52 protein-coding genes and 1 pseudogene (1 of these 53 running past the window's edge) are annotated in these 57,671 nt (G+C 55.9%); 33 read left to right on the forward strand and 20 right to left on the reverse strand.

Annotated features, from left to right (window positions below):
- Window positions 1-45: 45 nt before the first annotated feature.
- Together ACKWMY_RS15270 and fabR are read right to left on the reverse strand one after the other, a co-directional pair.
- On the reverse strand, window positions 46-408 hold the full coding sequence (locus tag ACKWMY_RS15270; protein ID WP_024527924.1) for a YijD family membrane protein: 363 nt from the start codon (window positions 406-408) through the stop codon (window positions 46-48).
- A gap of 13 nt (window positions 409-421) precedes the next feature.
- Window positions 422-1,054 (reverse strand): HTH-type transcriptional repressor FabR, encoded by a 633-nt coding sequence (fabR, locus tag ACKWMY_RS15275; RefSeq protein ID WP_024482854.1) that lies wholly within the window; start codon window positions 1,052-1,054, stop codon window positions 422-424.
- Window positions 1,055-1,268: 214 nt separating this feature from the next.
- Between fabR and sthA the strand changes: the two genes are divergently transcribed.
- Window positions 1,269-2,666: a Si-specific NAD(P)(+) transhydrogenase gene (gene sthA, locus ACKWMY_RS15280; RefSeq protein WP_021807209.1), complete on the forward strand. Its 1,398-nt coding sequence runs from the start codon at window positions 1,269-1,271 to the stop codon at window positions 2,664-2,666.
- Here sthA and oxyR read toward each other — a convergent pair.
- Entirely contained in the window at window positions 2,649-3,566 is a 918-nt protein-coding gene (oxyR, locus tag ACKWMY_RS15285; RefSeq protein ID WP_024527923.1) for a DNA-binding transcriptional regulator OxyR, read from the reverse strand. The genes sthA and oxyR overlap by 18 nt on opposite strands.
- Before the next feature lie 153 nt (window positions 3,567-3,719).
- On the opposite strand from oxyR, the gene ACKWMY_RS15290 reads away from it, so the two are divergent.
- The 4 genes from ACKWMY_RS15290 to ACKWMY_RS15305 all read left to right on the forward strand — a co-directional run bounded on the left by ACKWMY_RS15290 (window position 3,720) and on the right by ACKWMY_RS15305 (window position 6,775).
- Entirely contained in the window at window positions 3,720-4,451 is a 732-nt protein-coding gene (locus ACKWMY_RS15290; protein ID WP_024482856.1) for a glutathione peroxidase, read from the forward strand.
- Window positions 4,452-4,584: 133 nt separating this feature from the next.
- On the forward strand, window positions 4,585-6,033 hold the full coding sequence (locus ACKWMY_RS15295; protein WP_409486565.1) for a dihydrolipoyl dehydrogenase: 1,449 nt from the start codon (window positions 4,585-4,587) through the stop codon (window positions 6,031-6,033).
- Window positions 6,034-6,201: 168 nt separating this feature from the next.
- Window positions 6,202-6,462 carry a toxin HicA gene (locus tag ACKWMY_RS15300; RefSeq protein WP_074029955.1) on the forward strand — a complete coding sequence of 87 codons (261 nt, stop codon included), beginning with the start codon at window positions 6,202-6,204 and terminating at the stop codon, window positions 6,460-6,462.
- Window positions 6,449-6,775 carry a type II toxin-antitoxin system HicB family antitoxin gene (locus ACKWMY_RS15305; RefSeq protein ID WP_074029954.1) on the forward strand — a complete coding sequence of 109 codons (327 nt, stop codon included), beginning with the start codon at window positions 6,449-6,451 and terminating at the stop codon, window positions 6,773-6,775. Before ACKWMY_RS15300 ends, ACKWMY_RS15305 begins: the two co-directional genes overlap by 14 nt.
- A gap of 30 nt (window positions 6,776-6,805) precedes the next feature.
- Here ACKWMY_RS15305 and argH read toward each other — a convergent pair whose 3' ends face one another.
- From argH to argC, 4 genes are all read right to left on the reverse strand, one after another.
- Window positions 6,806-8,179: an argininosuccinate lyase gene (gene argH, locus ACKWMY_RS15310; RefSeq protein WP_074029953.1), complete on the reverse strand. Its 1,374-nt coding sequence runs from the start codon at window positions 8,177-8,179 to the stop codon at window positions 6,806-6,808.
- A 74-nt stretch (window positions 8,180-8,253) separates the two neighbouring features.
- Entirely contained in the window at window positions 8,254-9,471 is a 1,218-nt protein-coding gene (locus ACKWMY_RS15315; RefSeq protein WP_409486566.1) for an argininosuccinate synthase, read from the reverse strand.
- A 26-nt stretch (window positions 9,472-9,497) separates the two neighbouring features.
- A complete protein-coding gene (gene argB, locus ACKWMY_RS15320; protein WP_021181908.1) occupies window positions 9,498-10,271 on the reverse strand; it encodes an acetylglutamate kinase in 774 nt (257 codons plus the stop codon).
- A 20-nt stretch (window positions 10,272-10,291) separates the two neighbouring features.
- A complete protein-coding gene (argC, locus tag ACKWMY_RS15325) occupies window positions 10,292-11,296 on the reverse strand; it encodes an N-acetyl-gamma-glutamyl-phosphate reductase (protein ID WP_024482861.1) in 1,005 nt (334 codons plus the stop codon).
- 218 nt (window positions 11,297-11,514) lie between these two features.
- Here argC and argE point away from each other — a divergent pair, with 218 nt between their 5' ends.
- From argE to rihC, 4 genes are all read left to right on the forward strand, one after another.
- Window positions 11,515-12,660, forward strand: coding sequence for an acetylornithine deacetylase (gene argE / locus ACKWMY_RS15330; RefSeq protein WP_074029946.1), 1,146 nt, complete (start codon window positions 11,515-11,517; stop codon window positions 12,658-12,660).
- 315 nt (window positions 12,661-12,975) lie between these two features.
- Window positions 12,976-15,612: a phosphoenolpyruvate carboxylase gene (gene ppc / locus ACKWMY_RS15335; protein ID WP_409486567.1), complete on the forward strand. Its 2,637-nt coding sequence runs from the start codon at window positions 12,976-12,978 to the stop codon at window positions 15,610-15,612.
- A 301-nt stretch (window positions 15,613-15,913) separates the two neighbouring features.
- A complete protein-coding gene (dcuC, locus tag ACKWMY_RS15340) occupies window positions 15,914-17,284 on the forward strand; it encodes a C4-dicarboxylate transporter DcuC (RefSeq protein ID WP_024527915.1) in 1,371 nt (456 codons plus the stop codon).
- 78 nt (window positions 17,285-17,362) lie between these two features.
- Window positions 17,363-18,298, forward strand: coding sequence for a ribonucleoside hydrolase RihC (rihC, locus tag ACKWMY_RS15345; RefSeq protein WP_199062172.1), 936 nt, complete (start codon window positions 17,363-17,365; stop codon window positions 18,296-18,298).
- A 36-nt stretch (window positions 18,299-18,334) separates the two neighbouring features.
- Here the strand turns inward: rihC and metF are convergent, their stop codons facing one another.
- The 3 genes from metF to metB form a co-directional block, all read right to left on the reverse strand.
- A complete protein-coding gene (gene metF / locus ACKWMY_RS15350) occupies window positions 18,335-19,234 on the reverse strand; it encodes a methylenetetrahydrofolate reductase (protein ID WP_024527913.1) in 900 nt (299 codons plus the stop codon).
- A gap of 214 nt (window positions 19,235-19,448) precedes the next feature.
- On the reverse strand, window positions 19,449-21,884 hold the full coding sequence (locus tag ACKWMY_RS15355; protein ID WP_409486568.1) for a bifunctional aspartate kinase/homoserine dehydrogenase II: 2,436 nt from the start codon (window positions 21,882-21,884) through the stop codon (window positions 19,449-19,451).
- Window positions 21,885-21,887: 3 nt separating this feature from the next.
- On the reverse strand, window positions 21,888-23,048 hold the full coding sequence (gene metB / locus ACKWMY_RS15360) for a cystathionine gamma-synthase (protein WP_021181896.1): 1,161 nt from the start codon (window positions 23,046-23,048) through the stop codon (window positions 21,888-21,890).
- A gap of 317 nt (window positions 23,049-23,365) precedes the next feature.
- Here metB and metJ point away from each other — a divergent pair, with 317 nt between their 5' ends.
- Window positions 23,366-23,683: a met regulon transcriptional regulator MetJ gene (metJ, locus tag ACKWMY_RS15365; RefSeq protein ID WP_006317756.1), complete on the forward strand. Its 318-nt coding sequence runs from the start codon at window positions 23,366-23,368 to the stop codon at window positions 23,681-23,683.
- Between the two features lie 72 nt (window positions 23,684-23,755).
- Here metJ and rpmE read toward each other — a convergent pair whose 3' ends face one another.
- Window positions 23,756-23,971, reverse strand: coding sequence for a 50S ribosomal protein L31 (gene rpmE / locus ACKWMY_RS15370; protein ID WP_021181895.1), 216 nt, complete (start codon window positions 23,969-23,971; stop codon window positions 23,756-23,758).
- Between the two features lie 199 nt (window positions 23,972-24,170).
- On the opposite strand from rpmE, the gene priA reads away from it, so the two are divergent.
- The 7 genes from priA to rraA all read left to right on the forward strand — a co-directional run bounded on the left by priA (window position 24,171) and on the right by rraA (window position 32,403).
- Complete coding sequence (gene priA / locus ACKWMY_RS15375; protein WP_024527910.1) at window positions 24,171-26,366, forward strand: primosomal protein N'; 2,196 nt, start codon at window positions 24,171-24,173, stop codon at window positions 26,364-26,366.
- Window positions 26,367-26,646: 280 nt separating this feature from the next.
- Window positions 26,647-27,675, forward strand: coding sequence for a DNA-binding transcriptional regulator CytR (gene cytR, locus ACKWMY_RS15380; RefSeq protein WP_024482873.1), 1,029 nt, complete (start codon window positions 26,647-26,649; stop codon window positions 27,673-27,675).
- 195 nt (window positions 27,676-27,870) lie between these two features.
- Window positions 27,871-28,818 carry a cell division protein FtsN gene (gene ftsN, locus ACKWMY_RS15385; protein ID WP_024527909.1) on the forward strand — a complete coding sequence of 316 codons (948 nt, stop codon included), beginning with the start codon at window positions 27,871-27,873 and terminating at the stop codon, window positions 28,816-28,818.
- Window positions 28,819-28,920: 102 nt separating this feature from the next.
- Window positions 28,921-29,451 carry an ATP-dependent protease subunit HslV gene (gene hslV, locus ACKWMY_RS15390; RefSeq protein WP_024527908.1) on the forward strand — a complete coding sequence of 177 codons (531 nt, stop codon included), beginning with the start codon at window positions 28,921-28,923 and terminating at the stop codon, window positions 29,449-29,451.
- Window positions 29,452-29,463: 12 nt separating this feature from the next.
- Window positions 29,464-30,798 carry an HslU--HslV peptidase ATPase subunit gene (gene hslU, locus ACKWMY_RS15395; protein WP_409486569.1) on the forward strand — a complete coding sequence of 445 codons (1,335 nt, stop codon included), beginning with the start codon at window positions 29,464-29,466 and terminating at the stop codon, window positions 30,796-30,798.
- A gap of 97 nt (window positions 30,799-30,895) precedes the next feature.
- Window positions 30,896-31,813 (forward strand): 1,4-dihydroxy-2-naphthoate polyprenyltransferase, encoded by a 918-nt coding sequence (locus tag ACKWMY_RS15400; protein ID WP_024527907.1) that lies wholly within the window; start codon window positions 30,896-30,898, stop codon window positions 31,811-31,813.
- 104 nt (window positions 31,814-31,917) lie between these two features.
- Window positions 31,918-32,403 (forward strand): ribonuclease E activity regulator RraA, encoded by a 486-nt coding sequence (gene rraA, locus ACKWMY_RS15405; protein ID WP_021181888.1) that lies wholly within the window; start codon window positions 31,918-31,920, stop codon window positions 32,401-32,403.
- Window positions 32,404-32,457: 54 nt separating this feature from the next.
- Here the strand turns inward: rraA and zapB are convergent, their stop codons facing one another.
- Window positions 32,458-32,697, reverse strand: coding sequence for a septal ring assembly protein ZapB (zapB, locus tag ACKWMY_RS15410; RefSeq protein WP_021181887.1), 240 nt, complete (start codon window positions 32,695-32,697; stop codon window positions 32,458-32,460).
- A 521-nt stretch (window positions 32,698-33,218) separates the two neighbouring features.
- Between zapB and ACKWMY_RS15415 the strand changes: the two genes are divergently transcribed.
- The 3 genes from ACKWMY_RS15415 (at window position 33,219) to glpX (ending at window position 36,748) form a co-directional block, all read left to right on the forward strand.
- Window positions 33,219-34,064, forward strand: a complete 846-nt coding sequence (locus ACKWMY_RS15415; RefSeq protein ID WP_024527906.1) for an MIP/aquaporin family protein — start codon at window positions 33,219-33,221, stop codon at window positions 34,062-34,064.
- A 43-nt stretch (window positions 34,065-34,107) separates the two neighbouring features.
- Entirely contained in the window at window positions 34,108-35,616 is a 1,509-nt protein-coding gene (glpK, locus tag ACKWMY_RS15420) for a glycerol kinase GlpK (RefSeq protein WP_074029938.1), read from the forward strand.
- A gap of 121 nt (window positions 35,617-35,737) precedes the next feature.
- Window positions 35,738-36,748 carry a class II fructose-bisphosphatase gene (glpX, locus tag ACKWMY_RS15425; RefSeq protein ID WP_409486570.1) on the forward strand — a complete coding sequence of 337 codons (1,011 nt, stop codon included), beginning with the start codon at window positions 35,738-35,740 and terminating at the stop codon, window positions 36,746-36,748.
- A 32-nt stretch (window positions 36,749-36,780) separates the two neighbouring features.
- Here the strand turns inward: glpX and emrD are convergent, their stop codons facing one another.
- Window positions 36,781-37,965, reverse strand: a complete 1,185-nt coding sequence (gene emrD / locus ACKWMY_RS15430; protein ID WP_024527903.1) for a multidrug efflux MFS transporter EmrD — start codon at window positions 37,963-37,965, stop codon at window positions 36,781-36,783.
- Between the two features lie 308 nt (window positions 37,966-38,273).
- On the opposite strand from emrD, the gene ACKWMY_RS15435 reads away from it, so the two are divergent.
- Window positions 38,274-38,897, forward strand: coding sequence for a helix-turn-helix transcriptional regulator (locus ACKWMY_RS15435; RefSeq protein ID WP_021807227.1), 624 nt, complete (start codon window positions 38,274-38,276; stop codon window positions 38,895-38,897).
- 4 nt (window positions 38,898-38,901) lie between these two features.
- Window positions 38,902-39,648: a ferredoxin--NADP(+) reductase gene (fpr, locus tag ACKWMY_RS15440; protein WP_021181881.1), complete on the forward strand. Its 747-nt coding sequence runs from the start codon at window positions 38,902-38,904 to the stop codon at window positions 39,646-39,648.
- Between the two features lies 1 nt (window position 39,649).
- On the opposite strand, the gene ACKWMY_RS15445 is transcribed toward fpr, so the two are convergent.
- Window positions 39,650-40,069: a DUF805 domain-containing protein gene (locus tag ACKWMY_RS15445; RefSeq protein WP_021181880.1), complete on the reverse strand. Its 420-nt coding sequence runs from the start codon at window positions 40,067-40,069 to the stop codon at window positions 39,650-39,652.
- 195 nt (window positions 40,070-40,264) lie between these two features.
- On the opposite strand from ACKWMY_RS15445, the gene ACKWMY_RS15450 reads away from it, so the two are divergent.
- Both ACKWMY_RS15450 and tpiA read left to right on the forward strand, forming a co-directional pair.
- Window positions 40,265-40,852, forward strand: coding sequence for a DUF1454 family protein (locus ACKWMY_RS15450; RefSeq protein ID WP_409486609.1), 588 nt, complete (start codon window positions 40,265-40,267; stop codon window positions 40,850-40,852).
- A gap of 127 nt (window positions 40,853-40,979) precedes the next feature.
- Window positions 40,980-41,747, forward strand: coding sequence for a triose-phosphate isomerase (tpiA, locus tag ACKWMY_RS15455; RefSeq protein ID WP_024482884.1), 768 nt, complete (start codon window positions 40,980-40,982; stop codon window positions 41,745-41,747).
- A gap of 65 nt (window positions 41,748-41,812) precedes the next feature.
- On the opposite strand, the gene ACKWMY_RS15460 is transcribed toward tpiA, so the two are convergent.
- The 4 genes from ACKWMY_RS15460 to cpxP all read right to left on the reverse strand — a co-directional run bounded on the left by ACKWMY_RS15460 (window position 41,813) and on the right by cpxP (window position 45,981).
- Entirely contained in the window at window positions 41,813-42,802 is a 990-nt protein-coding gene (locus tag ACKWMY_RS15460; RefSeq protein WP_409486571.1) for a sulfate ABC transporter substrate-binding protein, read from the reverse strand.
- Between the two features lie 262 nt (window positions 42,803-43,064).
- Entirely contained in the window at window positions 43,065-44,027 is a 963-nt protein-coding gene (pfkA, locus tag ACKWMY_RS15465; protein ID WP_024527901.1) for a 6-phosphofructokinase, read from the reverse strand.
- Window positions 44,028-44,260: 233 nt separating this feature from the next.
- Window positions 44,261-45,163 (reverse strand): CDF family cation-efflux transporter FieF, encoded by a 903-nt coding sequence (gene fieF, locus ACKWMY_RS15470; protein ID WP_071683735.1) that lies wholly within the window; start codon window positions 45,161-45,163, stop codon window positions 44,261-44,263.
- A gap of 323 nt (window positions 45,164-45,486) precedes the next feature.
- Complete coding sequence (gene cpxP, locus ACKWMY_RS15475; protein WP_024527899.1) at window positions 45,487-45,981, reverse strand: cell-envelope stress modulator CpxP; 495 nt, start codon at window positions 45,979-45,981, stop codon at window positions 45,487-45,489.
- Between the two features lie 149 nt (window positions 45,982-46,130).
- Here cpxP and cpxR point away from each other — a divergent pair, with 149 nt between their 5' ends.
- From cpxR to ACKWMY_RS15500, 5 genes are all read left to right on the forward strand, one after another.
- Entirely contained in the window at window positions 46,131-46,829 is a 699-nt protein-coding gene (gene cpxR, locus ACKWMY_RS15480; protein WP_021181873.1) for an envelope stress response regulator transcription factor CpxR, read from the forward strand.
- Window positions 46,826-48,196, forward strand: a complete 1,371-nt coding sequence (gene cpxA / locus ACKWMY_RS15485) for an envelope stress sensor histidine kinase CpxA (RefSeq protein WP_024527898.1) — start codon at window positions 46,826-46,828, stop codon at window positions 48,194-48,196. Before cpxR ends, cpxA begins: the two co-directional genes overlap by 4 nt.
- 57 nt (window positions 48,197-48,253) lie before the next feature.
- The gene (trmL, locus tag ACKWMY_RS15490; RefSeq protein ID WP_021807233.1) at window positions 48,254-48,727 is read left to right on the forward strand and encodes a tRNA (uridine(34)/cytosine(34)/5-carboxymethylaminomethyluridine(34)-2'-O)-methyltransferase TrmL; all 474 of its coding nucleotides are present in this window, start codon (window positions 48,254-48,256) and stop codon (window positions 48,725-48,727) included.
- Between the two features lie 215 nt (window positions 48,728-48,942).
- Window positions 48,943-49,977, forward strand: coding sequence for an L-rhamnose/proton symporter RhaT (rhaT, locus tag ACKWMY_RS15495; protein ID WP_024527897.1), 1,035 nt, complete (start codon window positions 48,943-48,945; stop codon window positions 49,975-49,977).
- A 10-nt stretch (window positions 49,978-49,987) separates the two neighbouring features.
- On the forward strand, window positions 49,988-51,412 hold the full coding sequence (locus ACKWMY_RS15500) for an L-fucose/L-arabinose isomerase family protein (RefSeq protein ID WP_024527896.1): 1,425 nt from the start codon (window positions 49,988-49,990) through the stop codon (window positions 51,410-51,412).
- 3 nt (window positions 51,413-51,415) lie between these two features.
- On the opposite strand, the gene rhaR is transcribed toward ACKWMY_RS15500, so the two are convergent.
- Entirely contained in the window at window positions 51,416-52,255 is an 840-nt protein-coding gene (rhaR, locus tag ACKWMY_RS15505; protein ID WP_409486572.1) for an HTH-type transcriptional activator RhaR, read from the reverse strand.
- Between the two features lie 85 nt (window positions 52,256-52,340).
- Window positions 52,341-53,162 (reverse strand): annotated as a pseudogene (gene rhaS / locus ACKWMY_RS15510) (HTH-type transcriptional activator RhaS).
- 376 nt (window positions 53,163-53,538) lie between these two features.
- On the opposite strand from rhaS, the gene rhaB reads away from it, so the two are divergent.
- The 4 genes from rhaB to fucO form a co-directional block, all read left to right on the forward strand.
- Window positions 53,539-54,954 carry a rhamnulokinase gene (rhaB, locus tag ACKWMY_RS15515; protein WP_024527894.1) on the forward strand — a complete coding sequence of 472 codons (1,416 nt, stop codon included), beginning with the start codon at window positions 53,539-53,541 and terminating at the stop codon, window positions 54,952-54,954.
- A complete protein-coding gene (locus ACKWMY_RS15520) occupies window positions 54,951-56,207 on the forward strand; it encodes an L-rhamnose isomerase (protein ID WP_024527893.1) in 1,257 nt (418 codons plus the stop codon). Before rhaB ends, ACKWMY_RS15520 begins: the two co-directional genes overlap by 4 nt.
- Before the next feature lie 10 nt (window positions 56,208-56,217).
- Window positions 56,218-57,042: a rhamnulose-1-phosphate aldolase gene (gene rhaD / locus ACKWMY_RS15525; protein ID WP_065683752.1), complete on the forward strand. Its 825-nt coding sequence runs from the start codon at window positions 56,218-56,220 to the stop codon at window positions 57,040-57,042.
- 67 nt (window positions 57,043-57,109) lie between these two features.
- Window positions 57,110-57,671, forward strand: partial view of a lactaldehyde reductase gene (fucO, locus tag ACKWMY_RS15530; protein WP_409486573.1) — the beginning only. It continues 587 nt past the right edge of the window; only the first 562 of its 1,149 coding nucleotides appear in the window; its start codon is at window positions 57,110-57,112; the stop codon falls past the right edge of the window.

The raw sequence follows: 57,671 nt of genomic DNA on the forward strand, positions 1-57,671 counted from the left end.
CAAAAAAGGCACTCCACGGAGTGCCTTTCCTCGATGAAACCATTTTTAATGCTGAACAGTGGCGGTATTGCGTTTCCTCAATTGGAAACCAATCCAGAACACCAGCACCACGCAGACAATCGAGGGCAGGAAGTTCGAGCCGATCTGCGGATATTCCGCACGCACGATCGCACTATATCCCAGGATGCCCAACAGGAAACAGCCGGCCGCCAATTTTGGCATGCCATCCGGCATTGGCTGGTTCAGGTAACGCTGATGCAGGCAATATACCGCCAACACCAAAGCAATCAACGGGAAGGCTGAAAACGACACCACCGAGCTGAACAGCGCGGCAAAGGAACCGTTTACGGACAGGCCGGCAATCAACGCCAGCAGTAAAGTACCATTCTCACGGCTTAGTTTTTCCATGACTTTCACCTTGTTATACGTGGGATACAGATGCTTTTTCTTGTTCGCGGCGATACCAATAATAGGCTCCTTTGGAGATCATCCGCAGTTGCAACACTAACCTTTCTTCAAGCTGCCGCCGTTGTTCAATATCAATATCCAGCGCTTCCGCACCGGCACTGAAGACAATCGTCACCATAGCTTCCGCCTGCGCCTCGGTAAAACTGCGCGGCATATGGTTTTCCAGCTCAAGGTAATCTGCCAGTTCGGCGATAAAATGTTGGATTTCCCGTGCTACCGCCGCACGAAATGCAGCCGAGGTGCCGGAACGTTCACGCAGCAACAGCCGAAAGGCGTTGGGATTATTGCCGATAAACTCCATAAAGGTCGATACCGACGTGCGGATCACGCTGCCGCCTTTGGCAATACGCTGGCGTGCCTGGCGCATCAATTGGCGCAACATCAGGCCGCTTTCGTCAACCATGGTGAGCCCAAGCTCATCCACATCGCGAAAATGGCGATAGAAAGACGTGGGCGCGATGCCCGCCTCTCGTGAGACTTCACGCAGGCTCAGGCTGGCAAAACTGCGCTCGGCACTCAGTTGGCTGAAAGCCGCCTCAATGAGGGAACGACGAGTGCGTTCTTTTTGTTGTGCTCTGACGCCCATTTGCATATCCGGATGACTTCCCTTCTTCAGTCTAACGCCGCAGAACTGGCAATATAGCAAATTTATTGCAACAGCATTTATACAAACGCGCTTTGTCACAGTTCTAGGCCACACCGATTGTGCTTTGCCACAAAAAGGCTAATGGTAATTGGGCACGCAGCGCTATGATGTTAAGATACCGTTGTAAATTTGTATAAGAACAGGTCTCTCCTACATGCAACAACACTATCAATTTGATGCCATTATCATCGGCTCCGGCCCTGGTGGTGAAGGCGCAGCCATGGGTCTGGTGAAACAAGGTGCCCGCGTGGCCGTGATCGAACGGTACAATAACGTGGGCGGCGGCTGTACTCACTGGGGAACCATCCCCTCAAAAGCCCTCCGCCACGCCGTCAGCCGCATTATCGAATTCAACCAGAACCCGCTTTACAACAACTCCCGCACCCTTAGCGCCACCTTCCCTGACATTTTACGCCACGCCGACAGCGTGATTAACCAGCAAACACGCATGCGCCAAGGGTTCTACGAGCGTAACCAGTGCAAGCTGTTCGCCGGTAACGCCAAGTTTATCGACGCCAACACCGTCAGCGTAAGCTATATGGATGGCACACAGGATACCATCCGCGCCGACCATATCGTGATCGCCTGTGGTTCACGCCCTTATCATCCGAACGGCGTTGATTTTAACCACTCGCGCATTTATGACAGCGACTCCATCCTGGAGCTGAACCACGAGCCACGCCACGTGATTATCTACGGCGCCGGGGTGATTGGCTGCGAATATGCTTCTATCTTCCGTGGCTTGAACGTGAAAGTGGACTTGATCAACACCCGCGATCGGTTGCTGGCGTTCCTCGATCAGGAGATGTCAGATTCTCTGTCTTATCACTTCTGGAATAACGGCGTGGTGATCCGCCACAATGAAGAGTTCGAGAAGATCGAAGGCACCGACGATGGCGTGATTGTGCATCTGAAATCCGGCAAGAAAGTGAAGGCCGATTGCCTGCTGTACGCCAATGGTCGTACCGGTAACACCGATGCGCTGGGTCTGGAGAACGTGGGTCTGGAATCAGATAGCCGTGGCTTGCTGAAGGTCAACAGCATGTATCAGACCGCCGTATCCCACATTTATGCCGTGGGTGACGTGATCGGCTATCCGAGCCTGGCGTCTGCCGCTTATGACCAGGGACGCATCGCCGCTCAGGCCATCTCTTCTGGGGAAGCCAGCGGGCATCTGATCGAAGACATTCCAACGGGCATTTATACCATTCCAGAAATCAGCTCCGTCGGTAAAACCGAGCAGGAACTGACGGCAATGAAAGTGCCCTACGAAGTGGGCCGCGCCCAGTTCAAACACCTGGCCCGGGCGCAGATTGCCGGCATGAACGTGGGTAGCCTGAAGATCCTGTTCCACCGCGATACCTTGCAGATCCTGGGGATCCACTGCTTTGGTGAGCGTGCGGCAGAGATCATTCACATCGGTCAGGCGATCATGGAACAGAAAGGTGAAGGTAATACCATCGAGTATTTCGTCAATACCACCTTCAATTATCCGACCATGGCCGAAGCCTACCGCGTGGCAGCGCTAAACGGCTTAAACCGCCTGTTTTAAGTTCGCTTTCAGGTAGTTCTGCATGTGTTCGCGAATAGCCTCGGCCAACTGCTCATAGCGGCTACGCAGCGGGGAGCCGGGGCGATACACCAGAGCAATGGTGCGCTTCGGTTCCGGTTTGTAGCACTCCAGATAGCAGACGCCGTCACGCTCGCGTTCACGCGGTACTGCCAAGGCGGGCAACAGCGTTATCCCACTGCCTGCGGCAACCATATTACGCAGCGTTTCCAGACTGGTCGCGCGGAAGTGGGTATCCTCATCCGCACCGGCCTGGAAGCAAAAGCCCAGCGCCTGATCGCGTAAGCAGTGGCCATCTTCCAGCATCAGCAGTTTTTCACCCGCCAAATCGGCCATCGCCACGCGTTCGCGCTGCGCCCACGGATGGTCGGAATAGACTGCCAATTGCATCGGTTCATCGAACAAAGGCACTTCGATAAAGGCTTCGGTTTCTTTCACCAAGGCAAGAATAGCGCAGTCCAACTTGCCGCTGTCCAGCTGTGCCAACAGTTGATGGGTTTGTGCTTCGTGCAGGTACATTTCCAGCTTGGGAAAGGATTTATGCAGCGTCGGGATAATCTGCGGCAGCAGATAAGGCCCCACGGTAGGGATCAGGCCGATATGCAACGGCCCGGACATCGCCTCCCCCTGCTGGCTGGCCATTTCCTTCAAGACTTTGACTTCGCGTAGCACGGTGCGCGCCTGCTCCACCAGCAGTAAGCCTGCCTGCGTGAAAAGCACCTTACGGCTGGTCCGCTCGAGCAGCATCACGCCCAACTCGTCTTCCAGCTTGCGGATCTGTCCACTCAATGTTGGTTGACTGACATGGCATGAGTCGGCAGCACGCCGGAAGTGGCGGTGCTCGGCCAAGGCGACCAGATACTCTAAATCACGAATATTCATTGTTGTTTCCCTCCTGGCCATGATAGCTCATGGCGATAGATAAGATAGCAACGAGTGATTAGAACTATCAAGCCCCGCAGTGAATAATGTCCCCCAACGAAGCGCAACGGCGCCAACATAAAAAATTCATTTTTCTAATTAAGGGGTTAATTCATGTTTACCAGTCAAGAAGGCAAAAAAGTCCCTCAGGTTACCTTCCATACTCGCCAGGGCGACCAATGGATCGATGTCACCACGGATGACCTGTTTAAAGACAAAACCGTGATCCTGTTCTCCTTGCCGGGCGCGTTCACCCCAACCTGCTCATCAAGCCATTTGCCGCGCTATAACGAACTGTCTAGCGTGTTCAAGCAACACGGCGTTGACAGCATCCTGTGCGTCTCGGTGAACGACACCTTTGTGATGAACGCCTGGAAAGCCGATCAACACGCCGAAAATATTACCTTCGTGCCGGACGGCAACGGTGAATTCACCAAGGGCATGAACATGCTGGTTGAGAAAGCCGATCTGGGCTTTGGCCCGCGTTCATGGCGCTACTCCATGCTGGTGCGTAACGGTGTGGTAGAAAAAATGTTCGTCGAACCAAACAAGCCGGGCGACCCGTTTGAAGTTTCTGACGCTGACACCATGCTGAAATACCTGGCACCGGAATTCCAAGTGCAGGAATCGGTTTCCCTGTTCACCAAACCGGGTTGCCCGTTCTGCGCCAAAGCCAAACAAATGCTGCAAGAGCGCGGGATCCAATATGAAGAAATCGTGTTGGGCCAAGACGCGACCACGGTCAGCCTGCGCGCTGTCAGCGGCCGCGCTACCGTGCCACAGGTGTTTATCGGTGGTCGCCACATCGGTGGTAGCGACGATCTGGAAAACTTCCTGTCAGCCTGAATGATAAAAATAAACCCGATGGGCCTCAGGCACGGTTCAACAATCTGTCGCCTGAAAAAACCAACGGCATAGCAGTAATGTGACTTTTGGCGGGTGCTAACCCGCCCTTTTTTTATTCCCTTCAGGAGCGGATATGAAACTGTTGAATGTCGACGTCGCCGTTATTGGCAGCGGCACTGCCGGGCTAGGCGCTTACCGCGCAGCAAAACTTTCTACCCCGAGCGTGGTGATGATTGAGGGCGGACCTTTTGGCACGACCTGTGCCCGCGTTGGCTGTATGCCTTCCAAATTGCTGATTGCTGCGGCAGAAGCGGTGCACCAGATCGAACGGGCTCCAGGGTTTGGTATCCATCCTGCGGGAAAAACCACCATCAATGGCCGTGAAGTGATGGATCGCGTCAAACGCGAGCGCGATCGCTTCGTCGGTTTTGTACTGGAAGGGGTCGATAGCATCCCGGCCGCAGACAAAATTCAGGGCTATGCCCGCTTCATTGACGACAACACTTTGCAGGTTGACGAGCATACGCGCATCGTCGCGCAGCGTATCGTAATTGCCACCGGCTCCCGCCCTAGCTGGCCTGCGCCGTGGAACGATCTGGGCGATCGCCTGATCGTCAATGACGATGTATTTAACTGGGATGATTTGCCGCAGTCCGTCGCGGTATTTGGCCCAGGGGTGATCGGTTTGGAACTGGGCCAGGCGCTGCATCGCCTTGGCGTTGCCACTAAAGTGTTCGGCGTTGGCGGCGCGGTTGGCCCGCTGACCGACAGCGTAGTGCGGGAATATGCCGCTAAAACGCTGGGTGAAGAGTTCTATCTCGACCCGGATGTCAAAGTAGACATCATGCAACGCGAAGGCGACAAAGTGTTTATCCGCTACCAGGATCTGCACGGCCAAACGCAGGAAATGATGGTGGATTACGTGCTGGCCGCCACCGGCCGCCGCCCGAACGTCGACAAGCTGGGATTGGAAAATACCACCCTGGTGCTGGATGCCAAAGGCGTGCCACAGGCCGATCGCTTAACCATGCAAACCAGCGTGCCGCATATTTTCATCGCCGGGGATGCCAGTAACCAGTTGCCATTGCTGCACGAAGCCAGCGATCAGGCCCGTATTGCCGGGCACAATGCGGGCAGCTTCCCAGAAGTAACACCAGGCTTGCGCCGTAGCGCGATTTCCGTGGTGTTCTCAGACCCGCAAATCGCCATGGTCGGCTCGACCTTCCGTGAACTGAACCAGAAATTCAGTGCCTGTGGCTGCTTTGAAGTGGGTGCCGTATCGTTCGAAAACCAGGGCCGTTCCCGGGTAATGCTACGCAATAAAGGCATCTTGCACGTCTATGGTGAGCAAGGGACTGGCCGCTTCCTGGGTGCTGAAATGATGGGGCCGGACGTGGAGCATATCGCCCATCTGCTGGCCTGGGCACATCAGCAGCAAATGACCATCGACCAAATGCTGGATATGCCGTTCTACCATCCGGTGATCGAAGAAGGGTTGCGTACCGCGCTACGCGATCTGCAAGCCAAGCTGAAGCTGGGTGAGTCTGAGGCAGAACGCTGCCAGCGTTGCCCTGGCGAATAAGCCTTTCGCTATTGCGTCAGTCAGCACAACCGGGCCTCCGTGCCCGGTTTTTTGCGTATGTCATTCCAGCCTTGAATCCCCTTGCTTGCCGAGTTTTGGTTTTAGCGTCATTTTTATGCTCCTTTATCTTGAAATGATATCAATATTGATACTAATATAGGGCACTAAATGAAAGGACTCAGAGAAACCATTGACGATCTGCAACAGCGGCAAGCCAATATCAAATTCAACACATTGGTAAAGATCTGCACTTACTGGTTTGGCCCACCTCGCTTGAACGGTGGTAGCCACAAGGTTTACAAGATGCCTTGGCCGGGGGATCCACGCGTGAACATTCAACGTGCAGATAGCGGCATGGCAAAGGGATATCAAGTCAAGCAGGTGATCAGCGCACTGGCTAAACTGGAGGAAGAAAATGGAAAAACATGAGCATTACACTTACCGCATAACCTGGTCAGCGGAGGATAGCGAGTATGTCGGCCTCTGTACGGAGTTTCCCTCTCTGTCATGGCTGGCACCTACCCGTACCGCTGCGTTGGACGGTATTGAAAAGCTGGTGAGCGATGTGATTGCCGATATGCTCGCCCAGGGCGAAACGCCGCCAGAGGCACTGGCAGAGAAAAGCTTCAGTGGGAAACTGGTGCTGCGGATGGCCCCGGAACAGCATCGCCGTCTGGCGATAAATGCTATGGATGAAGGCGTTAGCCTGAACCGTTATTTGTGCGCCCGATTGGCAGGATAAAGGCAGCATTGCGCTGCCCTCAAGCGTAGCTTAGAACAGGCGTTTTTTTGCCTCGGCGATCGCATAGGCAACCTGCTGTGGAGAAACGCCGCCCTTGGCTGCGCGCTTATCCAGGCAAGATTGCAACGACAGGATCGGATAAACGTCGTCTCCAATCACGCTGTTGAACTTCTGCAAATCGCTCAGCGGCAGGTCTTCCAACGGCTTGCCCTGGCGGATCGCTTCCACTACTGCTTCACCTACAATGTGGTGCGCTTCGCGGAACGGCACACCTTTGGCAACCAGATAGTCTGCCAGTTCGGTGGCGTTGGCATAGCCTTGCTGTGCCGCTTCTTGGCAACGCGGGCGCTTCACCTGAATGCCGTCCAGCACCAATGCCGCCATCTGCAGGCAATCCATCCACGTGTCGAGCGCGTCGAACAGCCCTTCTTTGTCTTCCTGCATGTCTTTGTTGTAAGCCAACGGCAGGCCTTTCAACGTCATCATCATGCCGGTCAAGGCCCCTTGCACACGGCCAGACTTGCCACGGATCAGCTCTAACGCGTCCGGGTTTTTCTTCTGTGGCATCAGGGATGAACCTGAGGTCACGCGATCCGAAAGCTCGACAAACGCCGCTTCGCCGCTGTTGAAGAAGATCAGATCTTCGGCAAAGCGCGACAGGTGCACCATGCTGATGGCAGCATTGGACAGCAGCTCCAGCACGTGATCACGATCGGAGACGCTGTCCAGGCTGTTGCGCGTGGCAGAGGCAAAACCCAACCAGCCAGCCAGTTGTTCACGGTCGATCGGATAAGCAGTTCCGGCCAAGGCACCGCTACCCAGCGGGCTAACGTCCAGACGTTTCAACGTATCCTGCAGGCGGCTTTCATCACGCGCCAGCATCTCAACGTAAGCGAGGCACCAGTGGGCAAAAGTTACCGGCTGGGCACGCTGGAGGTGGGTGTAACCCGGCATCACCGCATCCTGATTGGCTTCGGCGGTTTCTACCAGCGCCTGTTGCAGCTGTACCAATGCCTGATGCAGTTCACTAACCTGATGTTTGCACCACAGTTTCAGATCGGTGGCCACCTGATCGTTACGGCTACGGCCGGTATGCAGCTTTTTGCCCAGATCGCCGACTTTCTCGATCAGCTTCTGCTCGACCCAGCTGTGAATATCTTCTGCGTCGCTGTTAACGATCGCCAGAGGATCGGCCTGCACTTCTTCCAGCAGCACGTTCAGTGCCTGCTCAAGCTGCTGTTGCTCTGCTGACGTCAGTACGTTGACGGTCACCAGCGCTTTTGACCAGGCGACGGAGCCCACAATATCCTGTTCCGCCAGGCGATAGTCGAAGCGCAGGGAATCATTTAACTGTTTGAACCGCTGATCCGCTGCCTGACTAAACCGTCCGCCCCAAAGTGCCATAATCTTGCTCCTGAATAAGTATGCGAAAGGGCGCAGCATGCTGCGCCCCTCAAATTGACGCTAAACCAACGACGTTACTTTTTCTTCTCGTTCAACGCGCGGATACGGGAAGAGAGCGAGAACAGACGGATAAAACCACCCGCATGGCTGTGATCGTAAACTTCGTCTTCGCCAAAGGTCGCAAATTCTTCTGAGTACAGGCTGTTGGACGATTTCTTCTGGATCGCCGTCACCTGGCCTTTATACAGTTGCAATACCACTTCGCCGTTAACTTCTTCCGCCAGCGCTTGTGCGGAAGCCTGAATGGAACGACGCAGCGGAGCAAACCAGCGACCATCGTAGACCACATAGGACATTTCCAGGCCCAACTGCTCACGCCATTTAAAGCTATCACGATCCAGTACCAACTGCTCGACCCCACGCAGCGCAGCAACCATAATGGTGCCTCCTGGGGTTTCATAGCAACCACGGGATTTGATGCCTACCAGACGGTTTTCCACGATATCGATACGGCCCACGCCATGTTTGGCACCCAGCACGTTCAGGGCTTCCAGGCACTTGTACGGGCTCATGGCTTCACCGTTAACGGCAACCACGCAGCCTTTCTCTACGGTGACGGTCACTTGTTCTGGCTTGTCCGGGGCTTCCAACGGATCGACAGTCCAGACCCAGCAATCTTTGTTTGGTGCATTCCACGGGCTTTCCAGCACGCCGCCTTCGGTAGAGATGTGCCAGGCGTTTTCGTCACGGCTGTAGATCTTCTCCAGCGAAGCGGTGGTTGGGATATTACGCGCTTTCAGGTAATCCAGCAGGGCCTCACGGGAACGCAGGTTCCACTCACGCCAAGGCGCGACCACCTTCAGGTGCGGAGCCAATGCGGTATAGGTGGTTTCGAAACGCACCTGATCGTTGCCTTTACCGGTGGCCCCGTGGCACAGCGCATCGGCACCCACTTTCAGCGCCAGCTCAACCTGGGCCTTGGCAATGATCGGACGCGCCATTGAGGTACCCAGCAGGTAGCTGCCTTCGTACAGTGCACCGGTCTGCAGCACCGGATAAACATAGTCACGGATAAACTCTTCACGCAGATCGACAACATGACACTCAGAGGCACCGGATTGCAGAGCTTTCTGCTCAACGCCTTCCAGATCGCCGCGCTCCTGGCCGATGTCTGCCACGAAGGCTACCACTTCACAGCCACCGTAGTTCTCTTTCAGCCACGGAATGATGGCCGAAGTATCCAGACCGCCGGAGTACGCCAGAACGATTTTCTTGATGCCTTTGTTTTGCATTGTGTTATTCCTTTTTAATTCTAAATTTAAGCGAGGATCCGGGTGCCAATCGACACACCATTAAACAGAGCAGGGAGCTTTTCGGCATTACGCCAGCTGGCGATATCTACCGGGCGGCCAAGGGTACGTGCAGCATCCAGCGCCGCATTGACCTTCACCACCATACCATCGGTAATGATGCCTTGAGCAATCAGTTGCTCGGCTTTTTGTGCGGTCATTTCCGCGATGCGCTGCCCTTTGCCGTCGAGAATACCGCTGACATCCGACAGCAAGATTAAATCCGCCCCCAGCGTGGCGGCCAGGGCCGTCGCAGCCTGATCGGCGTTTACGTTCATCAGTTGGCCTTCGGCAGTGATGCCGATGGAGCTGACCACTGGCAGGTAGCCAGCGCCCAACAAGGTATTGAGCAGCGCAGGCGTTCCTGGTACTGCGTGGCCCACGTGGCCCAACGCTGGGTCCAACTGAGTTACCGCAACGCTGCCACCGTCCGCCAGGCTCAGGCCAACCGCATTAATTTTGTGCTTCACCGCCCAGGCCAGCAGGGTTTTATTGGCCGTTCCTGCCAGTGCGCCGGTGATGATGTCGATCTGATCGGCTGGAGTAACGCGCAGGCCGTTCTTCTTCACTACCGGCAGGGAGAGCTGTTTCATCAATTCATCCACCACGCAGCCGCCGCCGTGAACGATCACCAGCGGGCGCTGATGTTCCTGGCGATAGACATCCAGCGCGGTAAACAAACGCTCCAGCGCTTCCTCACTGTCCAGTAGCACGCCACCTAGTTTGATAATCAATGGATTCATTACTGTTTACTCACGCTGATTTAAAGTAAGGATTGGGTTTCAGGGAAGCCGAAACGGATATTCAGACACTGCACCGCCTGAGCGGCCGCACCTTTCAACAGGTTGTCTTCTGCGGCTACGGCGATCAGATGCTCGCCCTGCACGGCAAAGCCGATATCGCAGAACGGCAGGCCCACCACGGATTTCAGTGCCGGCACCCCTTGGTCATACAACCGCACCAATGGTTTGTCGTCATACGCCGCATGGTAAGCCGCTGCCACGTCCTGCGCGGTGACGCCCTTGTTCAGGCGGCAGGTGATGGTTTCCAGAATACCCCGAGGGAAGTTACCCAAATGTGGCGTAAAGATAACTGGCACCCCAAGATGGGCAGAAATTTCTGGCTGATGACGATGATTGAACAGGCCATAAGGTTGCAGGCTGACTTCACAGAAACTGGTCGTGACGCTGGCTTTACGCCCTGCACCACTCACGCCGCTAACGGCGTTGATGACCGGCCATTGATCCAGGTTCAGTAATTGCTTGTCGAGCAGCGGTTTGAGCGCCAGCTGCGCCGCCGTTGGGTAGCAGCCCGGCACGGCAATCAACTGCGCCTGCTTGAGTTTTTCACTCTGCCACTCCGCCAGGCCGTAAACTGCCTGCGCCAGCCAGTCGGCATGCTGGTGTGTAAAACCATAATACTGTTGATAAAAATCAGCATCCTGCACGCGGAATGCGCCGGAGAGATCGAACACCACGCAACCCGCGGCCAGGAATGCTGGCGCGATGTCGTGGCTCACCTCATGGGCAGTCGCGAGGAAAACAACGTCGATGCCTTTGGCCGCTGCGGCAACGTCAACCAGCGGCTGTAATGGCAGATCGACGATGCCTTTTAATTGAGGGTGCAGCTCGGAAAGCAATTTTCCTGCATCTGCACTTTGCGCTGAAACCGCTAAAGCGGTTATGTTCATGTGTGGGTGGCGATTCAGGTAAGCCGTGAGCTCTGCTCCGGCATAACCGCTGGCACCAACAATCAGCGTATTCAACATGTGGCCTTTCACCTTCTTGGCTAGCAATCTAAGAGTCACGGCGACCCTGGTAGCAGGGCTTGGTCGCGTTGTTGCGCGGTTCACCCACGTGGTTGAGCGTGATGTTTTTATCAACATCCGGGTTGCAGGTTCCCTTACGCTCTAGCTTACTGTATTTTTATTCAAAATAAATGCATGAATATTGATACTATCCTAACCAAAGGCTGTCAACAGTGAAGATGAAATTACCTCCATTTATTGAGCTGTACCGGGCGTTGATCGCCACTCCATCGATCAGCGCCACCGATGGCGCCCTCGATCAGAGTAATGAAGCATTAATCAACTTGCTGGCCGGCTGGTTCAACGATTTGGGCTTCCGCGTCGACGTGCAGCCCGTGCCGGACACCCGCAACAAATTCAACCTGCTGGCCAGCCTCGGTGAAGGCAGCGGCGGCCTGCTGCTGGCGGGCCATACGGACACGGTGCCTTACGATCAGGGGCGCTGGACACGAGATCCCTTTACCCTGACCGAGCACGACAACAAGCTGTACGGGCTGGGGACCGCCGACATGAAGGGCTTCTTCGCCTTTATTCTGGATGCGGTACGCGATATCGATGCCAGTAAGCTGACCAAGCCGTTGTACATTCTGGCTACCGCCGATGAAGAAACGACGATGGCTGGCGCACGCTACTTTGCTGCCTCCAGCAAAATCCGCCCGGACTTTGCCATCATCGGCGAGCCAACCTCGCTGCAACCGGTGCGCGCGCATAAAGGCCATATCTCCAGTGCGATCCGCATCGTTGGTCAGTCGGGCCATTCGAGCGATCCGGCGCGCGGTGTCAATGCTATCGATCTGATGCATGAGTCGATTGGGCATCTGATGGAATTGCGCAAAACCCTACAGGAGCGCTACAACAACCCGGCGTTTGCGGTGCCTTACCCAACCATGAACTTTGGCCATATCAGCGGTGGTGATGCGGCCAACCGTATCTGTGCCTGCTGTGAACTGCATATGGATATCCGCCCGCTGCCGGGGATGACGCTGGATAACATCAACGAACTCCTGCACGAAGCGTTGGCACCGGTAAGCCAACGTTGGCCGGGCCGCTTGACGATCGATGAGCTACATCCGCCGATCCCTGGTTACGAATGCCCAACCGACCACCACATGGTGGCAGTGATTGAAAAACTGCTGGGTTCACGCACCGAAGTGGTCAACTACTGCACCGAAGCGCCGTTCGTCCAAGAAGTGTGCCCAACGCTGGTGCTCGGCCCAGGTTCGATCAACCAGGCGCATCAGCCGGATGAGTATCTGGATACCGCATTTATTGAGCCAACGCGTAAGCTGCTGGGTCAGTTGGTCGACCATTTCTGCCGGCAATAAACCTTAATAACAACAGGGGAATGGGTTACCATTCCCTACCTCTTAAGACGTAGTAATTTAAGCCGATAAGCCAGACTGATAACCGGCCGCGCGTAATTAAATTTCAGAAAATACGCCGAATTTGATGTTTTTTTGCTAAAAATAGTGTCAATTGATGATTGGACAGGCACGTGACCAGATAAAACCGGCAGGCTGCGACGGCACGTGAAATTTACTTACAAGATGAAAAATCACGTACTCATCGTGTTCAGGTAGTGGCGAAAAACACCACGATCGGAGGATGATAAGTATGCAAAGAACTGGGTCAGGGATTATATGAACGAACAATATTCGGCAATGCGAAGTAATGTCAGTATGCTCGGCAAACTGCTAGGCGATACCATTAAAGAAGCGCTGGGCGAGCATATTCTCGATCGCGTTGAAACTATCCGTAAGCTTTCCAAATCTTCACGTGCCGGTAACGAGGCGCATCGTCAGGAGCTGCTCTCCACGCTGCAGAACCTGTCCAACGATGAGCTGCTGCCCGTTGCCCGCGCCTTCAGCCAATTCCTTAATCTGACCAACGTTGCCGAGCAATACCACAGCATCTCGCCACACGGCGAAGCGGCCAGCAACCCGGAAGCCTTGGCGCAGTTGTTTACCAAGCTGAAAGACAACAAGCTGGATAACAAACAGCTGCAAAAGGCGGTGGACGATCTTTCCATCGAGCTGGTCCTGACCGCTCACCCAACGGAAATCACCCGCCGCACCCTGATCCACAAGCTGGTTGAGGTGAACACCTGCCTGAGCCAGTTGGACCATAACGACCTGGCCGACTACGAACGCAATAAAATCATGCGCCGTCTGCGCCAGCTGGTCGCGCAATCCTGGCATACCGACGAGATCCGCAAGAATCGCCCATCCCCGGTCGATGAAGCCAAATGGGGCTTTGCCGTGGTGGAAAACAGCCTGTGGGAAGGTGTACCGGCCTTCCTGCGCGAGTTCAACGAACAGTTGGAAAACTCCATCGATTACCGCCTACCGGTAGAAGCCGTGCCTATCCGCTTCACCTCCTGGATGGGCGGCGACCGCGATGGCAACCCGAACGTAACCGCTGAAATCACCCGTCACGTGCTGTTGCTGAGCCGCTGGAAGGCCTGCGATCTGTTCACCCGTGATATTCAGGTGCTGGTTTCCGAGCTATCGATGACCGAATGTACTCCTGAGCTGCGGGCATTGGCCGGTGGTGACGAAGTACAAGAACCTTATCGCGAATTGATGAAGCAACTACGCAGCCAGCTGATGAGTTCCCAGGCCTACCTTGAAGGCCGCCTGAAGGGTGAACGCGTGCTACGTCCACACGATCTGCTGGAAAATAACGAGCAGTTGTGGGAACCGCTGTACGCCTGCTACCAATCTTTGGTGGCCTGCGGCATGAGCATTATCGCCAACGGCCAACTGCTGGACACGCTGCGCCGCGTACGCTGCTTTGGCGTGCCGCTGGTGCGTATCGACGTTCGCCAGGAAAGCACCCGCCATACCGAAGCCATTGCCGAACTGACCCGCTATCTGGGCCTGGGGGATTATGAGAGCTGGTCAGAAGCCGACAAACAGGCATTCCTGATCCGTGAGCTGAACTCCAAGCGTCCGCTGGTGCCACTGAAGTGGGAGCCGAGTGCAGACACTCAGGAAGTGCTGGAAACCTGCAAGGTGGTCGCCGAAGCGCCACAAGGTTCGATCGCCGCCTACGTCATTTCCATGGCTCGTACCCCGTCCGACGTCTTGGCCGTGCACCTGTTGTTGAAAGAGACTGGTTGCCCATTCGCGCTACCTGTGGCCCCACTGTTCGAAACCCTCGACGATCTGAACAACGCCGAAGACGTGATGACCCAGTTGCTGAACATCGACTGGTACCGCGGCTTTATTCAGGGCAAACAGATGGTCATGATCGGCTATTCCGACTCGGCAAAAGATGCTGGCGTGATGGCGGCCTCCTGGGCACAATACCGCGCACAGGACGCACTGATCAAAACCTGTGAGAAGGCCGGAGTAGCGCTGACGCTGTTCCATGGCCGTGGTGGCTCAATTGGCCGTGGTGGCGCACCTGCGCACGCCGCTCTGCTATCACAACCGCCGGGCAGCCTGAAAGGTGGCCTGCGCGTGACCGAACAGGGCGAGATGATCCGCTTTAAATTCGGCCTGCCAGAAGTCACCATCAGCAGCCTGGCGCTGTACGCCGGTGCGGTGTTGGAAGCCAACCTGCTGCCACCGCCGGAACCTAAGCCAGAATGGCGCACGCTGATGGATGAACTGTCCGAAACCTCGTGCAACATGTATCGCGGTTACGTGCGTGAAAACCCTGAATTTGTACCTTACTTCCGCGCCGCTACGCCAGAGCAGGAGCTGGGGAAACTGCCATTGGGTTCACGCCCGGCCAAACGCCGCCCGAACGGCGGTGTTGAAAGCCTGCGCGCCATTCCGTGGATTTTCGCCTGGACGCAGAACCGCCTGATGCTGCCAGCCTGGCTGGGTGCCGGTGCTGGCCTGCAAGAAGCGGTGAAGGCCGGTAAGCAGGATCAGTTGGAAGCCATGTGCCACAACTGGCCGTTCTTCTCTACCCGTATCGCGATGCTGGAGATGGTATACGCTAAAGCCGACCTGTGGCTGGCGGAATACTACGATCAACGCCTGGTAGACAAGGCCCTATGGCCGCTGGGCAAACAGTTGCGGGAACAGTTGGCCAGCGATATCAAGGTGGTGCTGACCATCGCCAACGACGATCATCTGATGGAAGACCTGCCGTGGATCGCCGAATCTATCGCGTTGCGCAACGTCTACACCGACCCGCTAAACGTGTTGCAGGCCGAGCTGCTGCACCGTTCACGTCAGCAGGAGCACCCGGATGCCCGCGTTGAGCAGGCACTGATGGTCACTATTGCTGGCGTGGCGGCCGGGATGCGCAACACCGGCTAATATTACTTCATCATTTGCTGCAAGCACCGATGCGATCGGCGTCGGTGCTTATTTTCCCCCGGTTATCCCCCCGTCCCTAATCTGCGGATTTTGTCCCAGCGCTCACTCGCTGCGGGTTATCAATACTATTATTCTGAGTCCATGCTCCGTTTGGCCACACCTTTTGTGTTGATTATGCAAAGAATTCCGTCAGGATTACCGGTACTATTTGTTACTGGTGATAGACAAAGACCTTACCTTCTTGAAAATATCTTCACAGAAAGATATTTATCATGAAGATTGATGATGGCAGGGAAAGTAAATGGATGTAGCACTATTAATCAGCTTGGCAGTACTCGTCGTGGCCGGTTACGCCATTGCCAAGAACTACGACACCAAGCTGGTGTTGTTTAGCGCAGGGATCGTACTCATGTTGGCGGCAGCTACCTTGGGCCTGCCGATTTTGAGCGCCGGAACGGGGACAGGCACCGTCTGGTTGGATCCGTTAAAACAAATCGAGCTGGATTTCATCAAGCAGTTTAGCCGGGCGGGCATCATCATCATGGTGCTGTTCGGCTTTTCCGCTTATATGTCGCACATTGGCGCAAACGATGTCGCGGTTAAAATCATGTCAAAACCCATCGCGAAGATCCGCTCCCCCTATATTCTGGTGCCGATCGTATTCTGGATAGGGTCACTGTTGTCGTTGATTATTCCCAGCGCCGCTTCCCTCGCCGTGATTTTAATGGCCACGCTCTACCCCATTCTACGGGTGGCAAACATGTCCTCGCTCAGCGCCGCCGGGGTTATTGCCACTACCGCCACCATCGTGCCCACTCCGCTGGGTGGTGATAATGTGGTCGCAGCCAAAATCCTGGGTTTCGAGCACGTGGTGGACTACGTCACCCTGCACCATGCCGTTATCTCACTGCCGGTGCTGGCCATTATCGGCATCGCGCACTATTTCTGGCAAAAGTACATGGATAAGCGCCAGGGTGCAGCCGCGTTTACCGACGTCGATGAGAGTAAATTGGCCACCAACAGCCAGCTTCCTCCGGCTTACTACGCCCTGTTCCCACTAATCCCGTTACTCCTGATCGTGATATTTGGCCTGTTCTTCCGCCAGATCAAAATCGGCCTGGTGGAAATTACCCTGTTCTCGTTTGCCCTGGCCTTTATTGTGGAACTGATCCGCAAGGGCGACCTGCGCGAGCAAATGAAAAACTCGTCGCTGTTCTTTACCGGTATGGGGCAAGGCTTCTCACAGGTGGTGGTGTTGATCGTGGCTGCCAGCACCCTGGTAGCCGGGTTGACCGCCATCGGGGCCATCGGCACCGTAGCCTCGCTGGTTAAAGAGGTCAATAACGCCGGGATCGGCCTGATGTTTATCTTCTCCGGCCTGACCGCGCTGATCACGCTGATCAGCGGTAGCGGTAATGCGGTGTTCTACTCCTTTATCGAGCTTATTCCCTCGATAGCCACCCAGGCTCACGTCGATCCGGTGATGATTGCCCTGCCGATGCAGCTGACCTCAAACCTTATCCGTGCGATGTCGCCAGTCTCTGCAGTGGTGATCATCGTGGCATCAGTAGTCAAAGTCAGCCCGATTGAGGTGGTCAAAAGAACCTCGGTGCCGTTGCTGATCGGGTTTATCGCCACCCTGATTTTCACGCTGATCCGCTATTCGTTCTGAGGAGATGCCAATGAGCACTATCGCCAGCTATTTTGACCTTCAGCGCTAACGCCTGATCCATCCTGTATGGGAGATATTATGTCCTCTAGCTCTGCACCTATTGCCATGATCCTGGATACCGATCCCGGTATTGATGACGCCGTCGCGCTGGTTGCCGCGCTGTTTCATCCAAAAATCGACCTGCGCCTGGTGAGTACGGTGGCAGGCAACGTCAGCGTGGATAAAACCACCAACAATGCGCTGCGCCTGCTGCATTTCCTGGGTGCGTCCACCCCCGTAGCTCGCGGGGCAGCGGCTCCGCTGGTGCGTAAACTGGAGGATGCCAGCCATATTCACGGCAACTCCGGCCTGGATGGGTACGAGTTTGAAGAATCGACACGGCAGATCGTTGACGGTCATGCCGTTGAAGTGATGCGCGACCTGCTTCTGGCCAGCAAGGAGCCGCTAGTCTTGGTGCCGATTGGCCCGTTAACCAACATTGCCCTGTTGCTCACGCTCTACCCGGAATGTAAGCCATCTATCGCGCGGATCGTCATGATGGGAGGCTCCGCCAGCCGTGGCAACCATACGCCAAACGCGGAGTTTAATATCTACGTGGATCCCGAGGCCGCCAGCATGGTGTTTACCAGCGGTATCCCGATTGTCATGTGCGGGCTGGACGTCACCAACCGGGCTACGCTCACCGCCGAGATGATTGCCAGCTTACCCACGCTGAACCGCACCGGGGCCATGCTGCATAGCCTGTTCCAACACTATCGGGGTGGGAGTATGAGCCGTGGGCTGAAAATGCATGACCTATGCGCTCTGGCCTATCTGGCAAAACCCGAGCTGTTTACCACTCAAGCCTGCCATGTGGCGGTAGAAACGCAAGGTGAACTGACCAGAGGAACGACCTGCGTCGATCTGGCCAACCGTCTGAAACGGCCAGCCAATGCCGAGGTTTGTCTGGAAATCGATGTCGAAGGATTCCGGCAGTGGTTCCTGGAGATGCTCACGCAACCGGCCGTTCCTTGATGATGGCGCGGTTGCCGCAACGGCAACCGCTATCTATCAGCCAACCACTGCACCAGGACGCACGCCCAGGGTATGGCAGATGGCGTAGCTCATTTCCGCACGGTTGAGCGTATAGAAGTGGAAATCTTTGACCCCTTCGCGGCTCAGGATCTTCACCATATCCATGGCGATATTGGCACCGACCATCTTGCGGGTTTCCGCATCGTCATCCAGCCCGGCAAACATGCTGGTCATCCAGCTTGGCACCCGCACGTTGGTCATGGTGGCAAAGCGCTGGAGCTGTTTGAAGTTGGATACGGGCAGAATGCCCGGCACGATTTCTACGTCGATGCCAGCGGTCACACAACGATCACGAAAACGCAGATAGCTTTCTACGTCGAAGAAGAACTGGGTGATGGCACGGTTGGCACCGGCATCGATTTTACGTTTCAGGTTGATCAGGTCTGACTGGGCGCTTTTCGCTTCCGGATGCACTTCCGGATAGGCCGCGACAGAAATATCAAAGTCGCCGACGTCTTTGAGCAGCGTGACCAGATCGGCCGCATACATTTCCGGCTTGCCACCGCCTGGCGGTAAATCACCGCGCAGCGCGACAATATGGCGGATACCGCTGTTCCAGTAATCGGTAGCGATCTCACGCAGCTGCGCCGGGCTGGCATCAATACAGGTCAGGTGAGGGGCAGCTTCCAGACCAGTACGCTCTTTGATCCCCTTGATGATGCTGTGGGTACGGTCGCGCTCACCCGAGTTGGCACCGTAGGTCACAGAGACAAACTTGGGTTTGAGGCTGCTCAGGCGATCGATCGACTGCCACAAGGTATCTTCCATCTCGCTGGTGCGCGGCGGGAAGAACTCGAACGACACGTTAATCTGGCCGTTTAACTCTGCCAGACTCTGATTCAGCGCTTCCCGCTGGTTTGCGTGATAAAAACTCATACCCTGTCCGCCTCTTATCGATCACTGTTTTGCTTCGTTATAATAAGCGTCTATACGTTTAGACGTCTAGATAGAAAATGCCGGATGTTGCCTGAAGAGTCAACAGGAAAGTGAGGGAGATACGATGATTAATCCTCACGCAAGATGAGAGAATTTCATGTTGAAGGATTGAACGGGGGCAGCGTAGCGCCACCCCCGAGGTTAAAGCGAAGATTTAAAGCAGTTGTGCCAAGCGATTAAGGTCGGACTGGATGGCTCCAGCAGTCACGTCGCGACCGGCCCCTGGCCCACGGATGACCAGCGGGTTGTCGCGATACCAGCGGCTCTCGATGGCAAACACGTTGTCACAAGGCAGCAGCGAAGCCAGCGGATGTTCTGGCCGCACGGCCTCAACGCCAACGCGCGCTTTGCCATTGGCATCGAAACGCGCCACGTGGCGCAACACCAGGCCCATTTCGTTGGCCGCTTCGAAACGCTGTAGCATTTGCTGATTCAGCGCATCGCCGTTCTCGAAGAACTGATCGATGGAGCCTTGCTCCGCGCCTGCAGGCACCAGCGACTCCACCCTCACCTGGTTAGGTTCAATGTCATAACCCGCCTCACGCGCCAGGATCACCAGCTTACGCATCACGTCTTGTCCAGACAGGTCAACACGCGGATCCGGCTCCGTCAGCCCCTGCTGCCAGGCTTGATCCACCAGCTCGGTGAACGGCACCGTGCCGTCAAACTGCAGGAACAGCCAGGAAAGCGTGCCGGAGAAGATGCCGCTGATCGCCAGGATGCTGTCCCCGCTGTCGCGCAGATCGCGCACAGTATGGTTCACCGGTAGCCCGGCCCCCACGGTGGCGTTATACAGCCAGTGGCGGCCCGTTTTGGCAAACGCATCGCGGATCTGGCGGTAATTGGCGCTGCACGAGGCCCCCGCCAGCTTGTTGGCGCTGATCACATGGAAGCCATAGCTGGCAAAGTCCAGATATTGCTCCGCCAACTCCCCGCTGGCGGTGACGTCGAGCACCACCAGATCGTCGAACGGGTGCGCCCGCATCCACAGGAACAGCGACTCTTCGTCCAGTTCCTGGGCTTCATCCTCAAAGAACGCCAGCGCGCGGCTGGCATCCAACCCTTCATAATTGAGCAGGCTGCGACGGCTATCCACCACCCCTGCCAGGCTAAACTCAAAACCGCTGCGCGCAGAGATATTCTTCTGTTCGCGAGCAAACAGTTCCAGCCAGCGAGAACCAATATTGCCTTTGCCAAACAGCACCAGGCCAATACGCTTTTCCGCGCGGAACAACGTTTGGTGCAGGCCCTGGATCAGCAGACCGGTCGGCCCCTGACGCAGCACTGCCACCAGGCTGATGCCATCTTCTGCCTGCCAGATGAACTCCACCGGCTGGTCCTTCAACTGCTGATAGAAACGATGGCTATGCAGTGGATTCTTGCACACGCCCGCGCCCACCAACGCTACCAGCGCCAACCCTTCACGCAGTTGCAGTTCACCCGGTAATCCGGCCTCCTGCAAAATGCGCAGCACGCTACCCACCACTTCCGAGGTGTAGCACAGCTGGAGCAGGTTACGGTCAGGATGAACCCCTACGGCCAAGGGTTTGATCTGTGCACGTTTGAGCACCAGATCCAACTCTTTCTGCGCCAGCTTGAAGTCATGCTGCGGCGCAACGCTGAGTTCGATCAGGCAGACATCATCGTGGCTGGTGACAATTTTGGCACCGGTGCCGGAAGCCAGCACGCGCTCGATACGGGTCGACCCCTGCTCAGGCTGATAGCTGCAACGCAGTTGCAGATCGATATCGCTGCCAGACACCGGCTGCAAGGTACGGGTATGCAGCACCGGAGCCGCCAGACGAGCCAGTTCGCTGGCCTCATCCAGACGCAACAGCGGCAATAGACAGGCATCTTTCACTTTGCGCGGATCGGCGCTGTAAACCCCGGCCACGTCGCTCCAGATGGTGACTCGCTCCACACCGGCCAATGCGCCAACCTGCGTGGCGGAATAGTCACTGCCGTTGCGCCCCAACAGCACGGTTTCACCGCTGTCATTACGCGAAATAAAGCCGGTCACTACCAGACGTTTGCCCGGATGTTGTGCCAGCAGTTGCTGCAATAACGGATAGGAACGGCCTTCGTCAACCTGCGGTTGCGCCGCGCGTTCGGCACGCAGGAAATCACGCGCGTCCAGCCATTCCGCCTGCATGTCCTGCTTGTTCAGCACCGCAGCCATCAGGCGGGCTGACCAGATCTCACCATGCCCCACCACTTCGGCATACACCGCATCATCAACCTTGCCGTCCAGCAGGATCGCCAGGCGTTCAAGATCGTGGATAAATTCGGCAATCAGCGGTTCCGCCGTTTCCGCAGGCAACAACCCGCCGATCAGCTCACTGTGATAACGGCGCAGCGTTTGCTGCACCTGATGCGCGGAAAGACGATCGCTCTGGCTGAGCTTCAGCCAGCTGATCAGTTGGTTGGTGGTGCTACCCGCCGCCGACACCACCATCATGTCACCCGGCTGGCTGTATTCGGCCATGATCCCGGCCACCCGCAGATAACACTTCACATCTGCCAGGCTGCTGCCGCCAAATTTGTGCAGTTGACGTCCGCTAACCGGCCCTGCTACCGCAATTGCATTCATGACTTACCTCGTAGCCGCCGCCTGGAAGGCTTGTTCCAGATCGGCAATCAAATCTTCGCTGTCTTCAATCCCCACGGAAACACGCAGCAGGCTTTCGGAAATCCCCGCTGCGGCACGCGCTTCTGGCGCCATACCGGCGTGAGTCATGGTTGCCGCATGTGAGATCAGGCTTTCTACGCCACCCAGGGATTCCGCCAGCGTAAACAGCTCCAGAGCAGACAGGAAACGGCGCAGCAGCGCTTCATCCCCATCCAGTTCAAAGCTGAGCATGGCACCGAACCCACGTTGCTGACGGCACGCAATCTCATGGCCAGGGTTTTCTGGCAAGGAAGGATGATACAGCTTTTTGACCAAGGGTTGCTGCTGTAAATAGCCGACAATCGCCTCGGCATTATGTTGTGCAGCCTTGATACGCGGCGACAGGGTACGCATCCCCCGCAATAACAAATAGCTATCGAATGCCGCGCCGGTGACGCCAATATTGTTGGCCCACCAGGCCAGCTCGACCGCCAGATCTTTATCTTTAGCGATCACCGCGCCCGCGACCACGTCGGAGTGGCCGTTGAGGTATTTGGTACAAGAGTGGACGACCAGATCGGCACCCAGTTCGATCGGCTGTTGCAACGCCGGGCTGAGGAAGGTGTTGTCCACCACGGTCAGCGCACCAGCTTCGTGGGCCGCTTTACAGATGGCGGCAATATCCACCACGCGTAATAACGGGTTGCTTGGGCTTTCGATCAGCACCAACTTCGGCTTTTGAGCCAACGCATCGCGCAATGCGGCTTCATTCCCCTGATCGACAAACAGCACCCGATACGCCCCGCGTTTGCTCAGGCTATCGAACAGGCGGTAGCTGCCACCGTAGCAATCATGAGGGGCCACCAGCAGATCGCCCGGTTTGAGAAATACCGTGGTCACCAGATGGATCGCCGACATCCCGCTCCCGGTCATCACCGCCCCCGCACCTCCTTCCAACTCTGCCAGCGCACGCTGCACGACATCACGCGTCGGGTTACCACGACGTGAGTAATCATGAGCTCGGGGCTGGTTGAAATCGGTGAAGTTATAGGTACTGGAAAGATGGATCGGCGGGACGACACAGCCGTACTGTTCGTCATCATTCAGACCGCTACGTACGGCAATCGTGGCTGGTTTACGCGTCATAGGGTGGCTCGGCTCTCGGAAAGTGGGGGAATAAGGTCTAAAGATTAACCGCAGTGGATATAGACGTCAATACATCTGGACATCTAAACTTCTTTGCGTATAGATTGAGCAAAGGGACAATACCCGCTAAAATTATGGCGGTTTGTCATGACGATAAGATGTTAGCCCAATAATGCATAGGCATAGCCTATTAAATCATCAGATTCAGTGACCCTTATCGCGTAAAGTAGACATTTATTTAGTGAGCACAGTGAAGATCGGGCATAATTGGCCGGTTTTTAGAATTTTGTATTTTTCAGACAAATTTAAGGTGTCCCATGGCTGAGTGGAACGGCGAGTATGTCAGCCCTTACGCTGAACACGGTAAAAAGAGCGAGCAAGTCAAAAAAATCACGGTATCTATTCCGCTGAAGGTGCTGAAAATCCTGACGGATGAACGGACTCGTCGCCAGGTCAACAACCTGCGCCACGCCACCAACAGCGAACTGCTGTGTGAAGCATTCCTGCACGCCTTTACCGGCCAGCCGCTGCCGAACGATGAAGACCTGCGCAAAGAACGCAGCGATGAAATCCCGGAAGCCGCGAAAGTACTGATGCGAGAATTGGGTGTCGACCCTGATACCTGGGAATATTGATCCTGCCTGTACCGAAGGCAAAAACGAAAAAAGGCGCCCGAAGGCGCCTTTTTCATCTGACGATAAGAAAACTTATTTCTTAACGCCTGGTACGCTGAAACGCTTGTTGAAGCGGTCAACGCGGCCACCGGTAGCAACATCACGCTGCTTGCCAGTGTAGAACGGGTGGCATTCGCCACAAACGTCCAGGTTCAGATCGTGACCCACGGTAGAGCGGATTTTGATCACGTTACCGCAAGAGCAGTTTGCAGTAACTTCTTCGTATTTAGGGTGAATACCTTTTTTCATGGGAGAACCTCAGTTAAGGCCGTGTCGCTATCCAGCCCTGTTCCGCCAGACACCACACGTGGTTGATAATAGGTTTTGATATGGGATTATACCAAAGGCGGCAAATTATACAGAATAAAATGTAGCGCGCAATCGGATCCGTACATTTGCCAGCCTACCGTGTAAACTAGCCAACACTTTTTTCTACCTGGACAGCCACATGCCTGTTGTACACGTTGCTCTACCGGTTCCCCTTGCCCGCACCTTCGATTATCTGCTGCCCGCCGGCCTGCAGCCGGTCATCGGCGCGCGCGTCAGTGTGCCTTGGGGAAAGCAACGGGCGATAGGCATCATCACTGGCAGTAGCGAGAGCAGTGAACTGCCGCTGGAAAAGCTCAAGCCCATCGATAGCCTGCTGGATAACGACTCGCTGTTCACCACCAGCCTGTGGCGCATCCTGCTGTGGGCCAGCGATTACTACCATTACCCGATCGGTGAAGTGTTGTTCCATGCGCTCCCCATTCTGCTGCGTCAGGGTAAACCCGCAGAGGCCGCCCCGCTGTGGCAATGGTTTGCTACCGAACAGGGGCGCGCAACCCCGCCGGAAAGCCTGAAGCGTGCGCCAAAGCAGCAACAGGCACTGGCGGCACTGCTGCAACGCCCGGTGTATCGGCATCAGGTCAGCGAACTGGAGCTGACGGAAAGCGCACTCCAGGCGCTACGAGCCAAAGGCTTGATCGACCTGCGTTCGCAAACGGTGGCAACTCAGGACTGGCGGCCAGGCTTTGCCGTACTCGGTGAACGGCTGCGGCTCAACACCGAACAGGCCACCGCCGTGGGTGCGATCCGCAGTGAAGACGGCCAGTTTGCCGCCTGGCTGCTGGCCGGGGTTACCGGATCCGGCAAAACCGAAGTTTATCTCAGCGTACTGGAAAATATCCTGGCGAAAGGTAAGCAGGCACTGGTGTTGGTGCCGGAGATCGGCCTCACCCCGCAGACCATCGCTCGCTTTCGCGAACGCTTCAACGCGCCGGTAGAAGTCCTGCACTCCGGCCTGAACGACAGCGAACGGCTGGCCGTTTGGCTGCGCGCGCGCAGCGGTGAAGCCGCCATTGTGATCGGTACCCGCTCGGCGTTGTTCACCCCCTTCTCGCGCCTTGGGGTGATCATCATCGACGAAGAACACGACAGCTCCTATAAACAGCAGGAAGGCTGGCGCTATCACGCTCGCGATCTGGCGGTGTTCCGCGCTCACGCCGAAAACATTCCGCTGGTGATGGGCTCGGCGACGCCGGCGCTGGAAACGCTGCACAACGTGCAGTTAGGCAAATACCGTCAGCTCAAACTGACCCAGCGGGCAGGCAACGCCAAACCGGCCAATCAGCATCTGATCGATTTGAAAGGCTTGCCGCTGAAGGTCGGGCTCTCTCAGCCCCTGCTGAAAAGCATGCAGCACCACCTGAAGAACGGCAACCAAGTGATCCTGTTCCTTAACCGTCGTGGCTATGCCCCCGCGCTGCTGTGCCATGAGTGTGGCTGGATCGCCGAATGCCAGCGCTGCGACCATTACTATACGTTCCACCAGCATCAACGCCAGCTGCGCTGCCACCACTGCGACAGCCAGCGCCCAGTGCCACATCAGTGCCCGCAGTGCGGTACCACCAACCTGGTTTCCGTCGGCGTCGGTACCGAACAGTTGGAGAATGAACTGGCTCCCCTGTTCCCGGAAACCGCGATTACCCGTATCGATCGCGATACCACCAGCCGCAAGGGGTCACTGGAACAGCATCTGGCCGATATTCACCGTGGCGGCCCGCGTATCCTGATCGGCACGCAAATGCTGGCTAAAGGCCACCACTTCCCGGATGTCACGCTGGTGGCATTGCTCGACGTTGACGGCGCGCTATTCTCCGCCGATTTCCGTTCAGCCGAGCGTTTTGCCCAGCTCTATACTCAGGTTTCAGGCCGTGCCGGGCGGGCAGGCAAGCAGGGCGAGGTGCTGCTGCAAACCCATCACCCAGAGCACCCGCTACTGCAAATCCTGCTGCAACAGGGCTACGACGCCTTTGCCAAGCAAACCCTGGCCGAGCGTAACAGCGTCTTCCTGCCGCCCTACACCAGCCACATCATCGTGCGTTCGGAAGATCACGATAATCAGCAGGCACCGCTGTTCTTACAGCAGCTACGCAATCTGTTGGAAGCCAGCCCGCTGAAAGATGACTCTCTGTGGGTCATGGGCCCGGTTCCTGCCCTGCAACCCAAACGCGGGGGTCGCTTCCGCTGGCAACTGTTGTTGCAGCACCCATCCAGAAAACTGTTACAGCACCTGATAAAGAGCACGTTGCCATTGATTGGCACCCTGCCGCAGGCGCGTAAAGTCAAATGGACGTTAGACGTTGATCCCATTGATAGCTGATTAAGAAAAATCTTAATTCCACGGTTAAAAGCAAACGTTTACACCACAATTTGCGAGCGAACACGAAAAAACCTTCCTGCGTCACACTTTTCATGCAAATTAGGTAACAAAAGCGGCCCGTAATCTGTTTAGAATGGCGGTGAAGGCATTTTTTCAGCCAGGCAATGGAATGCTTGAATGTGGATGACGCTAAAAATAACACCACCACCACTGCATGCCAGAATTTGTGAGCAAACTGAAGTAACCGCGTTAGCCGGGTGCTGACGCAAGGAGAAAGGCGTTGGAACACAAGCAAGAATTACCCATGGCGACCATGAAAGACGTTGCCGAAATGGCCGGCGTTTCCACGGCAACCGTGTCGCGTGCGCTGATGAATCCGGAAAAGGTGTCAACGCCAACGCGCCAGAAAGTGGAACAGGCCGTGCTGGCCGTGGGTTACTCCCCTCATGCCCTGACACGCAATATCAAACGCAATGAATCCCGCACTATCCTGGTGATCGTCCCGGACATCTGCGATCCGTTTTTTGCCGACGTGATCCAGGGGATCGAGCAAACGGCAGCGCAGCAGGGTTACCTGGTGCTGATCGGCGACTGTGCGCAGCAGAACCAGCAGGAACGCACCTTCGTTAACCTGATCATCACCAAACAAATCGATGGCATGCTGCTGCTTGGCTCCAACCTGCCTTTCGACGCCAGCAAGGAAGAGCAACGCAACCTGCCGCCGATGGTGATGGCCAACGAGTTTGCACCGGAGCTGGAACTGCCAACGGTGCATATCGACAACCTGACCGCCGCGTTTGAAGCCGTACATTATCTGCATCAGCTTGGCCATAAACAGATCGCCTGTATCGCCGGGCCAGAACAGATGCCGCTGAGCCATTATCGGTTGCAAGGCTACATTCAGGCGCTACGCCGTAATGGCATTACCGTCGAAAGCAGCTATATTACCCGGGGTGATTTCACCTACGAAGCTGGTGCACAGGCGTTAGCCTCGCTGATGGCACTGCCGAAACCGCCAACGGCGGTCTTTTGTCACAGCGACGTCATGGCGATCGGCGTATTGTCCCAGGCGAAAAAGCTGGGCTTGCGGGTACCGCAGGATCTGTCGATTGTCGGCTTTGACGATATCAAGCTGGCGCAGTATTGCGATCCGCCGCTGACCACCGTGGCGCAGCCCCGCTTCCAGATTGGCCAGCAGGCAATGTTGCTGCTGCTGGAACAGTTACATGGGCAAACCGTGAACAGCGGTTCCCGGTTACTGGACAGTGAATTGATCATCAGAGGCAGCACCGCGGCCCCTAAACGCTAGTCAAATATTTTTGGGTTAAGTAACATGGCTGACCCAGCGCCGGCCAAACCGGCGTAATGATCATTGTTGTGGTCATTTTGCCAGAACCGCTCCCCGGAGCCTGCCTACACCTACAGGGCAGTAAGCTGATGCAAAATGGCCGATAAAATAGCCAGAGGATAGGTTTTAACCTCATCACGACACAGCGGAATTATAGTGGCACAGAGAGACTATGTAGGCCGCGGGCGCTCAGGAGCAGCGCGGCGCAAGACCCCCAGCCGTAAAAAACGCAGTTCTCCAAAGGTATCCAAAACCGTGGTGGCGCTTGCCGTCGCCATTCTGGTTGTCTTTATCGGTGGTCTTTATTTCATTACCCACAATAAACCGGATGAAACGCCGATGTTGCCTACGCATGGCACACGCCCGGGCAACGGGCTGCCACCGAAGCCGGAAGAGCGTTGGCGTTACATCAAAGAGCTGGAGAACCGCCAGATCGGCGTCAAGACACCTACCGAGCCAACGGCCGGGGGAGAGGTCAATTCCAAAACTCAGTTGACCGACGAACAACGCCAATTGCTGGAGCAGATGCAGGCCGATATGCAGCAGCGCCCAACGCAGCTGTCTGAAGTGCCTTACAACGATCCTTCACAGTTGCGTAACGGTGGGCGGCAACAGCAGGTACAACCGCCGGTACAGCAGATAGCACCACCAGCGCAGCAACAGCAGGTCACTCAGCCTCGCAACCCGTTCAACAACGGCGCAGCACCCGTGCAGCAACAACCGGTACAGCAGCACCAACAACAAGTGCAGCAGCCGAAGCCGCAGGTACAGCAACCCAAATCCCAGGCCGTGACTCCGCCAGTGCAGACTCGTCAGCCAGAAGTGAAACAAGAAGTAAAAACGGAAGCGGCCAAGCCGGAAACCAAGCCTGAGTCGAAGCAGAAGTGGATGGTGCAATGTGGTTCGTTCCGCGCAGCCGATCAGGCCGAGTCGGTTCGGGCACAGTTGGCGTTTGAAGGGGTTGAAAGCCGAGTCACCGCAGGTGGTGGCTGGAATCGCGTGATGCTTGGCCCATACAGCAGCCGCGCCGCCGCAGACAAAACCCTGTCCCGCCTGAAGGGCATGGGCATGTCAAGTTGCATTCCCCTCTCCGTCGGGGGTTGAAAAGCGTCAATCTCCCCCCATCTATAGTCTCAATATGCCTCGTAGTCTCTGCCAACGCAGAGGCTGCGGGGACTTCTTTCCGTCCGCAACGAGGGTCTGCTCGTGACAACAATTGTAAGCGTACGCCGCAACGGCCAGGTAGTGATCGGTGGCGATGGCCAGGCCACACTGGGCAACACGGTAATGAAGGGCAACGTCAAAAAAGTCCGTCGCCTGTATAACGACAAAGTGATTGCCGGTTTCGCCGGGGGTACGGCTGACGCTTTTACCCTGTTCGAACTGTTCGAGCGCAAGCTGGAGATGCACCAGGGCCATCTGGTGAAAGCGGCCGTGGAGCTGGCAAAAGACTGGCGTACCGACCGCATGCTACGCAAGCTGGAAGCCCTGCTGGCGGTAGCCGATGAGACGTCCTCGCTGATCATCACCGGTAACGGTGACGTAATTCAGCCAGAAAATGATTTGATTGCGATCGGCTCCGGTGGCCCTTATGCCCAGTCGGCCGCACGTGCGCTGTTGGAAAATACCGAAATGAGCGCCCGCGAAATCGTGGAGAAATCCCTGACCATCGCCGGCGACATCTGTATTTACACCAACCATTGTCACACCATCGAAGAATTGCCTTCCAAAGCGTAAGGATCGAATACCATGTCTGAAATGACCCCGCGCGAGATCGTCAGCGAACTGGACAGCTACATCATCGGCCAAAACAAAGCCAAACGTGCTGTCGCCATTGCCCTGCGTAACCGCTGGCGCCGGATGCAGCTCAACGAGATGCTGCGTCACGAAGTGACCCCAAAAAATATTCTGATGATCGGCCCAACCGGCGTCGGTAAAACCGAGATCGCCCGTCGTCTGGCAAAACTGGCCAATGCTCCCTTCATCAAGGTAGAAGCCACCAAGTTCACCGAAGTGGGCTATGTGGGTAAGGAAGTGGACTCTATCATCCGCGATCTGACCGATGCCGCCGTGAAAATGGTGCGTCTGCAATCGATCGAGAAAAACCGCACCCGTGCGGAAGAGATGGCAGAAGAACGCATTCTTGACGTGCTGATCCCACCGGCCAAGAACAACTGGGGCCAGGCAGAAGAGCAGAATGAACCTTCTGCCGCTCGCCAGGCATTCCGTAAGAAACTGCGTGAAGGCCAGTTGGACGATAAAGAAATCGAAATCGATCTGGCTTCGGCCCCGATGGGCGTGGAAATCATGGCGCCTCCGGGCATGGAAGAGATGACCAACCAGTTGCAATCGATGTTCCAAAACCTCGGTGGGCAGAAACAGAAACCGCGTAAAGTGAAGATCAAGGAAGCCTTCAAGCTGCTGATCGAAGAAGAAGCGGCCAAGCTGGTCAACCCGGAAGAGCTGAAAGAGCAGGCGGTGGAAGCCGTTGAGCAGCACGGTATCGTGTTTATCGATGAGATCGACAAAATCTGTAAGCGCAGCGGCCAGAGCTCCGGCCCGGACGTGTCCCGCGAGGGCGTCCAACGCGATCTGCTGCCGCTGGTGGAAGGCTGTACGGTATCCACCAAGCACGGCATGGTGAAGACCGATCACATTCTGTTTATCGCCTCCGGTGCGTTCCAGACTGCCAGCCCTTCCGACCTAATCCCGGAACTGCAAGGCCGTCTGCCAATCCGCGTTGAGCTGCAAGCGCTGACCACGGAAGATTTTGAACGTATCCTGACCGAGCCAAGTGCGTCGCTTACCGAGCAGTACAAAGCGTTGATGGCCACCGAAGGCGTCAACATCGATTTCACCGCTGACGGTATCCGCCGCATCGCTGAAGCCGCCTGGCAGGTTAACGAAAGCACCGAAAACATCGGCGCACGTCGTCTGCACACCGTGCTGGAGCGTCTGATGGAAGATATTTCGTACGATGCGAGTGAAATTGGCGGCCAATCCATTACAATTGACGCGGAATACGTGCGCAATCATCTGGATGAACTGGTAGCGGATGAAGATCTGAGTCGTTTTATCCTATAATCGCTCTATCACTGTCCTGTCAGTTATCTTTGTGGGAGGCATTGCCTCCCACATTTATTTTTAACGGACACCGTCTTTTGACTTACTGAAGCGAAATATGAGCTCATCAACCACCACCACCCCGGCCAGAGCCTGGCTGGAAAGTTTACGACCACGAACCCTGCCATTGGCCTTTGCCTCCATCGTTGTCGGTTCCGCGATCGCCGCCTGGCAGGGTAGCCTCAAACCCGGCGTGGCGCTGTTGGCTCTGCTGACCGCAGGTCTGCTGCAGATCCTCTCTAACTTGGCCAACGATTACGGTGATGCGGTAAAAGGTAGCGATAAAGAAGACCGTATCGGTCCGTTGCGCGGCATGCAAAAGGGCATGATCACCCAAAGCCAGATGAAGCGGGCCTTGATGCTGACGGTGGTGCTGATCGCCATTTCCGGTTGCTGGCTAATCGCCGTCGCCTGTGAAAAACCCAGCGATGTGGTGGGCTTCCTGGTGCTGGGCGGGTTAGCGATTGTCGCGGCCATAACCTATACCGTGGGCACCAAACCTTACGGTTATCTCGGGCTGGGCGATATTTCGGTATTGGTGTTTTTCGGCTGGCTCAGCGTGGCAGGCACTTACTATCTACAGACTCACACTTTCGATAGCGTCGTGATGTTGCCAGCCACCGCCTGTGGCCTGCTCGCGGCGGCGGTGTTGAACATCAATAATCTGCGCGATATCGAAAGTGACCGCGCTAACGGCAAAAATACCCTGGCCGTCCGCCTTGGGCCACAGAATGCGCGCTATTACCACGCAACGCTGCTGATCGCCGCCGTGGTCTGTTTTGCCCTGTTTACCCTGCTTAACCTGCATAGCCTATGGGGCTGGCTGTTTGTGTTGGCCATCCCGCTGCTGTACCGCCACGGCATGCGTGTCTTACGTGACCCTACGGCCGTCGGTATGCGCCCGATGCTGGAACATATGGTCAAGGCCGCTTTGCTCGCCAACGTGCTATTTGCAATTGGCGTGGTGCTCAGTTAGTTGAGACTTGCGTACCAGAACGCATCCTGGCACTGATGATTTTGCCAACGGGGCGAATAAAGGGATATACTGGTTATTCCAGCGGCAAACAGACGTAAAATCCTATGAAATACGATACTTCCGAACTTTGCGATATCTATCAGGAAGAGGTCAACGTAGTTGAGCCTCTGTTCTCCAACTTTGGCGGGCGTACTTCATTTGGCGGGCAAATCACTACGGTGAAATGCTTCGAGGATAACGGCCTGCTGTTTGAACTGCTCGAAGAAAACGGCCGTGGCCGCGTATTAGTGATCGACGGCGGCGGCTCGGTACGCCGTGCCCTGATTGACGCGGAGCTGGCCCGTCTGGCGACTCAGAACGAATGGGAAGGCATCGTGGTTTACGGTGCGGTGCGCCAGGTGGACGATCTGGAAGAACTGGACATCGGTATTCAGGCGATGGCCGCGATCCCGGTAGGAGCCACCAGCGAAGCGATAGGCGAAAGTGATATCCGCGTGAATTTTGGCGGTGTTACCTTCTTCTCTGGCGATCATCTGTATGCCGACAACACCGGCATCATCCTTTCTGAAGATCCGCTCGATATCGAGTAACCGCAGAAAATGACAAAGGGCGCCTAAGGCGCCCTTTTCGTTGGTGCGAATGGATCAGACTTCTTCCATTTTACCCAGCAATGCGCGCAGGCGATCTTGCCACACGTGCTGCTCTTCTTTCAGCTGCTGGTTTTCACGGACCAGTGACTCGTGGTTACCCGCAGCGCTCTGAACTTCCTGAGACAGGGAATTGTTTTTCTCTTTCAGCTCTTCAATTTCCATCTGCAACAGCGTGATGGTATCGATCGCCTGCTGAACTTTTGCTTCCAGTTTTTCAAATACTTCAAATGACATTCTTCAGTCCCCTCATGATAGCAAGGCGTACATCCATAAGTAGCGCCGCAACCTTAGCTGCAGCGACTGCGAATATGCTCGCGTAACCAACAGGCCCAGCGCCTGTCTCGATAAAACCTTTCCCGCAATAAAAACGATTGTAAGTAGCCAGCCCCCCAGTGTCTAGCAACATACCGACCCAACGCGCACTCTGTTGCAATTTTCCTACCGTGGCTATCGGTCAAAGCTGAAAGTCGCCGCTGCCCAACGGCAGGGTTGTTAACAAATAGAGACAAAATAACTGGTCAGATCACCGTTTTATGGTGCAGAAAGAACACCGAACAACGCGAATTCGCTCAATTTTATGACGAGGTACACACATTTTGATTTCGCTATTTCTCGTTTATGCTCGTTAACGATAAATTTACATCACGTCCTCAGCCGATAAGAGGGCGTGAAGAAAAACTCTGTAGCTCAGGGCCAAAACGCCAACGCGCCAAGCCTAGATAACCTATAACCGTCGTCTGCAGGACAATAATATTATGAGCCAAACCATCAGTCCGACCTTAAAAGGCCAGTGCATCGCTGAATTCCTCGGCACCGGTCTGTTGATTTTCTTTGGCGTAGGCTGTGTTGCAGCGCTGAAACTGGCAGGTGCCAGCTTCGGCCAGTGGGAAATCAGCATCATTTGGGGCCTGGGGGTGGCGATGGCCATCTATCTGACCGCCGCCATTTCCGGTGCTCACCTGAACCCGGCCGTCACGCTCGCGCTGTGGCTGTTCGCCTGCTTTGATGGACGCAAAGTACTTCCTTACATCGTTGCGCAGATCGCGGGGGCCTTTTGCGCGGCAGCACTGGTCTACGGGCTGTATTACAGTCTGTTCTTCGATTTTGAAGCCGCCCACCAGATGGTGCGTGGCAGCAATGAAAGCCTCGAATTGGCCGGTATTTTCTCGACGTATCCCAACGCACATATCTCCGTTGGCCAGGCCTTCCTGGTAGAAACCGTGATCACCGCCATCCTGATGTGCCTGATCCTGGCACTGACCGATGACGGCAACGGCATTCCACGCGGCCCGCTGGCACCGCTGTTGATCGGTATTCTGATTGCCGTCATCGGTGCCTCTATGGGACCATTAACCGGCTTTGCACTGAACCCGGCACGTGACTTCGGCCCGAAACTGTTCGCCTATCTGGCAGGCTGGGGCAAGGTGGCCTTCACCGGCGCTCGCGACATCCCTTACTTCCTGGTGCCAATCTTCGGCCCTATCGTCGGTGCCGGTTTGGGTGCCTTTGGTTACCGCGCGCTGATCGGTCGCCATCTGCCTTGTGACGTTTGCCTCGAAGAAGAGCAACCGGCCCCTCAATCAGAACAACGTAAAGCGTGATTGGCACGGCTTTAAACGGTTAACCACAGTAGGACTCAAAATTATGACAACCGAAAAAAAATACATTGTCGCCCTCGACCAGGGAACCACCAGTTCACGTGCCGTAGTGCTCGATCACGATGCCAATATTGTTGCGGTTTCACAGCGTGAATTTACGCAGATCTATCCGAAGGCCGGCTGGGTAGAACACGACCCGATGGAAATCTGGTCCTCACAAAGTTCCACCTTGGTCGAAGTGCTGGCCAAGGCCGATATCAGTTCTGACCAGATCGCTGGCATCGGCATCACCAACCAGCGTGAAACCACCATCGTCTGGGAAAAAGAGACCGGTAAACCGATTTATAACGCGATCGTCTGGCAGTGCCGCCGCACCGCCGACATCTGTGAAAAACTCAAGCGTGATGGCCTGGAAGAGTATATCCGCCACAATACCGGCCTGGTGGTCGACCCTTACTTCTCGGGCACCAAGGTCAAATGGATCCTCGACCACGTCGAAGGCGCGCGCGAACGTGCCAAGCGCGGTGAACTGCTGTTTGGTACCGTCGACACCTGGCTGGTGTGGAAGATGACTCAAGGGCGGGTTCACGTGACCGACTACACCAACGCCTCGCGTACCATGATGTTCAACATCCATGAGCTGGACTGGGACGATCGTATGCTGGAAGCGCTGGATATCCCGCGCGCCATGCTGCCAAACGTCCGTCCTTCTTCCGAAGTGTATGGCCAGACCAACATCGGGGGTAAAGGCGGGACGCGTATTCCTATCGCCGGGATCGCCGGTGACCAGCAGGCGGCGCTGTATGGCCAACTCTGCGTCCAGCCGGGTATGGCGAAAAACACCTACGGCACCGGCTGCTTCCTGTTGATGAATACCGGCAAAGAGGCCGTGCGTTCCAACCACGGCCTGCTGACTACCATCGCCTGCGGCCCACGCGGTGAAGTGAACTATGCGCTGGAAGGTGCGGTATTTATTGGCGGCGCCTCTATCCAGTGGCTGCGCGACGAGCTGAAACTGATCAGCGATGCCGCCGACTCCGAATACTTCGCGACCAAGGTCAAAGACAGCAATGGCGTCTACGTGGTTCCCGCCTTTACCGGCCTGGGTGCCCCCTACTGGGACCCGTATGCCCGTGGCGCCATCTTCGGCCTGACCCGTGGCGTCAACAGCAACCACATCATCCGCGCCACGCTGGAGTCTATCGCCTACCAGACTCGCGACGTGCTGGATGCCATGCAAGCCGATGCCAATACCCGTCTGCAAGCGCTGCGTGTGGATGGTGGTGCGGTAGCCAACAACTTCCTGATGCAGTTCCAGTCCGATATCCTCGGCACCCGTGTCGAGCGTCCTGAGGTGCGTGAAGTGACAGCGTTGGGCGCAGCCTTCCTGGCCGGGTTGGCGATTGGCTACTGGAACGATCTGGATGAGGTGAAGAGCAAAGCCACCATCGAGCGTGAATTCCGCCCAGGTATCGAAACTACCGAGCGTAACTTCCGCTATAGCGGCTGGAAAAAGGCCGTGGCTCGTGCGCAAGCCTGGGAAGATCACGACTGATTCGTTTTACTCTGCAACAGCGCTGCCTACGGGCAGCGTTTTTTTTGCCTCGCCCTGCCGCCTCCCCCCTGTGATAAACTTTGCCGATATTCTCTTCCCTTTACTCACTGACAGGTTTGCCATGAAACGTGAATTAGCCATCGAATTTTCCCGCGTTACCGAAGCCGCCGCACTTGCGGGTTATAAATGGTTGGGACGCGGCGACAAAAACGCCGCCGACGGTGCCGCCGTCAATGCCATGCGCATTATGCTCAACAGGGTGGATATCGATGGCCGGATCGTGATCGGTGAAGGTGAGATTGATGAAGCTCCGATGCTGTATATCGGTGAAAACGTCGGCACCGGGATTGGCGATGCGGTGGATATCGCCGTCGATCCCATCGAAGGCACGCGCATGACCGCAATGGGGCAATCCAATGCGCTGGCAGTCCTGGCGGTAGGCGATCGCGGCACCTTCCTGCACGCTCCTGATATGTACATGGAAAAACTGGTCGTCGGCCCGCAGGCGCGTGGAGTGATCGACCTCAACTTGCCGCTAGCCACCAACCTGAACAACATCGCGGCCCGCCTAGGTAAGCCACTGACTGAGCTGACTGTGATCACTCTGGCTAAACCACGCCACGATGCAGTGATCGCAGAAATGCAGCAGCTCGGGGTGAAGGTTTTCGCTATTCCCGACGGTGATGTCGCCGCGTCGATCCTGACCTGTATGCCGGAAAGCGAAGTGGATGTGATGTACGGCATCGGTGGCGCACCGGAAGGCGTGATCTCCGCTGCGGTGATCCGTGCGCTGGATGGCGATATGCAAGCCCGCCTGCTGGCTCGTCATCAGGTCAAAGGGGATAACGAAGATAATCGCCGTATCGGCGAGCAGGAGCTGGCCCGTTGTAAAGAAATGGGTATCGAAGCCGGTAAGGTGTTGGTGCTGGATGAAATGGCGCGCAACGATAATGTGATCTTTGCCGCGACGGGCATCACCAAAGGCGATCTGCTGGAGGGCATCACCCGCAAAGGTAATATGGCCACCACCGAAACCCTGTTAATCCGAGGCAAATCGCGCACTATCCGCCGCATCCGTTCGACCCACTATCTGGATCGCAAAGACGCAGCGCTGCACGAATTCCTGCTTTGACGCCTAGGGGCGCAGAGCGCGCCCCATCTCTATCAGGCGGTATGTCCCTGATGCTGCATACGGCTCGATAGCGGCCACCAGCACAGCAAAATCAGCAACGCCATGGCAAACATCAACAACCCAAGGCTGAACTGCCCGGTTTGCGGCAGCATGGCTGACAGCCAGGTCGCCAGGCCAGACCCCATATTCTGCATGCCGCCCACCAGGGCACCCGCAGCCCCTGCCAGATAAGGGAACGGCTCCATCGCACCTGTGGTCGCCAAGGGGAATAGCATCCCGGCACCGAAGAAGAACAGTGCTGCAGGTACGATCAGCGTCCAGATATTCATCACCCCGAACCAGCCAGGGATCCACATCATCAGGCCGGCCAACAGGCAACTGATCACCGAATGCCACATCAGGCTGTGGAAGGTTTTGCCATCACGCCCGGCATACCAGGCTCCAAAGAACGCAGCCGGGATCGGCAGGATAAACAGGATACTGACGGTCAAACCGCTCAGGCCCAACACTCCCCCCATCAACACGCCACAGCTGGCTTCAAAGACGGCGATACCGGCCAGAGCGCCGATCAACATCACCAGATAGCAGCTGAAAGTGCCATCCGCCAACAGTTGGCGGAAGCTGGAGAACATACGGCGTTTTTCCGTCTGCTGCGGCCGGGTTTCCGGCAACCAACGGAACATGGCAAACGCTACACTGGCGCACAACACCAGCAGGAAGCCATAACAAGCCCGCCAACCAAACATCATCGCCAACCCCCCGCCAATTACCGGAGCCAACAGCGGGCTGACCAGAATGCCCATATTCAGCAGGCTATTGGCGTAGCGTAGGGAAGTGCCCGCATACAAGTCGCGCGGCATGGTTCTGGCCATCACGCCCGCCACGCCGGTGCCCATCCCTTGAACCGCGCTGGCAGCCACCAACATCGATAGACTGTTGGCCAGCAAAGCGCCCAAGGCGCCGAGCAGGAAAATCATCATGCCAGCCAGGATCACCGGGCGGCGGCCAATGCGATCGGAAAGCGGTCCGTAGATCAACTGTGAGAAACCATAGGTCAGCAGGTAAGCCGCCATGACGCGCTGCACTGAGCCGGAGGGCACCGAGAGATCGCGGGCAATATCGGCGATAATCGGCACATAAATGGTTTGCGCCATCTGACCGACGGCAACCAGCAGGATCAGCATCACCAGCAGGTGGAAGTTCTCAATTTTTCTCATTATCTTCATTAGCTTATTCAGTGTTGCGACACTCAACCCCGCCCAATAACCCAGGGGGAACCACAGAGCAGCTTCTCAGCGTCGCATAAGCTAACAAATCTAATTTTTTTAGCGAGTTTCAGACAAATATAGATCGCCGTCACACTGGCATCTATCGCTACCAGTCTCGTAAATCAAACTGTACGTATCTGTTGTCATAACGGGAAAGAGTTAAAAATGATAAACTTGTATCAGATTAGCTTTAACACTTAATCGATAATTATTTCCATCAACTTGAAATAAGATACCGCCACAGGGATTTGGGTTTTATGAAAACACCAGAGCTGATTTTATTGCAGTTAAAAACCTTGGGTCCTCATTCTGCCAAAATGCTGGCAGAGCGGCTGGAAATCACGCCGATGGGGATCCGCCAGCATCTGCAATCCCTTGAACAACGTGAGCTGGTTTGCTACGAGGAAACGCGCGCCAAAGTAGGCCGCCCGACGCGTTACTGGTCTTTGACCCAACAGGGCCATGCCCAGTTTGCCGACGGACACGATCGGCTTTCGGCGATCCTGCTGGAGTCAGCACATGAGCTGTTCGGTGCCGAAGGCATAGAAAAGCTGATCCGTGCTCGCGAGGATAAACTCTATCACCGGTACGCCGATGAGCTGGCAGAGGAAGAAGACCATCTCAGCAAGCTCAATCGCCTGGTTAACCTACGCCAGCGTGACGGCTACATGGCGGAACTGTTGGAAAGCCCGCAGGGGATGTTGCTGGTGGAAAACCACTGCCCAATCGGCGTGGCGGCCCATACTTGCAGCAACCTGTGCAACTCCGAACTGCAACTGTTCCACCGCCTGTTTGGTAAAGGCTACCGGATAGAACGTACCGCGCATGCCATCTCCGGCTCACGACATTGTGCTTATTTGATCCGACCACGGGAGCGTTAAAAGTATGGCTGAATGGGTTAACGGCAAAGTGACAGGGGTACAACATTGGACCGATGGCTTGTTCAGCATCACCGTCAATGCCCCGATCGACAGTTTCACCGCAGGGCAGTTTGCCAAGCTGTCACTAGAAATAGACGGCGAGCGCGTTCAGCGTGCCTATTCTTACGTTAATGCCCCCAGCGATCCTAACCTGGAGTTTTATCTGGTCACAGTGCCAGAAGGAAAACTCAGCCCAAGCCTCCATCAGTTGCAGCCCGGAGCGGAGGTGATGGTCACCAAAGAAGCCGCCGGATTCTTTGTGCTCGAAGAAGTGCCAGACTGCGATACCTTATGGATGCTGGCGACCGGCACCGCCATCGGCCCTTATCTGTCGATCCTGCAAGAAGGCAAAGATCTGGATCGCTTCAACAACCTGGTATTGGTGCACGCCGCACGATTTGCTCGCGATCTCAGCTACCTGCCGCTGATGCAGCAGCTGCAACAGCGTTTTAACGGCAAACTACGCATTCAAACCGTGGTCAGCCGCGAAGAAGTAGCTGGCTCATTGACCGGGCGCGTTCCGGCTCTGCTGGAGGATGGGCGGCTGGAAGCGGCGGTTGGTTTGACCCTGGATGCCGAAACCAGCCATGTGATGCTGTGCGGCAACCCGCAGATGGTGCGAGATACCCAGCAAACGCTGAAAGAGAAGTACCAGATGCGCAAACATCTGCGCCGCAAGCCGGGCCATATCACCAGCGAGCATTACTGGTAGTTCAGCGGAATTTTACCGGTTCGGCCTCTGGCCCGAATCGGTTATCCCCTGGGGTGCCAAGAAAAGCCCCCAGATCGATCGCCATCATCACCACAATCAGCGTCGGAATAAAACGCCCCACGCCCCACTGCCAGACCGGCGCCAACATCTGCCAGTTACCAGCCGCCAATATCCACGCCAGGATCAACAGCAACGCCCACCAGCCCTTTTTATTACGATCGTGCAGGCGCTTGACCAGCACCGCCGCCGTTGGCCACAACAGCGCCACGATGCAAAAGGCGATGGTTTGGATCGCTACCACATCGTAGTTGGCCAGCGTGAAAGCCACCGCCATCAGCACCACCCAGACTGCCATCCAGATCCAGAAGTCGCGCCGCCCGATACGGCCCTTAAAGGAAAAACACCATTGCTGTAAGCTCATCGATTCATGCACTCTTGGCCTGCCCATATTCTGCGCCGCAGTGTAACATAGGCCATACCGGGTTGAGCTAGCCCCGGCAAAACGCAAACCATCGCACCGCCTTGCGTCAGCAAACGACAATCACGAGGAATTTTTGACAATTCACCCGGGTTATCGTTTTAATCGGAGTCATCTTTGTTACCGATGCCGTATACCATGCTGAAAAAAATCATCGTTATAGCCTGCCTGTGTTTCCCTATCGGCAGTGCTTGGGCCGATCCACCGGATACGCCTACCGAAGCTCCGGCGAACGCGCCCTATTTACTGGCTGGCGCGCCCACCTTCGATCTGACGGTGGTGCAATTTCGCGAAAAATACAACCGCGACAACCCAACGCTGCCAATTGGTGAGTTTCGCGTCGTCCCCTCCAGAGAGGATGACTCTCCTTTACTGACCCGCGCAGCCAGCAAGATTAACGAAAACCTGTACGCCTCTACCGCACTGGAAAAAGGCACCGGTAAGATTAAAACCATGCAGATTACCCATTTACTGTTGCAGGATGGCGAAGAAAAAGCGGCCAAAGCCATCGTGGTGAACTACATGGCGGCCCTGAGCCGACAGTTTGAACCGACACTCACCGTGGAAGAAAGCATTATCAAGGTGAACAACCTGCTGGAAAAAGGCAAAGGCTCCTACTTCTACCAGCAACAGGTCGGGGCAATACGCTATGTGGTGGCAGATAACGGCGATAAGGGGGTAACCTTCGCCGTTGAACCGATTAAGCTAACGCTATCTGAACCCTGATACCCCAGCAATTAATGACAAAAAGCAAAGCCTTTGCACTGATTCATCTCTATACTGTTGGGCAGGTAAACTGCCTGTCCGGCAGTTGTCATTTAGACTCTCGCGTCCCCTTTTTGGAGGAAAACACATGCGTCATCCATTAGTAATGGGTAACTGGAAGCTTAACGGCAGCGTTCACATGGTTAACGAACTGATCGCCGCCTTGCGTAAAGAACTGAGCAGCGTTGACGGTTGTGGCGTTGCCATCGCACCTCCAGTCATGTATCTGGATCTGGCCAAGCACGAACTGGGCGGCAGCCGCATCGCACTGGGCGCACAGAACGTCGACATCAACCTGTCTGGCGCCTTCACCGGTGAAGTTTCTGCCACCATGCTCAAAGACGTGGGTGCTGAATACATCATCATCGGCCACTCAGAGCGCCGTACCTATCACAAAGAAACCGACGCCGCGATCGCAGAGAAATTTGCCGTGTTGAAAGCCGCTGGCCTGATCCCAGTGCTGTGCATCGGTGAAACCGAAGCAGAAAACGAAGCGGGTAAAACCGAAGAAGTTTGTGCGCGCCAGATCGACGCCGTGCTGAAAACCCAGGGCGCTGAAGCGTTCAAAGGCACCGTCATCGCTTATGAGCCAGTGTGGGCTATCGGTACCGGTAAATCTGCCACCCCAGCGCAAGCTCAGGCAGTACACAAATTTATCCGTGACCATATCGCCAAGCAAGACGCTGCAGTAGCAGCCGAAGTGATCATCCAGTACGGCGGTTCCGTGAACGATAAGAACGCCGCAGAGCTGTTTGCTCAGCCAGACATCGACGGCGCGCTGGTTGGCGGCGCATCGCTGAAAGCTGACGCTTTCGCCGTGATCGTCAAAGCCGCTGCCCAAGCGAAAAAAGCCTGATTTCATCCGGCCTGAAATAACAAAACCCCGGCTTGCCGGGGTTTTTTATGGCCCACAGATGGCGATCAGCGCTTGCTGATTTCGTCAAAGATCCCGCCGGTAGCAAAGTGCACCTTCTGCGCTTCAGTCCAACCGCCAAAAGTATCATCCACGGTGAACAGCTTCAGTTTTGGGAACTGCTCGGCGAATTTGGCTGCAACGGCTGCATCACGCGGACGGTAGTAGTTGTTGGCCGCAATAGTCTGACCTTCCGGGGAATACAGATACTTCAGGTAAGCCGTGGCCACATCACGGGTGCCACGTTTATCAACGACCTTGTCCACCACCGATACCGTCGGTTCGGCCAGAATGGATTCGCTCGGAGTGATGATTTCAAATTTGTCTTTACCCAGCTCTTTTTCTGCCAGCAAGGCTTCGTTTTCCCAAGCGATCAGCACATCACCGATGCCGCGCTCAACGAAGGTATTGGTTGCGCCACGTGCGCCGGAATCCAGCACTTCCACATTGCGGTACAGCTCTTTAACGAACTCCTGAGCCTTGGCTTTATCACCACCGTTCTGGTGCAGGGCATAACCCCAGGCAGCCAGATAGTTCCAACGGGCACCGCCAGAGGTTTTCGGGTTCGGTGTAATAACCGACACGCCGGGTTTCACCAGATCAGCCCAATCATGGATCTGTTTTGGGTTGCCTTTACGCACCAGGAAAACGATGGTCGAGGTATAAGGTGCTGAGTTGTCTGGCAGGCGCTTGATCCACGCTTTATCAATACGACCACGTTCGGCAATGGCGTCCACGTCGTATGCCAGCGCCAGCGTGACCACATCCGCTTCGATGCCATTAATCACCGAGGTCGCCTGCTTGCCTGAACCGCCATGTGACTGACGCACGGTAACCTTATCGCCAGTCTGCTGCTGCCAATACTTACCAAACGCCGTGTTATATTCCTGGTAGAACTCACGCGTTGGATCGTATGAGACGTTCAGCAGTTGAATATCTTTCGCCATGGCACTCGATGCCAACAGCAGTAAAGTCAGACCCACACCCCATTTTTGCATTGCCGTTCCCCCAGAAAATGACGCAACCTCAAGCGGTTGATTTAGCATCAAAGCCTGCCAGAAACTTCCCTCACAATTAAAGAATAAAAAATGTGGTACTAGACCATTCTGGAATATAGCGATGACAGACGAAAAAAAGCCTCCCAAACGGAGGCTCTAGATTGATGACCAAGTGCCAATGCGGCTGAACTTGTAGAGGCGAACATGTTCGCCCGAAGGGGCGCCGTATATACCGCGCCCGCTTAGCAGCATCAGGGGCGGATTAGTACAGCTTTTTCGCCGTTTCCAACCAGTCACCTTTGAACGGACGCTTCATGTTTTCGATCGCGTCAACGATGTCGTGGTGCACCATCTTCTCGTTCTGGATCCCTACACAACGGCCACCGTAACCTTGCAGCAGCAGGTCGATGGAGTACGCGCCCATGCGGGAAGCCAGAATACGGTCATAGGCAACCGGTGAACCACCACGCTGGATGTGGCCCAATACGGTAGCACGGGTTTCACGCTTGGTTTCCTGCTCGATGTGGCGCGCCAGTTCGTCGATGTCACAGATATGCTCGGTGATCGCCACGATGGCGTGCTTTTTACCTTTGGCAATACCGGCTTTGATTTCATTAACCAGATCGTCACGGCTGAATTCGATTTCCGGCAGGACGATAAATTCACAACCACCGGCAATGGCCGCCGCCAGGGTCAGGTCGCCACAGTAACGCCCCATCACTTCCACGATAGAGATACGTTGGTGTGATGAAGAGGTGTCGCGCAGACGGTCAATTGCTTCCACCACGGTTTCCAACGCGGTGAAGTAACCGATGGTGTAGTCGGTGCCTGCAACGTCGTTATCGATGGTGCCAGGCAAACCGATGCATGGGAAACCTTCTTCGGTCAGGCGTTTCGCCCCCATGTAGGAGCCGTCACCGCCGATGACCACCAGCGCATCAATGCCGCGGTTTTTCAGGTTTTCAATCGCCTTGGCGCGCACGCTGTCATCCCTGAACTCTGGAAAACGCGCAGAACCCAGGAAGGTGCCACCACGGTTGATCATGTCAGACACGCTATAGCGGTCTAATTGCTCCATGCGATCTTCGTACAAACCAAGGTAGCCATCGTAAATACCAAATACTTCCAGACCTTCTGTGAGCGCAGCACGCACAACGCCACGGATGGCAGCGTTCATACCTGGGGCGTCACCGCCACTCGTCAGTACACCGATTTTCTTGATCATGACTACCTCTGAACTGTAGATGCAATTTCTTAAGAATTCTGTATTCGCCGACTCACCGGGTATCTCTCCAACGGCGCAAAACCAGCTTTACGGCTTTTATTGCTGGATATTATAACAAAAACACCCAGCTGAATTGATTCAGGTCACGCAACATCAAGGAAAAAACTTCACATGGCACGGCGTGCTAACACCGTGATTTCTCAATCCACCCAACATTGACCTATGTCTGTTGATTATAGTTCCCAATGCCCCTGTCGGCCTTGAGGAACAACAGAGCAGGGATCCTGGTGAATAATCACGTCGGCCCCAGGGAAACGATGCAACAATGCCTGCTCCACCTGTTCTGCCAGAATATGCGCCTGCATCAACGGCAGGGTGTCTTCCATTTCCAAATGCAACTGGATAAACCGCGTTGGCCCAGACTGCCGCGTACGCAGATCGTGCGCACCTTTCACACCCGGCCACGACGATACCACATCGATAATTGCCTGACGCTCTTCATCCGGCAAGGCGCGATCCAGCAGGGACTGCACCGCCTCGTATCCCATACGCAGCGCGCTGTAGAGAATATAAACCCCAATGCCCAGGGCAAACAGCGCGTCCGCACGGTGAAATCCGTACCAGCTTAGCCCAAGTGCTATCAAAATAGCACCATTCATCATCACATCTGACTGATAATGCAGCATATCGGCCCGTACCGCCTGGCTGCGTGTTTTTCTGACCACCCAGCGCTGATAGGTCACCAGGATGAGAGTGCTAATCAACGCAATGATAGTCACTGCTACCCCTATACCCGGCGAATTCAGGGGCTGCGGAGAATACAGATGCTGGAAGCCGGTCAAGAACAGGAACAGGGCAGAACCGGAGATAAACATGCTTTGCGCCAGCGCCGCCAGCGACTCGGCCTTGCCATGGCCAAAGGTGTGCTCTTCATCAGCCGGCTGCAACGAGTAGCGTACCACCAGCAGGTTGGTTAACGATGCGGCAATATCCACCAACGAATCCACTAAAGCCGCCAACAGGCTGACCGATCCGGTGAGATACCAGGCAACGATCTTGATCAACAGTAGAACGGAGGCCATTCCGGTGGCGGCTAAAGCAGCGGACTGCACCAGCCGCGCATATTGCTGTTCCATAAAAAACCCCAACCAAAGTTTATGGGCTTTAGTATAACGGAATGCGGGGTAAAAAAAGTCCCGCCATCATCATGGGATGCTTGTCAGCTAAGCAAAAAAATCTGGCAAAACGTGCAGTAATGTCGCTCTCCCTAGATAAGTATTCATAAGGTATCCAGGTTAGAAGGCGCGTCCACACTCAACGGTTTTTGAAAATCCGCCGCCGTCTAGCATAGAATTAATCCATTGTTTTTTAAGTAAATTTATTTTATGGAAATAAAAAAAACCCCCTCATCATGAGGGGGAAGACAGGGATGGTGTCTATGGCAAGGAAAAACAGGGGATTACTCAGTCATACTCAACTTCTGGGCAGAAGTTTGCTGCAAACCAGAAATCTGTTGCTTCATCAGCTGCACACGCTGCTGATGCTTCTGGTCTAAAACACTTTTTTGCTCTGGCGTCAGCAGGTTATACATTTGGTTGCGTACCCGGGCCATTTCGACCTGGCGCTTAACCTGTTCCTGAGCCATTTTTTCCGCCTGGGCCTGCACGGCGGCTTCATCAAATTTATCTGCGGTGACCAGCTTATGCATGGTTTCCACTTCGTCTACATTAACACCAGGCAGATCGTAACGGGCCTGGCGCATCAAATCGCGCATTTGCTGGCGTTGATGTTCGGTCAAGCGAACGCCGTCAAACATGTGATTCTGGCCAAGCGCTCTCAACAGTGCATCATTAGCAGGAGGTTGGACAGTTTCCGGTGTAGTATCAGCAGCAAAGGCAGCGGTAGAACCTAATGCCAAAATTGATGCCATAACTACTGCGGTCACCTTAACCATTTTTACTCCTCGAGCTTTCTCACTTTGCGAATCAACGAGGAGCAGTGTATCGCTGCACCTGCAAACATGCGTCAGTGCATGTAAAACTACGTAAAGTCATGGAATAGCAACAGTTGATGACGTATTTTGCGTCAGGAGGTAAATCACATATGCACAAAATTCTGTTAGTTGACGACGACCGCGAGCTCACCTCGCTACTGAAAGAACTGCTTGAAATGGAAGGCTTTAACATCGTTGTGGCTCACGACGGTGAACAGGCGTTGTCGTTACTGGACAGCTCCATCGATCTGCTGTTGCTCGATATCATGATGCCGAAGAAAAACGGTATCGATACGCTGAAAGAATTGCGCCAGCACCACCAGACGCCGGTGATCATGCTAACCGCTCGCGGCAGCGAATTGGACCGGGTCCTTGGCCTGGAACTGGGTGCGGACGACTACCTGGCAAAACCCTTTAACGATCGCGAACTGGTTGCCCGCATCCGGGCCATTCTGCGCCGTTCCAACTGGAGCGAACAGCAACAGAATGTGGATACCAGCGCACCTACGCTGGACGTTGACGGCCTACAACTGAACCCCGGCCGCCAGGAAGCCAGCTTCGACGGGCAAGTGCTGGATCTGACAGGCACCGAATTTACCCTGCTATATTTGCTGGCACAACATCTCGGCCAGGTAGTTTCCCGTGAACTCCTCAGCCAGGAAGTGCTGGGCAAACGCCTGACGCCGTTCGATCGCGCCATTGATATGCATATCTCCAACCTGCGGCGCAAACTGCCGGACCGCAAAGATGGGCATCCTTGGTTCAAAACCCTGCGCGGACGGGGCTATCTGATGGTATCAGCAGCATGATCAACAGCTTGACGGCACGCATCTTCGCCATTTTCTGGTTCACATTGGCCCTGGTGCTGATGTTGGTGTTGATGGTGCCCAAACTCGACTCCCGCCAAATGACCACGCTGCTGGAAAGCGAACAGCGGCAGGGGTTGATGCTGGAACAGCATGTCGAAGCCGAACTGCAAAACGATCCGGCCAACGATCTGATGTGGTGGCGCCGCCTGTTCCGCGCCATCGAAAAATGGGCACCGCCGGGCCAGCGCCTGTTGTTGGTGACCAGCGAAGGGCGAGTGATCGGCGCGCAGCGCAACGAAATGCAGATCGTGCGCAACTTTATCGGCCAGTCGGACAACTCCGACCAACCGCAAAAGAAAAAATATGGCCGCGTCGAACTGGTTGGCCCGTTCTCGGTGCGTGATGGTGAAGACAATTACCAGTTGTACCTGATCCGCCCGGCCAGCAGCTCGCAGTCCGATTTTATCAACCTGATGTTCGACCGGCCGCTGTTGCTGCTGATCGTCACCATGTTGATCAGTGCCCCACTGTTGCTGTGGCTGGCCTGGAGCCTGGCCAAACCGGCGCGTAAGTTGAAAAATGCCGCCGATGATGTAGCCCGTGGCAACCTTAAGCAACACCCAGAGCTGGAAGCCGGGCCGCAGGAATTCCTTGCCACCGGGGCCAGTTTCAACCAGATGGTCAGCGCGCTCGAAAGGATGATGACGGCCCAGCAACGGCTGATTTCCGATATCTCCCACGAATTGCGCACCCCGTTAACGCGTCTACAGCTGGCAACCGCCCTGATGCGCCGCCGCCACGGTGAAGGCCATGAACTGGCGCGTATCGAAACCGAAGCCCAACGGCTGGATTCGATGATTAACGATCTGCTGTTGCTCTCCCGTGGCCAACAGAAAAGCGAGCTGGTGCGCGAACTGCTGAAGGCCAACGAACTGTGGGCCGACGTGCTGGACAACGCCAGTTTCGAAGCCGAACAGATGGGCAAACAGCTGGAGGTCACCTCCCCTCCTGGCCCATGGACGATTTACGGCAACGCAGGTGCCCTGGACAGTGCGCTGGAGAATATTGTGCGTAATGCCCTGCGTTATTCCAATACGCGCATCGCGGTGGCATTCAGCGCCGATAATCAGGGGATCACCATCGTGGTGGACGATGATGGCCCAGGCGTCAGCCCGGAAGATCGTGAGCAGATTTTCCGGCCGTTCTACCGCACCGATGAAGCACGCGATCGTCAATCCGGCGGTACCGGGCTGGGCTTGGCCATCGTCGAATCCGCCGTCAATCAGCATCGCGGCTGGGTGAAAGCGGAAGACAGCCCGCTGGGTGGCCTGCGTCTGGTGCTGTGGTTGCCGCTGCATCAGCGCTAATCGCCAGCACCCAAAGATTTTGCTATTCTGCGCCCCTCGTCATGAGGGGCTTTTTACATGCTGAATATCGTTTTATTTGAACCTGAAATTCCGCCGAACACCGGCAACATCATTCGCCTGTGCGCCAACACCGGTTTCCAACTGCATCTGATCGAACCTATGGGCTTCCCGTGGGACGACAAACGCCTGCGCCGTGCCGGGTTGGATTATCATGAATTTGCCTGCATCAAGCGCCATGCCGACTATGCCGCCTTCCTCGCCAGCGAAAATCCACAGCGGCTGTTTGCCCTGACCACCAAAGGCACACCGGCGCATAGCGCTGTCAGCTATCAGGCTGGGGACTATCTGCTGTTTGGCCCGGAAACCCGTGGCCTGCCCGCCAGCATTCTGGATGCGTTGCCCGCACAGCAGAAGATCCGTATTCCCATGCAGGCCCAAAGCCGCAGCATGAATCTGTCCAATGCCGTCTCAGTGGTAGTTTACGAAGCCTGGCGCCAACTGGGTTATGCGGGCGCACTGCTTAAAGAGTAATCCCTATTGGGCGATCGCCTGCCAGCCAGACATCGCCCGATCGCCGCCCTGCCAAATTTGTGATCGTCAACACCCGCACCCGCTGAATTTTGCCATGCTCTCCCGGCAACCGGCAGCCAACCGAAGGTTCCTTCCCTAGTGTCTCTTTAGACTCCCTGTTCATCCGTGGTCTCTGCGCTCTACGTCACCACGCCAACAACAACAAGGATAACAAGATGAACAACGCCATTCTGCTAGGGATACTCTGGCACCTGGTCGGGGCGGCCAGTGCGGCCTGCTTCTACGCACCATTCAAACAGGTCAAAAACTGGTCTTGGGAAACCATGTGGTCGATCGGCGGTTTCGTTTCCTGGCTGATCCTGCCTTGGGCCATCAGCTATATGCTGCTGCCCGATTTTTGGCAGTATTACGGCTCATTCAGCGCCGCCACCCTGCTACCGGTATTCCTGTTTGGCGCTATGTGGGGGATCGGTAATATCAACTATGGCCTGACCATGCGCTATCTCGGGATGTCGATGGGGATTGGTATCGCCATCGGCATCACGTTGATCATAGGCACATTGATGACACCGCTATTGCAGGGCCGCTTTGAACTACTGTTCGGCACTGCAGGTGGCCGCCTGTCGCTGGTTGGGGTATTTGTGGCGTTGGTCGGCGTGGTGATCGTCAGCTATGCAGGCTTGCTGAAAGAGCGGGCCATGGGCATCCGCGCCGAGGAGTTCAGCCTCAAGAAGGGACTGGCGCTGGCGGTGATGTGCGGCATTTTCTCCGCCGGGATGTCCTTCGCCATGGACGCGGCCAAACCGATGCATGAAGCCGCCGGAGCACTGGGCATCGACCCGTTGTATGTTGCCCTGCCAAGCTATGTGGTGATTATGGGCGGCGGCGCGTTGATCAACCTGGGCTACTGCCTGATCCGCCTGGCCACCTTGAAAAATATCTCGGTGAAAGCCGATTTCTCACTGCCGAAAAAGCTGCTGGTCGCCAACGTGCTGTTCTCGATGCTGGCCGGGCTGATGTGGTATCTGCAATTCTTCTTCTACGCCTGGGGCCACGCCAAGATCCCGGCACAATACGACTACATGAGCTGGATGCTGCACATGAGTTTCTACGTACTGTGCGGCGGCATCGTCGGGCTACTGCTGAAAGAGTGGAAATGCGGGACCAGAAAGCCGGTGGCAGTGCTATGCCTCGGTTGCCTGGTGATTATACTGGCTGCCAACATCGTTGGCTTGGGCATGGCATCTTGAGGGGCGAAAGATGAATAGTCCTTTGAATATCTTGCTATTTGGTATCGGGCTTGACACTTACTGGCCGCAGTTTAGCGGCCTTAAGCCCCGCCTTGAAGGTTACCTCGAACAGATCGCCGAACGCCTTTCCAGCGGTCACCTGATTCAGCGTGGTGGGCTGGTGGATTCGGTCGCTGCCGCCGATGCGTTGTTGGCAGAGGCTCGCCACCAGCCGGTAGACGTGGTGGTGCTTTACATCAGCACCTACGCGCTGAGTGCCACCGTATTACCGCTGGTGCAAGCCCTGGGTAAACCGGTGTTGGTATTAGCCTTGCAGCCAGAGGCCGGTTTGCCCTACCAGAAAATACTCGCCATGGCAGATCGCGGCGATCGCACTGGCGAATGGCTTGCCCATTGCCAGGCGTGTAGCGCTCCCGAATTGGCCAACGTGTTTAATCGCGCCGGGATCGAGTATCAACTGCTGGTGGGGGCATTACAGGGCGATCCACAAGTCTGGCAGGAGTTGGACAACTGGCTGACCGCTTTCGCGTTGCGTAATGCGTTACGCACCACACAGATCGGCCTGCTCGGCCACTATTACGACGGGATGATCGACGTCTACAGCAATCTGACCAACCTTTCCGCACGGCTTGGTGTGCGTTTCAAACCGCTGGAAATGTGCGAGCTGAACGCTCTGCGCCAACAAAGCACCACAGCGCAAATTCAGCTTAAGCGGGATGAAATGCACAACGCCTTTGTGGTGGACGAGCTCTGTTCAGAGGCCGAATTGCAACGCGCTGCGCATACCGCCTGCGCGCTGGATCGGCTGGTAGAACGGCATGGGCTGGGCGCAATGGCCTATTATTACGAAGGGCAAAACGGCAATGATTACGAGAATATCGTTACGTCGGTGATTGCAGGTAACACCCTGCTGACCCAAAAAGGCATCCCGGTCGCCGGTGAGTATGAAGTCAAAAACGCGATCGCCATGAAAATCCTCGCCCTGCTGGGAGCTGGTGGATCCTTCTCCGAACCTTACGGCATCGAATTCGAGGATGACGCTGTGCTATGGGGCCACGATGGGCCTGCGCATCCGCTGATGGCAGAGGGCGATGTACGCCTGGTGCCGCTGCCGGTGTATCACGGCAAGCCGGGTTGTGGCGTTTCGATTCAGATGTCGGTGAAAAACGGCCCGGTCACCTTCTTGTCTGTGGTTGAGGAACGTGACGGCGACGTCGTGTTGCAGTATGCCGAAGGGCTTTCGGTGGCGGGGGAAACGCTGGATATCGGCAATACCAACAGCCGCTACCGTTTCAGCCTGGATGCCAGGACCTTTACCCGTGAGTGGTCCTTGGCTGGCCCTGCCCACCACTGCGCTATCGGCATTGGCCATCAGGGAGAACGGCTGGAAAAACTCGCCCAGATATTGCATATCCGCACGAACCGGATCGCCTAGCCCCTAGGCGATAAACCGTTGGCGATACTCGCGCGGGGTCATTCCGGCCTCGCGCGTGAACACCACGGAAAAATAGTTGCTGTCTTCAAACCCGCATCGGGCGGCAATATCGCTGATGCGGTATTCACTGCGGCGTAGCAGGCGCTTGGCCTGGCATAAACGGATCTGGCGCAGATAGTGGTTGATGGTCATGCCGGTTTGCTGGCGGAACAGCAGCTTCAGCGCCCGCTCGGTCAACTGATGCTGCCGGCAAAAAGCCGGCAGATCAAAGTCGCCGTCGATGCCGTTCTGCAACGCTGCCATCAGCAAATCCAACTGTTCGCCGTCCGGCAACATATGCACGCAGTCCACCGCATAGCGATAGCGTTTGAGCACGATCGCCAATTGCAGCAACAAAGCCTCCGTCAACTGGATCGATAACGAGTCGGTTTTACGGCTCTCCTGCGAAAGCTGGGCGATAATCGGCCGGGCCTGCGCCATGCCTTGGGTAGAGAGCCGCCAGTAGCGCTCGCTGGAGGTATCAAACGGCGGTAGCAGGCTTTCCCACTGGGCATTCAACCGCAGACGCTCCGGGCAATAGATGACGTTATCCAGCACCAGATCGTGTACCGACTCGTAGCTGTGGCAATCGCTGGCACGGATATAAAAAATATCCCCGCAGGTGTTCCGGTAAGGGCGATCGTTCAGCACGTGCAGGCCATTGCCACGCCAAACGATCACAATCTCGCAAAACTGGTGAGTATGCGTGGCAAATCCCATCTGGGGATAGCGCTCCGCCACGGCCACCGGCATCTGTACCGAGGGCAGATAATCGCGGCTCTCTAACAGTAACGTCTCCCTCATCTCACACCTTTCCTGGTTGGCACGACTGGGCATTATTGCCGAACACGCGGCGAGGAAAATTGATGCAGTCGTGATTTTCACGCTGCTAGCGCATACCACGTAGCGCACGGGGTGGGCAGGTAAACTCACGCTTGAACAGGGTCGAAAAATGGTTGCTGTCGCCGAAACCGCAGCGAAAAGCGATATCGGTGATGCTGCTATCGCTGTGGCACAACATATGGCGAGCCTGTAGCAAACGCAGGTGGGTCAGGTAGCGCTGTGGCGTCATGTTGGTGTGCTGTTTCAGCTGCCGGTGCAGCGTACGCAGCGGGATGGCAAAGCGATCGGCCAGTTCGGACCATTCGATCGATTCAGCATAGTGGCCCTGGAGCCAGTCCAACAGCTGATGCAAACGCCCCTCCTGATCGTCCCCCTGCCGGGCCAGACAGCCCTGCCACAGCTGCACCAACAGCTGCATAAAGACGCTTTCATGCAGCGCTATCTCTTCTGGCCGCTCACCTGCAGGTGCCGCCGCGAGCTGCGCAATCAGCCCCTTGACCTGTTGCAACACCTGCTGGCTGATACGCCAATGGGCCGGGTAGACGCCATCGGCCTCGCGCGGCAGGAACTGCTCCACGCCGGAGACAAAGCGGAAGGCGTCCGGCGCCCGGAACAGAATATTGGTCAGGATCAGGCCGTCGGTCTGTTCAAACAGGTGGCGATCGTGATCGCGCACAAAACAGACGCAACCGCTGTTAAGGGTATAGGGATTGCCATTAAACACATGCACCCCCGCCCCCTGTTCGACAATCACAATTTCTTAAAAATCATGATGATGTTCTGGAAAAGCCTGCTGCGGTTCGCGAGGTTCGATCACCACGGGCGCGCTGCAGGAAGGGAAAAAATCACTACTGTGCAATAGGTTCATCTTGCCCCCAGAGCTTTGGCGCGGCGGGATTACCGCGCAACGTCGGTAATCGATAGTAAGAGAAGCGCCCGGCAACAAACCTTAAGGTTTTGACCGAAAAGCGCGCTAAAGCTGCGCGTTTTTTAAGAAAGCCGTAGCAATGTTGAGAAATGCGTACAAGGTCACAACCGGGCGAAAACCGGCTCGAGTCGCAAACTGTGAGCTACTTCACCTTTACCTTTGCCATTTTGCCAATCCCTCTCAGGCGTTGGCAGTGGCGAGAAGGCCCAGGCAGCGGCAACTTCCTACACTGCTCGCATCAAGCAATCACGGGCTTTCTCTCATGACTATTCGCAATACTGTCGCCATCGATCTTGGAGCCTCCAGTGGACGAGTGATGCTGGCGAGCTATCAACCGCAACAGCAACAACTCCAGTTGCGTGAAGTCAGCCGCTTCACCAACCGTTTGCAGCACCGGGCCGGGCAAGACTGCTGGGATCTGGATGCGCTGGAAGGCAATATCCGCCAGGCACTCGCACAGCTTGATGCCGAAGGCATTCGCCTTGATAGCATCGGCATAGATACCTGGGGTGTCGATTTTGTACTGTTGGATGCGCAAGGTGAGCGGGTCGGCCAGGCCGTGTCCTACCGTGATGCCCGCACCCAGGGGCTGATGGCAACAGCCCAGCAGGATCTGGGCCGCAGCAATATCTATCAACGCACCGGCATTCAATTCCTGCCTTTCAATACGCTGTACCAACTGCGTGCCCTGCGCGAACAGCAGCCAGAACGGTTAGATCGCGTGGCTCACCTGCTGCTGATCCCAGATTACCTGCACTTTCGCCTGACAGGGGAACTGAACTGGGAATACACCAATGCCAGCACCACCCAGCTCCTGAATATTGAAAGCGATCAATGGGATGAGGAACTGTTGTCCTGGGCCGGGGTACCTGCCAGCTGGTTTGGCAAACCAACGCCACCAGGCAACCGCGTGGGCTATTGGACCAGCCCCAGCGGCCAGCAGATCCCGGTGATTGCCGTGGCAACGCACGACACCGCCAGCGCGGTACTTGCAACGCCATTGCAAGATGCCAATGCCGCCTATCTCAGCTCCGGCACCTGGTCGCTGATGGGCATCGAAAGCCCAGTCCCGGTGGTTCACCCGGCCTCATTGGCGGCCAATATCACCAATGAGGGCGGCGCAACGGGCTATCGGGTGCTGAAAAACATCATGGGCCTTTGGCTGCTGCAACGCGCCACGCAGGAATTGAACATCAGCGATCTGCCAGCCCTGATCGCTCAGGCGGCCCAACAGCCAGCCTGTCGTTCATTGGTTAACCCCAATGACGATCGTTTTATCAACCCGGCCAACATGTGCCAAACCATTCAGGACAGCTGCCGCGAGCGCGGGATGCCGGTGCCGGAAACCGCAGCCCAACTGGTGCGCTGCATCTTCGACAGCCTCGCCATGCTCTACCGCCAGGTCGCACAGGAGTTGGCGACGATGCACGGCCGCCCACTCAGCCATCTGCATATCGTCGGCGGCGGCAGCCAGAACCATTTTCTTAATCAGCTGTGTGCCGATGCCTGCGGGCTGGCCATCAGCGCCGGGCCAATCGAAGCCTCAACCCTGGGCAACGTCGGCTGCCAGTTGATGGCCTTGGACGCCGTCAGCGACATTGGGCAATTCCGCCGCATCGTGGCACAGAACTTCCCACTACAACACTTTACCCCTCGCGACAATCCAGACTTTGCCGCCCACTGGTCGCAATTTCAGTCGTTGAGTCAATTACCTAAGGAACTTTGCATATGAAAAGCTCGATCGATCAAGCTTGGGAACTGGCAAAACAGCGCTTTGCTGCCGTTGGCGTGGACGTTGAAGCCGCGATTAGCGCTATGGAAACCCTGCCAGTGTCGATGCACTGCTGGCAAGGAGATGACGTGGCCGGGTTCGAAAATCCGGAAGGCTCCCTGACCGGCGGCATTCAGGCCACCGGCAACTACCCGGGCAAAGCGCGCAACGCCAAAGAGCTGCGGGCCGATCTGGAACAGGCTTTGGCGCTGATCCCTGGCCCGAAACGCCTGAACCTGCACGCGATCTATCTGGAGTCGGATGCCCCGGTAGCCCGTAACAAAATTGAACCACGCCATTTTAAAAACTGGGTGGAGTGGGCCAAACAGCACCAGTTGGGGCTGGATTTCAACCCGTCATGCTTCTCGCACCCGCTGAGCGCCGACGGTTTTACGCTGTCACATGCCAACCCGGAAATCCGTCAGTTCTGGATTGAACATTGCCAGGCTAGCCGCCGCGTCTCGGCCTATTTTGGCGAACAGCTCGGTACGCCTTCGGTGATGAACATCTGGATCCCGGACGGTATGAAAGATACGCCGATCGATCGCCTGGCACCGCGCCAGCGTCTGATGAGCGCGCTGGACGAAGTAATTAGCGAAAAACTCGACCCGGCACACCATATCGACGCGGTGGAAAGCAAGCTGTTCGGCATTGGCGCAGAGAGCTACACCGTGGGCTCCAACGAGTTTTATCTCGGCTATGCCACCAGCCGCCAGACCGCACTCTGTCTGGATGCGGGCCACTTCCACCCAACCGAAGTGATCTCCGACAAGATCTCCAGCGCCATGCTGTATGTACCACGCCTGCTGCTGCACGTTAGCCGCCCGGTACGCTGGGACAGTGACCACGTGGTGCTGCTGGACGATGAAACGCAGGCGATTGCCGGTGAGATCGTGCGCAACAACCTGTTCAACCGCGTCCACATCGGCCTGGACTTCTTCGACGCCTCCATCAACCGCATCGCCGCCTGGGTGATCGGTACCCGCAACATGAAGAAAGCCCTGCTGCGTGCGCTGCTGGAGCCGACCGAGATGCTGCGCAAGATCGAAGAGAGCGGCGATTACACCGCCCGCCTGGCCTTGCTGGAAGAACAGAAATGCCTGCCATGGCAAGCCGTGTGGGAAACCTACTGTCAGCGTAACGATGTCCCGGCCGATGCCAGCTGGCTCAACAACGTACGCAACTACGAACAACAGATCCTCAGCCAACGTTAAGGGTAGCGCAATGCAACAGATAGTTTCCTCCTGGTTCGTCCAGGGCATGATCAAAGCCACCAGCGACATGTGGCTAAAAGGCTGGGATGAGCGCAACGGCGGCAACGTCAGCCTGCGGCTTTTGGCGGAAGATGTTGAGCCTTTCCGTAGCGATTTCGTGGCCGATCCGCGTTGCGTAGAGCTAACGCAACCGGCAACCGAACTGGCCAACTGCTGGTTCCTGGTCACCGGTTCAGGCAAGTTCTTCCGCAACGTGCAGTTGGCGCCGCAAGAGAATCTGGTGCTGTTGCAACTGAACCACAACGGCACCGCATACCACATCCACTGGGGGCTTTCCCAGGGAGGTTTTCCGACCTCGGAACTGGCGGCGCATTTCCAGTCGCACATCGTGCGCATGAACGTCACCTCTGGCCGTGATCGCGTCATCATGCACTGCCATGCCACCAACCTGATCGCCCTAAGCTTTGTGCAGGAATTGGACAACGCCAGCTTCACCCGCCTGTTGTGGGAAGGCAGCACCGAGTGCCTGGTGGTGTTCCCAGACGGCATAGGCATCGTGCCCTGGATGGTGCCAGGAACCGACGGCATCGGCACCCAGACCGCCGAACAGATGCAGGAACACAGTCTGGTACTGTGGCCGTTCCATGGCATTTTCGGCTCTGGCCCAACGCTGGACGACGCTTTCGGCCTGATCGACACCGCAGAAAAATCGGCCGAGATCATGGTGAAAGTGCTGTCGATGGGTGGCAAGAAGCAAACCATTTCCGGCAGCCAACTGACGGCGCTGGCCAAGCGTTTCGGCGTAACGCCACTGGCCGCCGCGCTCAAGGATTGAGACATCGGTGCCCTGCGTCCGCTACGGCGGGCGCATCACAACGGTTTCTCATTTCAGGAGCAATATCATGAGTTTCATGCTGGCATTACCGAAAATCAGTTTGCACGGCTGCGGCGCCATTGAAGATATGGTCAAGCTGCTGGCACAGAAGCAATGGGGTAAGGCGCTGATCGTCACCGACGGTCAGTTGGTTGAGCTCGGCCTGCTGGAAGGGCTATTCAGCGCCATGCAGCAGCATGCTCTGCCTTATGCCATGTTCAATGAGGTATTTCCCAACCCTACCGAAGGACTGGTGCAGCAAGGCTGGCAAGCGTTCAAACAGCAGCAGTGCGACTATCTGATTGCCTTCGGTGGCGGCAGCCCGATCGATACCGCCAAGGCGATCAAAATCCTCACCGGCAACCCTGGCCCCTCTACCGCCTATTCCGGCGTTGGCAAAGTCAAACATCCGGGCGTAGCTTTGGTGGCGATCAATACCACTGCGGGCACCGCAGCCGAGATGACCAGCAACGCGGTGATCATCGACAGCCTGCGCCACGTCAAAGAAGTGATCATCGACACCAACATCATCCCTGACATCGCCGTGGACGACCCGCAGGTGATGTTGGATATTCCCGCCAGCGTGACTG

Source organism: Serratia sp. J2 (genome assembly GCF_046269175.1).
Classification (GTDB): Bacteria; Pseudomonadota; Gammaproteobacteria; order Enterobacterales; family Enterobacteriaceae; genus Chania; species Chania fonticola_C.

Bases quoted from the DNA above. Each gene is read 5' to 3' on its own strand.
- fabR (WP_024482854.1), bottom strand. From the start codon at position 1,054: ATGGGCGTCAGAGCACAACAAAAAGAACGCACTCGTCGTTCCCTCATT.
- hslU (WP_409486569.1), top strand. From the start codon at position 29,464: ATGTCTGAAATGACCCCGCGCGAGATCGTCAGCGAACTGGACAGCTAC.
- ACKWMY_RS15290 (WP_024482856.1), top strand. From the start codon at position 3,720: ATGTTTACCAGTCAAGAAGGCAAAAAAGTCCCTCAGGTTACCTTCCAT.
- trmL (WP_021807233.1), top strand. From the start codon at position 48,254: ATGCTGAATATCGTTTTATTTGAACCTGAAATTCCGCCGAACACCGGC.
- argC (WP_024482861.1), bottom strand. From the start codon at position 11,296: ATGTTGAATACGCTGATTGTTGGTGCCAGCGGTTATGCCGGAGCAGAG.
- rhaB (WP_024527894.1), top strand. From the start codon at position 53,539: ATGCTGGCGAGCTATCAACCGCAACAGCAACAACTCCAGTTGCGTGAA.
- ACKWMY_RS15415 (WP_024527906.1), top strand. From the start codon at position 33,219: ATGAGCCAAACCATCAGTCCGACCTTAAAAGGCCAGTGCATCGCTGAA.
- metJ (WP_006317756.1), top strand. From the start codon at position 23,366: ATGGCTGAGTGGAACGGCGAGTATGTCAGCCCTTACGCTGAACACGGT.
- glpX (WP_409486570.1), top strand. From the start codon at position 35,738: ATGAAACGTGAATTAGCCATCGAATTTTCCCGCGTTACCGAAGCCGCC.
- emrD (WP_024527903.1), bottom strand. From the start codon at position 37,965: ATGAGAAAAATTGAGAACTTCCACCTGCTGGTGATGCTGATCCTGCTG.
- ACKWMY_RS15450 (WP_409486609.1), top strand. From the start codon at position 40,265: ATGCTGAAAAAAATCATCGTTATAGCCTGCCTGTGTTTCCCTATCGGC.
- zapB (WP_021181887.1), bottom strand. From the start codon at position 32,697: ATGTCATTTGAAGTATTTGAAAAACTGGAAGCAAAAGTTCAGCAGGCG.
- ACKWMY_RS15460 (WP_409486571.1), bottom strand. From the start codon at position 42,802: ATGCAAAAATGGGGTGTGGGTCTGACTTTACTGCTGTTGGCATCGAGT.
- cpxP (WP_024527899.1), bottom strand. From the start codon at position 45,981: ATGGTTAAGGTGACCGCAGTAGTTATGGCATCAATTTTGGCATTAGGT.
- rpmE (WP_021181895.1), bottom strand. From the start codon at position 23,971: ATGAAAAAAGGTATTCACCCTAAATACGAAGAAGTTACTGCAAACTGC.
- priA (WP_024527910.1), top strand. From the start codon at position 24,171: ATGCCTGTTGTACACGTTGCTCTACCGGTTCCCCTTGCCCGCACCTTC.
- ACKWMY_RS15435 (WP_021807227.1), top strand. From the start codon at position 38,274: ATGAAAACACCAGAGCTGATTTTATTGCAGTTAAAAACCTTGGGTCCT.
- ACKWMY_RS15300 (WP_074029955.1), top strand. From the start codon at position 6,202: ATGAAAGGACTCAGAGAAACCATTGACGATCTGCAACAGCGGCAAGCC.
- ACKWMY_RS15305 (WP_074029954.1), top strand. From the start codon at position 6,449: ATGGAAAAACATGAGCATTACACTTACCGCATAACCTGGTCAGCGGAG.
- metB (WP_021181896.1), bottom strand. From the start codon at position 23,048: ATGACGCGTAAACCAGCCACGATTGCCGTACGTAGCGGTCTGAATGAT.
- pfkA (WP_024527901.1), bottom strand. From the start codon at position 44,027: ATGATCAAGAAAATCGGTGTACTGACGAGTGGCGGTGACGCCCCAGGT.
- rhaR (WP_409486572.1), bottom strand. From the start codon at position 52,255: ATGAGGGAGACGTTACTGTTAGAGAGCCGCGATTATCTGCCCTCGGTA.
- ACKWMY_RS15355 (WP_409486568.1), bottom strand. From the start codon at position 21,884: ATGAATGCAATTGCGGTAGCAGGGCCGGTTAGCGGACGTCAACTGCAC.
- metF (WP_024527913.1), bottom strand. From the start codon at position 19,234: ATGAGTTTTTATCACGCAAACCAGCGGGAAGCGCTGAATCAGAGTCTG.
- rhaD (WP_065683752.1), top strand. From the start codon at position 56,218: ATGCAACAGATAGTTTCCTCCTGGTTCGTCCAGGGCATGATCAAAGCC.
- argH (WP_074029953.1), bottom strand. From the start codon at position 8,179: ATGGCACTTTGGGGCGGACGGTTTAGTCAGGCAGCGGATCAGCGGTTC.
- fpr (WP_021181881.1), top strand. From the start codon at position 38,902: ATGGCTGAATGGGTTAACGGCAAAGTGACAGGGGTACAACATTGGACC.
- ACKWMY_RS15500 (WP_024527896.1), top strand. From the start codon at position 49,988: ATGAATAGTCCTTTGAATATCTTGCTATTTGGTATCGGGCTTGACACT.
- fieF (WP_071683735.1), bottom strand. From the start codon at position 45,163: ATGGAACAGCAATATGCGCGGCTGGTGCAGTCCGCTGCTTTAGCCGCC.
- tpiA (WP_024482884.1), top strand. From the start codon at position 40,980: ATGCGTCATCCATTAGTAATGGGTAACTGGAAGCTTAACGGCAGCGTT.
- ACKWMY_RS15295 (WP_409486565.1), top strand. From the start codon at position 4,585: ATGAAACTGTTGAATGTCGACGTCGCCGTTATTGGCAGCGGCACTGCC.
- sthA (WP_021807209.1), top strand. From the start codon at position 1,269: ATGCAACAACACTATCAATTTGATGCCATTATCATCGGCTCCGGCCCT.
- ACKWMY_RS15445 (WP_021181880.1), bottom strand. From the start codon at position 40,069: ATGAGCTTACAGCAATGGTGTTTTTCCTTTAAGGGCCGTATCGGGCGG.
- dcuC (WP_024527915.1), top strand. From the start codon at position 15,914: ATGGATGTAGCACTATTAATCAGCTTGGCAGTACTCGTCGTGGCCGGT.
- ACKWMY_RS15400 (WP_024527907.1), top strand. From the start codon at position 30,896: ATGAGCTCATCAACCACCACCACCCCGGCCAGAGCCTGGCTGGAAAGT.
- rraA (WP_021181888.1), top strand. From the start codon at position 31,918: ATGAAATACGATACTTCCGAACTTTGCGATATCTATCAGGAAGAGGTC.
- oxyR (WP_024527923.1), bottom strand. From the start codon at position 3,566: ATGAATATTCGTGATTTAGAGTATCTGGTCGCCTTGGCCGAGCACCGC.
- cpxR (WP_021181873.1), top strand. From the start codon at position 46,131: ATGCACAAAATTCTGTTAGTTGACGACGACCGCGAGCTCACCTCGCTA.
- cpxA (WP_024527898.1), top strand. From the start codon at position 46,826: ATGATCAACAGCTTGACGGCACGCATCTTCGCCATTTTCTGGTTCACA.
- rihC (WP_199062172.1), top strand. From the start codon at position 17,363: ATGTCCTCTAGCTCTGCACCTATTGCCATGATCCTGGATACCGATCCC.
- ACKWMY_RS15270 (WP_024527924.1), bottom strand. From the start codon at position 408: ATGGAAAAACTAAGCCGTGAGAATGGTACTTTACTGCTGGCGTTGATT.
- argE (WP_074029946.1), top strand. From the start codon at position 11,515: ATGAAATTACCTCCATTTATTGAGCTGTACCGGGCGTTGATCGCCACT.
- glpK (WP_074029938.1), top strand. From the start codon at position 34,108: ATGACAACCGAAAAAAAATACATTGTCGCCCTCGACCAGGGAACCACC.
- ACKWMY_RS15520 (WP_024527893.1), top strand. From the start codon at position 54,951: ATGAAAAGCTCGATCGATCAAGCTTGGGAACTGGCAAAACAGCGCTTT.
- ppc (WP_409486567.1), top strand. From the start codon at position 12,976: ATGAACGAACAATATTCGGCAATGCGAAGTAATGTCAGTATGCTCGGC.
- rhaT (WP_024527897.1), top strand. From the start codon at position 48,943: ATGAACAACGCCATTCTGCTAGGGATACTCTGGCACCTGGTCGGGGCG.
- argB (WP_021181908.1), bottom strand. From the start codon at position 10,271: ATGAATCCATTGATTATCAAACTAGGTGGCGTGCTACTGGACAGTGAG.
- ACKWMY_RS15315 (WP_409486566.1), bottom strand. From the start codon at position 9,471: ATGCAAAACAAAGGCATCAAGAAAATCGTTCTGGCGTACTCCGGCGGT.